This window comes from Acidobacteriota bacterium (assembly GCA_039030395.1).
In the GTDB taxonomy this organism is placed as follows: Bacteria; Acidobacteriota; Thermoanaerobaculia; order Multivoradales; family JBCCEF01; genus JBCCEF01.
On sequence record JBCCEF010000002.1, the window covers coordinates 346030 to 402262 of the forward strand.

Below are 56233 nucleotides of genomic sequence, written 5' to 3' on the forward strand. Positions count from 1 at the left end.
GGTTGAGGGAGCCGATAGGCAGGTCCGTGTCGTCGTCCTCCGGGCGATCCGCCAGCAGCTCATGAAAGGAGGCGATGTTGTCCGCCAGGGCCCAGCGGGAGCCCTGCACTGGGAAGGCGACGGCACCGCCGATCACCGGCCGGTCCACGCCCAGGCGGCGTCGGTGGCGCTCTAGCCAGCCGGCGAGGGGCCGGCAGTCGGCGTCGATGAAGAGCAGCCGATCCCCGGTCGCCTCGGCGACGCCGAGGTTGCGCGCCGCGGCGGGGTTCAAGGGGGTGGGCGTTTCCAGGAACCGGACCGAGTCGTCCCGCGGGATCTGGCCGGGCGCGTCGCGCCCGACGACGATCACCTCGGCGCCGTCGCCGGGGGCGCCCTCGCTGGCCAGTCCCGCGAGGGTGCGGCCGATCCAGGGCGAATCGAGACTCGGGATGATGATGGAGGTGTCGATCATCCGCCGATACCGGTGCTCGTTATGGGCGGTTCTTATTGGAGCTGGCTGATGAAGCGGCCCCACTGGCGACCGCCGAGGGCTTTGATGGTGTCGATGCGCTCTTCGGCCACCCGGTCGCCGGCCTCGGAGGTCGGGATGTTCTCCGCGTCGGCGATCTCGAACACCCGGTTCAGGTTGAGGAAAATGCTGCGGGTCATGCGCAGTGCCCGTTCCTGGTTGTAGGTGCCGGTCAACTCGTTGTAGACATTGATCAGGCCGCCGGCGTTGATCACGAAGTCCGGGGCGTAGAGGATGCCGCGGTCGGCCAGCGCCCGGCCGTGGCGGTCGCCGTCGTGAAGCTGGTTGTTGGCGGCGCCGGCCACCACCTTGCAGCGCAGGCGGGGGATGGTGTCGTCGTTCAGGATCGCACCCATGGCACAGGGGGCGAAGATGTCGCAGTCCACGTCGTAGATCTCATCCGGCGGCACGATCTCCACGCCATAGCGCGAGGCCGCTTCGGAGGTCGCTTCCGGGTCGACATCGCAGCCGAGCACCTTGGCGCCTTCATCCTTGAGGTAGGAGGCCAGAAACAGGCCGACGCTGCCGAGGCCCTGGATGGCGATCGACTTGCCCGTCAGATCGACTTCGCCGAATTGCCGTCGCGCTGCCGCCTTGATCCCCTGGAGGGTGCCGTAGGCGGTCACCGGAGACGGGTCGCCGCTGCCGCCGTGGGCCGGCGCCACACCGGTGGCCCAGCGCGTCTCGGTGAAGACGATGTCCATGTCTTCCATGTCGATGCCGACGTCTTCGGCGGTGATGTAGAGGCCACCGAGGGAGTCGACGTAGCGGCCGAAGGCGCGAAACAACGCTTCGCTTTTGTCGGTCTTCGGATCGCCGATGATCACCGCCTTGCCACCGCCCAGATTGAGGCCGGCGGCGGCGGCTTTGTAGGTCATGCCGCGGGACAGCCGGAGCACGTCGGTCATCGCCTCATCCATCGACTTGTAGGGATACATGCGCACGCCTCCGAGACCCGGGCCGAGGATCGAAGAATGGACGGCGATGATGGCCTGCAAGCCGACTTCGGGGTTCGAGCAGATCAGCACCCGCTCGTGACCCTTCTCCTTCATATGACCGAATACGTCCATCTCTCCTCACTTTCCAGGCGTATCGGCAGGCTGTTGAACTACGGCTTCGCCGAAGCTGTCAGCAGACTTGCCGCTTGTTATCCCAAGGGGGCTAGGCGCCCCCTCAGCCGAAAAACTGCCGATTCGGCTTCACCCCGTCCCCGGCGCTTCCAGCGCCTCGCCCTTCGGGCTCGGAGCGGAGAGCCAGCGGAGTTCTCCCGCTCCTCACGTCTACGCTCGACGCGCGGGCACTGGTGCCGTCCAGAGCGACGGCGAGACCTACCGGTACCGGAGGCAGTGTTTTGAGCTGCCGAAGCGGCTCAGGTTGTTCGCGGTGAACTTCGCGCATGGGCTCTCGAAGGACGAGAGCGATTACGACCGACCGGGCGGATTCTATCCGAACGGGGGGGCGGCTTCAAACCCAAGGGGGGCCCTCCGCCGACTTCGGCGGGGATTCTCCAGGCCCGTGTAGGATCCTCTCCATGGACCGTGCCGAAACCCTTGTCCGGTGGGCTTCCGAGGCGGGCTTCGACCGTGCCGGCATCGCCTCCCTCGAGCCGATCGAACGGGGGGAACTGCTGCGCCGTTGGCTGGAGCGGGGTGACCATGCCGGTATGGCCTGGATGGAGCAGCGGAGCGCCGAGCGCGTCGAGCCTAGACGCATCCTCGAAGGGGCGAAGAGCGCTCTTTGTGTGGCGGTGCAGTACGCGCCCCTGGCCGGCGCAGTCGAGGCGGAGGGCGATCTCTGGCCGCGGGTGGCCCGCTACGCCCACGGCCGCGATTACCACAACCTGATGGGCAAGCGGCTGCGCAAGCTGGCGAAGCGCATCCGCCAGGCCTTTCCCGGTAGCGAAACCCGCGCCTACGTCGATACCGGGCCGGTGCTGGAGCGGGAACTCGCCGCCCGCGCCGGCCTGGGAGTGCAGGGCAAGAACACCTGCCTGCTGAGCCGCGAGGGATCCTTCTTTCTGCTGGGGGAGATTTTCACCACCCTGGACCTGGCGCCGTCGGAGCCGCTGGCGGATCTGTGCGGTCGCTGCACCCGCTGCCTCGATGCCTGCCCGACGGGCGCCCTGCCGGAACCGTACCGGCTGGATGCCAACCGCTGCATCAGCTACTGGACCATCGAGCACCGCGGCGCCATCCCCGAGGAGATGCGGCAGGGGATCGGCGAATGGGTATTCGGTTGCGACGTCTGTCAGGAGGTCTGCCCCTGGAACATTCGTCGCCAGTCGCCTGCCGAACAGCCGGACCTTCACCTGCCGCCGCAGCGGGCGGAGCTCGATCTGGCGGGCCTCCTCGCCCTGGACGAAGAGTCCTACCGGGAGCGCTTTCGAGGCAGCGCCATGCAGCGGGCACGGCGCGAAGGACTGCGGCGGAACGCTGCCCTGGTGATGGGGAATCGCCGTGACCCACGCTACCGGGAGCCCTTGACGGAGGCTCTCGAGGACGACGATCCGGCACTGCGCGCCCAGGCCGCCTGGTCCCTGGGCCGCCTCGGTGCCCGCTCAGTTCTCGCCGGCGCTCGCGAGCGGGAAACGGATCCGGCGGTGGCCGAGGAGCTCGACCGCGCCCTCCAGGTCGCCGCCGAGCCTTTTTCTACGGGCACTTAGCTCGCCGCCTCGGTTGACACCCCCGGAGGGGGTCCCTATACTCGTCGATCCCGAGTTCTCAGGGACTTAGCGGGGGCTCGCGCTCTTCCCGGGAGAAGAGCCCAGGCGTCAGCCTGAATCCAATCACTAGGAGGTATTTCGTTTCATGCAGTCCACGGAAGAACAAACTGACCAACCGACTCCTGCGGTGGAAGAACCGGTGGAGGCCTCCGTCGAGGCCTTGACCAGCGCCGTAGATGAGGAGGCGGCGAGCGAGCACATCGTCAACATGGAACCTCACGCCGAGGACGACGAACAAGCTGCCGCAGACGCCGAATACCAGAAGCTCGTCGACATGTACGACGAGAGCATGAAGAATCTCGTCGAAGGTGAAATCGTCACCGGTCGGGTCATCGGCCTGACCTCCAACGAGGTGATCGTCGACGTCGGCTACAAGTCGGAAGGCTTGGTGCCGAAGGGCGAATTCACCACCCGCGCCGGCGAGTTGACCGTCGCGGTGGGTGACGAAGTCGAAGTGTTGCTGGAGAAGACCGAGGACGTGGAAGGCCACATCCTGCTCTCGCGCCAGAAGGCCGAGCGCATGATGCGCTGGAACGAAATCGAAAACGCCTACAAGAACGGCCTGATCATCAATGGCCGGATCATCGACCGCATCAAGGGCGGCTTGACCGTCGATGTGGGTCTGCGGGCGTTTCTGCCGGGCTCCCTGGTCGACATCAAGCCGATCAAGCACCTCGAGTCGCTGCGCGGCGAGGAGCTGGAGTTCAAGGTGATCAGCCTGGATCGCCGCCGCAACAACATCGTCCTGTCGCGCAAGGCGGTGCTCGAGAAGGAGTTGGAGAAGAAGAAGGCCGAGACCATCACCCTGCTGGAAGAGGGTGCGCGCCTCGATGGCGTGGTCAAGAACATCACCGACTACGGTGTGTTCATCGACCTGGGCGGCATCGACGGTCTGCTCCACATCACCGACATCTCCTGGGGTCGGGTCAACCATCCGTCGGAGCACTTCGCCGTCGGCGACGAGGTCGGCATTGTGGTGCTCAAGTTCGACCCGGAGACGGAGCGCGTCTCCCTCGGCTACAAGCAGAAGAGCGAGGATCCCTGGAACCTGGTCGATAAGAAGTACCCGATCGGCTCGCGGGTTTCCGGCAAGGTGGTCAGCCTGGTGGACTACGGCGCCTTCGTCGAGATCGAGGAGGGGGTCGAGGGCCTGATCCACGTCTCCGAGATGAGCTGGACCAAGAAAGTGGTCAATCCGGCTCGCATTCTGGAGGTGGGCGACGAACTGCAGGCCATCGTCTCGGAATTGGACATGGGCCAGCGGCGCATCAGCCTGTCGCTGCGCCAGACGGAGCGCAATCCCTGGGAGGAGCTGGAGGACATCCACCCGATCGGTTCGATCATCGAGGGCAAGGTCCGCAACTTGACCGAGTTCGGCGCCTTCGTCGAGATCACCGAAGGGATCGATGGCCTGATCCACGTGTCGGACATGAGCTGGACCAAGCGCGTCAAGCATCCCAGCGAGGTGCTCAAGAAGGGCGACCTGGTCAAGGCTCGCATCACCAATATCGACGTCAACAACCAGCGGGTGTCGCTCTCCATCAAGGAGTTCATGCCGAACGAGTGGGAGGACTTCGTGTCCAGCCACCACGTCGGCGACACGGTGGACGGCAAGGTCGTCAACGTCACCGACTTCGGCCTGTTCATCGACATCTACCAGGGCCTAGAGGGCCTGGCCCACGTCAGCGAGATCGACGTCGGTCCGACCCAGAAGCTGGAAGAGGACTACTCCGTCGGCGACTGGGTGCGCGCCCGCATTCTGCGCATCGAGGACGACGACAAGAAGGTGGGCCTGACCATGCGCGGTCTGCTGCAACCGACCTCGGAGGAGGTCGAGGAGCTGGAGAAGTCCGCTGGCAGCGAGGGCGGCGGCGAAATGTCGACCCGTCAGGCGGCTCGCGAGCACGTCGTGATCGAAGCTTCCCAGGGCGAAGAAGACGACGAAGACTCCGACTCGTCCGACGAAGAAGAGTAGAACCTAGAAACGGCGGCCTCTCCGCGGGGTCGCCGTTTCTTTTCCCGTTCGAGGGGGAACCGTGCCAGTACGAGACGGAATGACCAAGGCCGAGCTGGTGAACGAAGTGGCCAGTTCCACCCAGCTCACCAAGAAGCATGCCGAAATCATCGTCAATACGGTGTTCGACAGCATCGTACACTCGCTCAAAGAAGGCGAGAAGATCGAGCTGCGCGGATTCGGTTCTTTCCGCATCCGCAACCGCGGGCCGCGGATGGGCCGCAACCCGAAGACCGGCGAAAAGGTGCAGGTGCCGGCGAAGCGAATTCCGTACTTCAAGCCCGGCAAGGAGCTGCGCGAGCTCCTCAACGCGAAGTAGCGCCGAGTGAACAGCCTGGCGACGCCCTGGAGGTCACAGTACGTGGAGGGTCAAGCCGGGCCGCGAGGGTCCGGCCAGGCGGAGCAATCCGCCAAGAGTTGTTTCTTCTGCGACGCTTCTGCGAACCCCGACGACGATGATTCGCTGGTGGTCTTCGAAGGCGCGGACCACCTGGTATTGCTCAACCGATTTCCCTACGCCAGCGGGCACCTGATGGTCGCCCCCAAGAACCACCGAGCGCGGCCGGAGGACGATTCTCCGGCCACCCAGGCGGCCTTCTGGCCGCTGGTTCTGCGCTGCCGCGACATCCTGAACCGGGCCTACCAGCCGGACGGTTTCAATTTGGGCATGAACCTGGGGAGCGCTGCCGGCGCCGGCGTGCCGGACCACTATCACTTCCATATCGTGCCGCGCTGGCGCGGCGACACCAATTTCATGAGCAGCGTCGGCGAAGTGCGGGTGATCCCGGAGGACAGCTTCGCCGCCCGCGACCGCCTGCGACAACTCTTCTAGACCCACCTTCGAGGAACTTTGCGTTGAGCAAGAGCGAACCGGAGGTTTCCTCCGATCCCAAGCGATCTCTGATGCTGGCCCTGGCCGCCTGGGTGGTGCCCGGTCTCGGTCACTTTCTGCTCGGCCGCCGCCTGCGGGCGCTGGTCTTCTTCGCCCTGGTGGTTGCCGCCATCGTCATCGGCTGCGGCCTGGAGGGCAAGCTCTACCATCCGATTGCCGGCCGGCCCTTGACCTGGCTCGGCACCGTCGGCTCCATGGGCCTGGGGTTGGCCTACTGGATTCTCGAGCTCGGCCTGAACTACGAGGCCGAGCTCGCCGGCGCCGGCTTCGAATACGGCACCGCCTTTCTGCTCACCGGCGGCCTGATGAATCTGCTGCTGGTGATCGACACCTGGGATATCGCCCAGGGGCAGAAGGAGGTGGCGGAGTGAGCCACTTCCTGCTGATGGTGGTGTATGCCCTGATCGTCAGTCTGTTCTTCACGACCCTGTGGCGGCGGGAACGGCGTGCTCAGATTCGGCTGTTCCTGCAGATCTTCCTGGGCATGGTCGGCGGCGGACTGTTGATCGCTTGGCTGATGTACCCCTTTCCCTCCGGTCCGCCCGCACCCTTTCCCTGACCCCGCGTGATGAGCGTTCCTTGCCCGGCCCGCTGATGATTGTCGCCGGAGAGGCCTCCGGTGACCTGCACGGTGCCCGCCTGCTGGCCGAACTGCGCCGCATCCTGCCGGAGCTCGAAGCCTTCGGCCTGGGCAGCGACGAGCTGCGCTCCGCCGGCCTCGATACCCTGGCGGACAGCTCCGAAATCTCGGTCGTCGGCATCGTCGAGGCGCTGAAGATCCTGCCGCAGGCCCGTCGGCTGTTTCGCAAACTGGTAGACGGTGCCGTCGTGCGCCGGCCTGCCGCCGCGCTGTTGATCGACTCACCGGACTTCAATCTGCGCCTGGCGAAGCCGCTCAAGGAACTGGGCGTCGAGGTCATCTACTACATCAGTCCGCAGGTCTGGGCCTGGCGCAAAGGGCGGGTGCACAAGATCCGGCGGCGGGTGGATCACATGCTGGTACTGTTTCCCTTCGAGGTCGAGTTCTATCGCCGCTACGGCATGGACGTGACTTTGGTCGGCCATCCGTTGGTCGACGAAGTGCCCGAGCTGCCACAGCGTTGGGAGCGCCCCGACGCCGCCGGCGGGCCGTTTCGTATCGCCCTGCTGCCCGGCTCGCGGAAGAGCGAAGTGGAGGCGCTGCTGCCCAGCCTGGTGGGTGCAGTGGACCGGCTGGCGGAGCGTCTCCATTCAGGCCACCGGGCGATCGAAGTGCGGCTGGTGCGGGCTCCGGCGCTGTCGGTGGACTGGGTGAACGAACGGCTCGCCGCCCTCGCTCCGGAGACGGCGATCGAGGTGGTGTCGTCGAAGCGCTTCGAGGTGATCGCCGACAGCCATCTGGCCCTCACCGCGTCGGGCACCGCCACCCTCGAAACGGGACTGCTGACCACCCCCATGATCGTCGTCTACCGCCTCGCCACCTGGACCTACTGGCTCGCCCGCTGGATGGTGCGCCTGCCGCACTTCAGTCTGGTCAATCTGGTGCTGGGCCGCGGTGTGGTGCCGGAGCGCTTGCAGAAGGATGCGGAACCGGCTGCCTTGGCGGAAGAGGCCTACGCTCTCTTGACGCACCCTCAGCGGTGCCAGGAGATGCGCCACGCCTTGGCGGAATTGCGCGGCCGCCTCGGTCAGCGCGGGGCGAGTACCCGGGCGGCCCGGGCGGTCGCAGAGATTCTTGTTCCCGGGGGAGCGGCCGCCGCGGCGGAGGAGGTCTGATGGCCGTGTTTTTTTGGCGCTATTTGCGGCGCTACCTGGGAACGGGCGCCTTGGCGATCTTTGCGATTCTCGTCTTCGCCGTCACCACAGGAACCTCGGCGGCCCTCATCAAGCCCATCTTCGCCGAAGTCTTGCGCACTGACGAGGTGCCCGGCTTCGCCAGCCTCGGCGACACCGACGAGGAGGAGGATGAGAAGCCCGGTCCCTTCAATGTGGCGGGGCATTTCGACGAGTGGTACGACAACCTGAAGGACGACTTCGGGATCGACGAGGGCAACGTCTTCATTTTCTTGCCGCTGCTCTTCGCCTTGGTTTTCATCCTTCGTAACGTCGCCAACTTCGTCAGTGGCTATTCCTTCCAGCGCATTGGCCTGGGGGTGACGACGGATATCCGCAACGACCTCTACGAGAAGATCCTCGGCCAGTCCAGCCGCTTTCACTCGCGCCATCCGTCCGGCGAACTGATGGCGCGGGTGGTCAATGACGTTTCGCTGATGCAGAACGCCGTGTCAAACCGCCTGTTGGACATGATCCAGCAGCCGCTCACCCTAGTGGTGCTAACCGCCCTCTTGCTGTCGACCCACCTCTCTTTGGGGCTGGTCTGCCTGTTCGTGGCACCGGTGCTGCTCTATCCCATCGTCCGCTTCGGAAAGGGCATGCGCCGCACCAGCCATAGCAGCCAGGAGCGGATGGCGGACATCGCTTCTTTGATGGGTGAAGGCGTGCGCGGGTTCCGAGTCGTGAAGTCCTTCGGCATGGAGGACTTCGAACTGGAGCGCTTCGAGCGCGCCACGAATCGCCACAAGCGGGTGAATCTGCGAGCGCAATTGTTGTCGAATCTCTCCAGCCCGGTGGTCGAATCCCTGGCGGTGATCGGGGCTGCGGCGCTCTTGATGTGGGCCGGCTGGAAGGTTTACGGCGGCGAGCTGGAGGGCTCCGAACTGGTGATGTTCCTGACCACCCTGCTGTGGATGTATGACCCCATCCGCAAGCTGAATAAGGTCAATCTGATTCTGCAGGAGGCCCTGGCCGCGGGCCACCGCGTGTCATCGCTGATGGCGACGCCGAACGACATCGCGGAACGGCCCGACGCTCGCGACATCACCCGGGTGGAGCAGGGGGTGACCTACGAGGGGGTGGGCTTCGCCTACGAGACCCAGCCGGTCCTCGAAGGGGTTGATCTGGAGATTCGCCGCGGCGAGATCGTCGCCCTGGTGGGCTCCTCCGGCGCGGGCAAGTCGACGATGGTCAACCTGCTGTCGCGCTTCTTCGATCCGAACGAGGGCCGCATCGCCATCGACGGCATCGATCTGCGGGACCTGCGCCTGGAGAGTCTGCGCGCCCTGATCGGAGTGGTCACCCAGGAGACGGTGCTGTTCAACGACACGGTGCGCAACAACATCGCCTACGGCCGCCAGGATCTGCCCGTCGAGGCGGTGCGCGAAGCGGCGGCGGCGGCCTATGCGGACGGCTTCATCAGCGAGCTGCCGAAGGGCTACGACACGGTGGTGGGGGAAGGCGGCATGCGCCTTTCCGGCGGCCAGCGGCAGCGCCTGTCGATCGCCCGGGCACTGCTCAAGAACGCCCCGATCCTGGTGCTCGACGAGGCGACTTCGCAGCTCGACAGCGAATCCGAAGCGCTGGTCCAGAAGGCGCTCTACAACCTGATGGAGGGGCGCACGACGATGGTCATCGCCCACCGCTTGTCGACGGTGATGCGCGCCGATCGCATCGTGGTGATGGACGCCGGGCGGGTGATCGAATCCGGCACCCACGACGAGCTGCTCGCTTTGGGCGGCACCTACAAGCGCCTCTACGACCTTCAGTTCAAGGCCTGAGACTCTTCGGTGTCTGGGGCCATAGAGGAAGGAAGGGTCGCGAAGAAGGCGGCGGGCGGCTGGCAGGTCGCGCTGGCGTCCTTCGCCGTGGCCTGGTCACTGCGCCTCCTCGGCTGGACGGTGCGCACGCGCTATGAGGGGGCGGAGCGGCAGCGCCGCTGGGAGCGCGAGGGGAGCCAGTTCATTCTCGCCTTCTGGCATCGCCACCTGCTGATGATGCCGAAGCTCTACCGCGGGCGGACGGTGTCGATCATGATCAGCCAGCACCAGGACGGCGAGATCGCGGCCCGCGCTGTGCGCCGCCTGGGGGTCGAGTCTACCCGCGGCTCGTCCACCCGCGGCGGGGTTGGAGCCCTCAAGGCGCTGGTGCGCCAGGCCAAGCAAGGATATGACCTGGGTTGGGCGGCGGACGGTCCCAAGGGACCGGCGCAGGAGGCCAAGGCCGGGGTGGTGGCCGGCGCCCGCCTGACCGGTCTGCCGATTCTGCCGGTAGCCTTTTCGGCCACCCGCCGGTCGGTGCTCGAGAAGAGTTGGGACAAGATGCTGATCCCGTGGCCCTTCTCGACCCTCTGGTACGTTGTGGGAGAGCCGGTGTGGGTGACCGCCGAGGATGACCAGGAAGTGGCCCGGCGTCGGGTGGAGGAGGCCTTGCGGGCCGTGTCGCGCCGCGCCGAGGAGTTGGCCGGGCACGGTTCCGGGGGCCGGCCGGAAAATCATCGAGAAGGGGAAAGTCCATGAGGAGCATGACCGGCTACGGCGACGCGGCGGAGGCCAACGACCGCTATTCCGTCGAGGTCCATCTTCGATCCGTCAATCATCGATACCTCGAGATCCGGGCGCATCTGCCGGACTTCGCCCGTCACTCGGAGCCGGCTTTGCGGGAGTTTCTCGGCGGAGAGCTCTTCCGCGGCCGGATCGACGCCTCCGTCGAAATCCGCTCCTTCCACAATCCGTCACCCAAGGTGCGGGTGGATTCGGAGGTCGCCCGGGCTTGTTCTGAGACCGCCGCCCGGCTGGAGGAGTCCGGCTGGCTTTCCGGTGGGGTCCGCTTCGGCGATCTCCTGCGCCTGCCCGGTGCCGTCGAGGTGGAGACCGCACAGGCGGTCTGGCTGCCCAAGGACCAAGCGCAGCTGCTGGAGGTGGCCGGCGCGGCTCTCGGCCGGCTGGTCGAGGCGCGTTCCCTCGAGGGCGACAAACTGCAGGCCGTTCTGCGCGAGCGGGTCGATGGGCTGCGGCAGTTGGTGGAGCGCCTCGCCACCCGGCGCGCCGAGGTCCGCGATGGTCTGGCGGCGCGGCTCGAGGAGCGGCTTGCCGAGATTCTGGTGGATGTCTCGGTCGACGAGGATCGCATGCTCCAGGAGGTGGCGGTGCTCGCCGATCGCGGCGATATCGCCGAGGAACTCGACCGGTTGGCCTCGCACCTCGACCACTTCGAGGAGGCCATGGCGGGGGAGGGCTCCATCGGCAAACGACTGGATTTCCTGGCCCAGGAGATCTTCCGGGAACTCAACACGGTCGGATCGAAGGCGCGCAATGCCGACCTGACCCGTGGCGTGCTGGACGGCAAGGTGCTGTGCGAGCAGCTCCGGGAGCAGGTGCAGAATGTCGAGTGAGGCGACGGCTGAAGAATCCGCTCCTATGCTAGCCTCCGGCGCTATGGCGGCCCGCGGCGAGTTGATCCTTCTCTCGGCTCCTTCCGGCGCCGGCAAGAGCACCCTCATCGATCTCCTCCTGGCCCGGGAGGAGGGCAAGCTCAAGTTTTCCGTCAGCCACACCACCCGGTCGCCGCGCGGCGCCGAGGAGGACGGCCAGGACTACCACTTCATCGATCGGTCCCGCTTCCTGGCCATGGTCGCCGACGATCGCTTCATCGAGTGGGCGGAGGTGCACGGCAATCTCTACGGCACTTCGCGCGACGAAGTGGATCCACGCCTCGAGCGGGGCCTCGACGTGCTGCTCGATGTCGACGTACAGGGCGCCGATCAGATCCGCTCCCAGAACCCCGATGCGGTCACCATCTTGGTTCTTCCGCCGAGCTACCAGGACCTCGCCAAGCGCTTGCGCGCGAGGGGCCTCGACGAAGGCGCGGTGATCGACCGCCGCCTCGCCGCATCTGTCAGGGAAATCGAGTGTTACGATAGCTTTGACTATGTTATTGTGAATGACCGCGCGGAGCACGCGGCGGACGATTTGGCATCGGTTATCCGCGCTCGGCGGTGCGCCCTGGACCGCATGCGCGGCAGGGTCGGAGAGATCCTGGCGGACTTCCGCCGATACGCTCCACGCTAGCAGGTCGCTGAAGCTTTCCGCTACGCTATTTCGGTGCTGTTGGCTCTTTATGTCAGGGGGCTGGCCCCCTCGATCCGAAAAAATCGGATCTCACCCCGTCCTCGGCTTCGCCTGGCGGCCCTGGTCGCGTGCCGGTAGAAATCGGGTTCGAAAAATAAGTGTACTTGGTGGAGAAACCCTGAAGGAGATACCCATGGACGAGAGAATCCCCGACAAGATCGACAGCAAGTTCCGCTACGTACTGGTGGCCGCTCACCGCGCCGAGCAGCTCACCCGCGGCGGCCGGCCGCGCATCGACGGCGTCGACAAGCCGACCAGCGCCGCGATGGCGGAAGTCACCCAGGAACTGGTGAGTTGGGACTACGGTCCGGCACCGGAAGCGGAGCAGGCCGAGGCCGAGGAGGCGGCCCCGGAGGAGACCGAAGAGGAAGTCCACTGAGCGAATCTTCATTCTCCGCCGTGACCCTGGCCGCGTACCTCAAGGACTTGGGATACCCGGACATCTACCGGCAGGAAGCGGCCCCGGAGCCGGCGAAGCTAGCAAAGCGCCGCTCCGGTGCCGAGAAGGAACCTTCGTCCGTGGCCGTTCCCGAGTCGGCGGCCGGCGGACTCGAACGGTTCGCCCTTGAACAGCTCGACCAGCACATTCAGAATTGCCGCCTCTGTCGCCTGTGTGAGAAGCGCCAGCGGGTGGTTTTCGGTACCGGCGATCCCCAGGCGCGCTTGATGCTGATCGGCGAAGGCCCCGGCGCCCAGGAAGATCGCCAGGGGTTGCCCTTCGTCGGGCCTGCGGGGCAACTGCTCGACCGCATCCTGGAGGCAATGGGCTACCGGCGCCGAGAGGTCTACATCGCCAACATCGTCAAGTGCCGCCCGCCGGGCAACCGCGATCCGCAGCCGGACGAGGTGGCCTCCTGCCGGCCCTACCTGGAGCGGCAGATCGATCTCATCGAGCCTAGGGTCATCGTGGCTCTCGGCCGGGTGGCGGCCCAAACGCTGCTCGGTACGGACCTGCCCCTCGGGCGCATGCGCGGCCGCTGGCACCGGGTGCGCGGCGTCGAGGCGCGGGTCACCTACCATCCGGCCGGCCTGCTGCGCAACGCGGCTTGGAAACGCCCGACCTGGGAAGACATGCAGATCGTGCGTGACCGCCTCCAAAGCTAGCAGGGTGCTGAAGAACTCCTCAGCACCCTACTCCGAGCCCAGAGGGCGAGGCGGCGCCATAGGCGCCGAGGATGGGGTGAGGCCGAAAACACTGATGTTTTCGGACGAGGGGGCGCCGAGCCCCCTGGAGAGGAAAGCTAGCAGGGCAGCTGAGATCATAGGCCGAAGGCCTCTTTCAGCAATCTGCTAGCAGATCATGGTCAGCGCGCGGGGATACCGGCCTCCCCATGTCACCCGGCTCCTGGCCCGCCTGCGATCCCTCGACGAACCGGTGATTCAGCTCTGGGCCTGGCCCGGCAGCGGTCAGCAGTCGGTGCTCGATGCCCTGGTGTCCGACGACCGGCGCGAAGCGCAGCCCTTGGCGGTGGAGGAATTGGCGCTTCCGGAAACCCTCCAGCGAGTGGTGGATGTGGCGCACGAGAGCGGCGCCAAGTGGCTGGTGCTGCCGTCCCTCACGGCGCTACCGGAAGGGGCGATGGAGGCGCTCGCCGGCAGCCTCGAAGCCGGGCGAAAGCTGGTGTTCTCGGCGCCGGTCCGTTCCTCGGCGGGGCCGCTGCCCATCGCTCACCTGCCGCCGGCAGATTTCCTTCTACGACAAGACGAACTGCAGCTTCTGTGGCACGAAGTGGTCGGCCGGGAGGTGGGGGAGGGCTGGGCTCGGGCGCTGCTGGCCGCCACCGATGGCTGGTACCGGCCACTGCGCCAGGTCGCCGAGTCCTTCGCCGACGGCGACGGCTTGAAGTACGGGGTGATGGGCCACCCGGGCGTTCGTTCCTTTTTGCAACACGAGGTCTGGGCGGTGTTGCCGGAGGCGGTGAGGGCAGCCGCCGAACGGATCGCCCGCGCCGATCTGACTTCGCAGGACTTGATGGAAGAGGTGTTCGAAGAACCCCAGCGTCGGGCTCTCGAAGAACTTGAAGACCGCTGGGGCCTGATCTTCGAGGCTGTCGGCGGGCGGCGTTTGCCGATGCTCTTCGCCGCTTGGCTCGAGGAGTCCCGGGCGCCGGATTCGGAGTGGCTCCGTGGCCTGGCCGACCGGGCTCGAGAGCAGAATCGCCCACTGGTGGCGCTGGATCTCTACCGGCAGGCCGGAGCGGACGTCGCGATGGCCGAGATGGCACGCGCGGAATGGGTCTCTTTAGCCGCTTCGCTGCCGCTCGATCTTCTCGCCGACGTCGCTCAGGCCCTTGGCTCTTTCGGGCAGCGCCTCGAAACGCGCTTGGAAGTGCTGCGCGCCGGCAGCCGCTTCGAGCCGACCGTCGCGACCTCCGACAAGGGGTTGAATGCGAACGAGGGGCTGATCCTACGCAGGATCGATGGGTTGTTGACCGGGGAGTCGAGCCGGCGGGATGGTGACGAAAGCGTACCCCAACCGCTGGTCTTTCTCGACCGCCTGGCGCGGCTGGAGGAGGGAGCCGCGCAGACCGGCGATCGGGATCTGGCCGGTGAGGTGGTGGCCGCCCTGGCCGGTATCGACGCTCCCTCCGACACTCCGAATCTGTTGGTCGGTGCGCCGGGTTTCCCGCCGCTGGCCTCTCTGCCTCAGGCCTTGGCCGAACGTACCCTGCAACGCTTGGTAAGGCAGCGTCCTCATCTGATTCGGGCTCTCCGACGCCGACCCGATCTGCCTTCTTCGTGGCGCGGGCACCTGATGCGTTTCGAGGATGAGAACGAACCGGCCGCCGGTGACGGGCCGGGATTCGAACTTCGTCTGTTCGGGGCGGGATGGGTACGCTGGCGGGGTTCACAAGAACCGGTGAAATGGAGTCTGCGGCGTGCTTTCCTGATCTTCGCCTTTCTCGCCGCTCGGCGCGATCATCGAGCCAGCCGGGAGGAACTGGAGCAGGCGATTTGGCACGATCAACCGCTGGAGAAGATCTACAACAACTTCCATCCCACCCTCAGCCACCTGCGGCGCAGCCTGAAGCAGGTCGGCGCCTCCGGAGTACTGCAGTATGACAACGGCTTCTACGGCCTCGATCCCACCCTGGTGTGGGATCTCGATGTGACCCGCTTCGAACGCCGGGTACAGCGCGGCCGGGAGTACTTGCGGAACGAGCAGCCGGAAGTTGCGGCGGCGGTGCTCGAAGATGCCTGGAGCCTGTACCGCGGTTCCTTTCTGTCGGCCTTTCACGATCCCTGGATCCTCGAACGGCGAGACGACCTCCAGCGACTGCATCTGACGATGCTCAGCGCCCTCGGCGAGGCGTATCAGCGGCTCGATCGCCTGCAGGACGCGATCGACGTTCTGCGTTCCGCCCTCTTCCAGGATCCGCTCCAGGAGAAGGTCCATCTGGAACTGATGCGGATCTATGCCCGCATGGGCGATCGCGCGCTGGTCCGCCGACAGTACGAGATGCTCACTCAGCACCTCGAAGAGGACCTCGGCGACGAGGCGACCTCGGAGTTTCAGCGCCTCATGTCCTAGGCGTTTCTGCTGCGAAAGTGCATGCACCTGCACCGTTTCTGCTGCGAGACCGCATGCACCTGCATCTGCGGTGTCGTCCGGACCCGTGGCTCCTCGACGTGCTGGCAGGCGTGCTGAACAAAGTGCTTCGCCGATGATTTCAGGACACCTGCCAGCTGGTTTCTCGAGGAGGCTGGCGCCCCCTCGCCCGAAAAATACGGACTTTTCGGGCTCACCCCATCCTCGGCGGCTTCGCCGCCGCCTCGCCCTTCGGGCTCGGAGCACGCCTGCGGGGCCCCGAGCCCGGAACTCCTTGCAGCTACAGGCACCTACGCTCTCTCGCGACGAAACGGGAGTGGGTTTACTAAGAAGACTGGATAGGCGAGAATGAGGAAGTCTAGCCGTCTGTCTTTCCGTCCTTCGAATACCAGACTTTCAGGGCCTCTATGACGCATCAGCGCAATGACGTGATTCTCGGTGGGGGTCTGGCCGGCTTGTCCGCCGCCTACCACCTGCAGCAGGCCGGTGAGGAGCACTGGCAGGTATTCGAGCGGGAGAGTCGCGTGGGCGGTTTGGCCCGGTCGATGGAGAAGGACGGCTATCTGTTCGACTTCGGGCCGCACATCTTGTTCACCATCGATCCGGAGATGGAGACTCTGATCCGCGATCTGCTGGGAGACAATTTCCACGCCCAAGAGCGGGAAGCCTGGATCTACCACCACGGTTCCGACCGCTACACTCGCTTTCCCTTCCAGGCCCACCTTTTCGGCTTGCCCATCCCGGTAGTGCAGGACTGCTTGGTGGGATTGGTGCGGGCGGTCGAGGCGCAGGCCCGCGGCGACTTCCAGCCGACCCATTACGAGGAGTGGATGCGGGGCTTCTTCGGCGACGGCATCGCCGATCACCTGATGATCCCCTATGCCAAGAAGATCTGGACCGTCGAACCGGAGACGATGGATTTCAGTTGGATCGGCCGGCGGGTGCCGACGCCGGACGTCGAGCGCATCGTGCGCGGCGCCTTGACCGACGAGGTAGACCAGGTGGGGGCGACCTCCAAGTTCTGGTACCCCAAGTACGGCGCCATCGAACCCCTGCCGAAGGCTCTCGGTGAGCGGGTGTCGAACATTCAACTGGAACGCACCGCCGTGCGCATCGAACTGCCGGAGCGGCGGGTGGTCTTTGCGAACGGCGAATCGGTTTCCTTTGAGCGCCTGGTCTACACCCTGCCGCTGCACCTGATCCCGCGCTTCGTTCCCAGCGCGCCGCCGGAGGTGGTGCGGGCCTGCGATGGCCTGAGCTACCAGGGGATCTACTGCGTCAATTTGGGGATCGACCGCGAGCGGGTGTCGGACAAGCACTGGATCTACTTCTACGAGGATCTGTTCCCCTTCCACCGCCTGTCCTTTCCGGCCAATTTCAGCCCCGGCACGGCGCCGCCGGGCAAGTCTTCCATCGCCACTGAGGTAGCCTTCTCCAAGCAACGACCCCTCGACCGCGACACCGCCGTCGAGCGCACCATCGAGGCCCTGCGGGCGGCGAACATCCTGCGCCCGGAGGACCGTATTGAGCTGGTGTATACGGAAGAGATCAATCCGGCCTACGTGATCTACGACCTCGATCACGCGGCCAACGTCGCCACCATCCGGGACTGGCTGCGGGAGAACGGCATCTGGACCGCCGGGCGCTTCGGCGAGTGGCAGTACTTCAACATGGACCACTCCATGCGCAGCGGCAAGACCGCCGCCGAGCAGATCCTCGCCGAGGGTCGAGAGGGCGCTGCCGGTGCCGACCGGTAGAATCTGCCAATGAGCACTCCCGAGGTGGCCCCACGGCCAGGAGAACCGGTACCGGAGATTCAGCCGGTCGCTGGGCCGGGTGAGGAGTCGCCGGAGATCAGCGTTCTCGTGCCGGTCCTGGACGAGGCGGACTCTGTTCTGGAACTGGCGCGCGCCGTGGCCGAGCAGCTCGATCGCCTCGGCCGCAGCTTCGAGTTGATTTTCATCGACGACGGCTCGCGGGACGGTACGCCGGACCGGGTGCGCGAGGCGCACGAGCGGGATCCGCGGATCAAACTGGTGCGCCTGCGGCGCAATTTCGGCAAGGCGGCGGCGATCACCGCCGGCTTCGATCACTCTGCGGGTGTGATCCTGATTACCATGGACGGCGATCTACAGGACGATCCGGCGGAAATCCCCCGCTTCCTCGACAAGCTGGAAGAGGAAGATCTGGACCTGGTTTCCGGCTGGAAGCGCCGGCGCCACGATCCGGCGAGCAAGCGCTATCCGTCGCTGCTCTTCAACTGGGTGACCCGCCACCTGGCGAGCGTCGACCTGCACGACTTCAACTGTGGCTTCAAGGCCTACCGTCGGGAGGTGCTGGAGCAGGTGGCGGTGTACGGCGAGCTGCACCGCTACATTCCGGTGCTGGCGAGCCGTCGCGGCTTCCAGATCGGCGAGATCGAGGTCACCCACCATCCGCGCCGAGCGGGGCAGAGCAAGTACGGCTGGGACCGCCTTTACAAGGGGCTCCTCGACCTGATCACGGTGTTGTTCATCACCAAGTACACCCGTCGCCCGCTACACCTCTTCGGGCTCATCGGTCTCACCCTGCTGGGCGCCGGCTTCAGCATCAACCTGCACCTGGCGATCCTGTGGATGGGCGGCGAGACCCTCTCCAATCGCCCCCTGCTGTTGCTGGGGATTCTGCTGATGGTGGTGGGGATCCAGGTGCTCACCACCGGCCTGATCGGCGAGATGATCACCTTCAAGTCCTTCCGTCGGCGGGATAGCTACTCGGTCAAAGAACGGTTGGAGTGATGGCCGTCGCCGAGCCGAAGGCTGCCTCGCTGCGCGACCTGTCCGGCGCGGCGCAACTGGAGATCCTGTTTCTCACCCAGACCTACCCGCGCTTCCCGGAGGATGTGAACGGGCCGTTCATTCGCGACCTGGCCCAGGGCTTGGTGCGCGGCGGCGACCGGGTGACGGTCCTCACCCCTCACGCCGCCGGCGTGCCGCAGGGCTGGGACGACGAAGGGGTGAAGGTCGAAAGCTTCCGCTACGCCCCGGTGCGGGCCGAGGTACTGGGCTACGGCCGCAGCCTGCAGGCGGACGAGACCGTCAAGCTCGGCGCCAAGGTGGCGGCGCCGTTCTACGCCCTGGGGGCGCGCCGGGCCCTCTCCCGGGCGCTGCGCGCCAAGCGCTGGGACCTCGTCCACGCCCACTGGATCGTGCCCAACGGCGTGGTGGCGAGCGGCGTTGCCGGCCGGGTGCCGCTGGCCATCGGCCTGCACGGCAGCGACGTGTTCATGGCCGAAAAGAAAGCCTTCCGACCACTCGCCCGCCGCGCCCTGGCGCGCGCCGGGTTGCTCACCGGCTGCTCGCCGGAGTTGGTGGATCGAGTCCGCGCCCTGGGCTTTCCGGCGGCGGCCTCACGGGTCATTCCCTACGGCGTGGACATCGCCACCTTCCGGCCTTCCAAGGCGGTGGACTCGGAATCCGGCAGCCGGGTACGGTGGCGTCACAAGCTCGCGATCCCGCTGGCGGCACCGATGGCCCTTTCGGTGGGCAGAATGGCGACCAAGAAAGGGTTTCAAGTGCTCCTAGAAGGTCTCGACGAGTTGTTCGCCCGGGCGCCGGATAGTCATCTGGTCCTCGCCGGCGGCGGCGATCGGCTGGAGGAATTCAAGGCTCGGGCGGAGCCCTGGCGGCAGCGGGTTCACTTTCCCGGCGCGGTGCTGCGGGACGAACTGCCCAGCCTGTTCCGCGCCGCTGACGCCTTCGTGTTGCCGGCGGTCCACGACCGCAAGGGCAACGTCGACGGCCTGCCGAACGTCATCCTCGAAGCGATGGCCAGCGGCTTGGCTGTCGTCGCCTCGGAGATCTCGGGCATTCCTTTGGCGGTGGTGGAGGGCGAGACCGGCCATCTGGTGCCCGAGGGCAAGGTCGAGCCCTTGGTGCAAACCCTCGGCGACCTGCTGGCTTCCCCCGAGCGCCGCCGGCTGCTCGGTCGCAACGGGCGCCGGCGGGCGGAGGCCGATCTCACCTGGGACGCGGTAGCGGCCCGCTACCGCAGAGCCTACGCTTGGCTGCTGGCAGGCGGTCAGCGAAACGACGACGATGTTCCCGGGCCGTCCAGCGCGTTGTGATGCCCCGAAGGTTGCCGTTGCGAGTCACCGGCTCGGGTCACCGGCACCCTGCACCGCTGGCGGCGGTTAAGAATCTGAAGAGCTTGGGAAGGGATGGGTTGGTGCGAAAGGGGGGACTCGAACCCCCACGTCCTTGCGGACACAAGATCCTGAATCTTGCGCGTCTACCAATTCCGCCACTTTCGCATCGGGCAGGCCGCCGGCCCGAGTGACCGAGAGATTCTAGAGAGGGTCTAACCTCGTGTCAATGAACCGAGCCGGCGCCTTCGAGCGCCGCCGACAGCAAATGCGGGATCGCCTGCGCCGGGCGGGAGAGGCGGGACTGCGTCCGCCGGCCTCCGAGCTGCCGCCGGGCCTCACGCCGGCCGATGAGCAGGCCTTGCTGGAGTCCCTTTGGCAGCGGGGTGAGGCGGTAGAGGAGGACGGCCTGTGGCGCACTCCGGAGGCGGCGGGCTTCACGGTCGGGCACCTGATGCTGCGGGACGATGAACACCGAGTGCGGGTTGACCGGGGCGACGATCTGGTAGTGGCGCCGGACGACCTCGCCGAAGCCCTCGAAGGCGATACCGTCCTGGTGCGCCCGCTGCCCGAGGGGCGCCGCCGATCCGGCCAGAGTGGCCTCCGAAGGGGCCGGATCGAAGAGATTCTCGATAGCCCCTACGACCGCCTGGTCGGGCGCCTGGAGTCGGATGGCTCCGGCCGTCGGCTGCTGCCCTTCGACTTCAAGCTCGCCCTCGAACCGGCAGTGCCCGATGCCGATGACGGTCTGGTCGATCATTGGGTGGAGGCGGCACTGGTCGATGCTGGAACGGCCCAGGTCGAGCGCGATCTCGGCGCCGCCGAAGCGCCGGGTACCGCCACGGCGGTGGTGATCGCCCAGTTCGAGATTCCGGAGTTCTTTCCGGCGGAGGTCGAGGCGGCCGCCGAAGGCCTGGGCACGGAGCCGCGGCGCGAGGACCTGGCGGGCCGGGAGGATCTCCGGGATCTCTGTACCTTCACCATCGACGGCGAGTCGACGCGCGACTTCGACGACGCCCTGTCCCTCGAATACGCGGCCGACGGCTGGCGCCTCGGAGTCCACATTGCCGATGTCGCCCACTATGTGCCGGAAGGCGGTGTGCTCGACCGCGAGGCCTACCGCCGCGGCACCAGCGTGTACTTTCCCGGCCGGGTGGTGCCGATGCTGCCGGCGGCCCTGTCGGACGGCCTTTGCTCGCTGCGGCCGGAGGTCGATCGCTTGACCCGCACGGTCTTTCTCACTCTTGACTCCGGTGGCCGAGTGCGCCGGGCGGAAGTCCGCCGCAGCGTCATCCGCAGCCGCCATCGGCTGACCTACCGCCAGGTCACCGCCGCCCTGGAGGGGCGGGAGGAGCTGCCGGCGAACCTGCTGGCGGTGCTGCGCTCGCTGCGGGAGGTCACCGAAGGCCTCCAGCGGCGGCGGGCGGAGCGCGGCTCGCTGGACTTCGACCTGCCGTCTAGCGAACTCCGCCTCGATGCCGCCGGCGAGACGGTCGACGTCACCGCCGGCGAACGCACCGTCGCCCACCGCATGATCGAGGAGGCCATGGTGGCCGCCAACGAAGCCGTCGCGCGCTATCTTCGGGACCAGGGCGTCGCCGGTCTCTACCGCACTCACGAGGCGCCTCTGCGCGAGAACCTCGAAGACCTGCGGGCGGTACTGGAGAACCTCGGCATCCCCTTTCCCCAGGAGGCCCCCGGCTCGCTGGACTTCGCCGAGCTGCTGGCGGCCGTGGCGGGCACCCAACGCGAGGACTTCATCAGTACCCTGGTGCGCCGCGCGCTGCCGCAGGCCGCCTACCGGCGGGAGCACGGCGGCCACTTCGCCCTCGCCTCGACGGCCTACACCCACTTCACCTCACCGATCCGGCGCTATCCGGATCTGGAGGTGCACCGCACCCTGGACCGCATCGAGGGCCGCGCCGGCGGTGAGGGCGAGGAGCCCGCGGAGCGCGCCGAGCGGTTGATCTTTGTGGCCGATCACTGCACCGCCATGGAGCGGCGGGCGGCGATGGCGGAACGCACCTTGAGCCAGTGGAAGAGGGTGCGATTCCTGGCCGACCGAACGGGGGAGCGCTTCAGCGGGCGCATCACCGGCGTCCAGCCCTTCGGCCTGTTCATCGAGCTGGATCGCTACCAGGTTTCCGGCCTGGCGCCGATCAGCGCCCTCGGCAAGGACTACTTCCGGTTTGAACCGGAGGGCCACCGAATGGTCGGGGCGGAGCGCGGGAAGTCCTTCCAACTCGGCGCTTCCATCGAAGTGGAACTCACGGACATCGATCCTCGCCGGCGGGGACTGTTGCTGGCGGTCCGGGAACCGGAACGCCGCCGGAGCGGTCGAAGAGACAGACGGTAGGCGACCTTCGATTCGTCTTGCTGAATGCGCTCTCCAAGCCGCTGGAAGGGACGCGTTCTCCAGCTCTCCGACTGATAGGATTCCACGCGATGAATGAACCGAGATCCCCTTTCCGGACATACCGCAAGGTGCCCCGTCTCGCCGCTCTCGGCAGCGCGATCGTCCTTGCCGTTTCGCTTCTTTTCGCCGGCTGTACGTCTTCCGAAGAGCAGTCGGAGAACGTCCGGCCCGAAATCGAGACCTTGCTCGAAGCGTATTTGCCCGCCCTCGGAGGGTTCTACGAGACCGGCGATCGATCCTTGCTCGAAGGCTTGGCGGCGGAAAAAGAGATCTTCACCGTCGAGCAACGGGTGCAGGAACTGTACGCCCAAGGAAAGCGGGTGCGCGCCGAACTCAAAGAGCTGAGCGTCGAGGGAGTTGACGTCTACCAGTACTCCAACGCCTACGTGAACACCTTTGAGGTATGGGATCTGTATGTCCTGGCGACCGGCTCCGAACGGGTGATTTCGTCGGACCTCGACCAGCCCAATCGAGTGCGCTACCAGGTGAAGCGAGGCGACGATGGCTGGAAGGTGCTGCACCGCCAGTTGGTCGAAGACAGTTGACCTGAGCCGCGACGGCTCCTCCCCGTAGATCATGAACACCACGCCCATGGTGGCCATCGTCGGTCGCCCGAACGTCGGCAAGTCCACCTTGTTCAATCGCCTGGTGGGCAAACGCCAGGCGATCGTCCACGACCAGCCGGGGGTAACCCGCGATCGCATCGTCGGCACCGCCGAACTGCAGGTGGACCGCGAGATCGATCTGGTAGACACCGGCGGCCTGGTGCCCGGCGACGATCCCCTGGGCCTCAACAAACAGGTCTTCTTGGCGGTGGAGGAGAGCGACCTGCTGGTGCTGGTGGTAGACGGCCGCGAGGGCCTGGTGCCGGCCGATGAGCAGGTATGGGAACACTTCCGGCAGTCCGGCAAGGCCACCCTGGTGGTGGTCAACAAGGGCGACACCCGGCAGGCCCAGGAGGGCTTCACGGAGTTCTACAGCCTCGGCGCCGGTGATCCCATCCTGCTGTCGGCGGAACACGGCGAGGGCATCGACTCGTTGCGCGAAGCGATTCTCGGCGCCCTGACGGAGGTGCCCGCGGCGACCGTCCCGGAGGACGCATCGCCGGTCGCCATCGTCGGCCGGCCGAACGTCGGCAAGTCGTCGCTGCTCAATCGGCTGCTCGGTCAGGAGCGCTCCCTGGTGACCCCCGTCGCCGGCACCACCCGGGACCCGATCGACACTCTGGTCGAGGCCGGCGAGCGCCATTTGATGTTGATCGACACGGCGGGAATCCGCCGCCGCGCCAAGGTGTCGGACACGCCGGAAGAGCTGGCCGTGATGATGTCCCGGCGGCAGATCCAGCGGGCCAAGCTGGCGGTGTTGGTGATCGACGCTTCGGCCGGCGTGACCAGCAACGATCTCGCCATAGCCGGCACTATCTGGGAGCTGGGCCGGGCGGCGGTGGTGGTGGTCAACAAGTGGGATCTGCTCGACGAGGAGGGCCGCGAGCGCCTCGACCTCAGCATGCCGCGCCTGGAAGAGCTGCTGGCGGATCCGCTGCGGGTCAACATCTCGGCCGCCACCGGCCGGGCGGTGGAGAAGGTGTTCCCGGCCATCGATCGCGCTCTGACCGCCTTCGACACCCGCCTCGGCACCAGCGAAGTGAACCGCCTCTTCGCCGAAGCTCTGCGCCGACACAAGCCCCCGGCGCAGTACGGCAAGCCCTGGAAGGCCTACTACGCGACTCAGGTTTCCTCGGAGCCGCCGACCTTCATGCTGTTCGCCAACCGCACCCTCAAGCGGGCGGACACCTACCGGCGCTACCTGGTCAACTCCATTCGCCGCCACCTCGACCTGCCGGGGGTGCCCATTCGCCTGGTCATACGGCAGCGGGCACGTAGATGACCATTGCGGGAATCGTCGTTTCGGGCTGCTATACTGGGGAGAATCTCTTATCTTTCCTCGGAGTGCCGCGCAGCCGGCACCCAGTAGACGTGACTCGAAAAAAAGACCCTCGACCCCAGTCCAAGGCCCCAAGCGGCCTCACCAAAGCCGATCTCATCGACGTCGTCTACCAGCGCCACGGCGCCCTGACGCGCACCGAAGCGGCGGAAGTGGTCGACAAAATTTTCGCCACCGTCAAGACCAGCCTGGGTGGCGGCCGTCCGGTGCGGATCAAGAACTTCGGCACCTTCGAAGTGATGCCCCGGGCGGGCCGGGTCGGCGTGGATCCTTCGAGCGGCGACCGCATTTTCATCCCGCCCCACAACGGACTGAGCTTTCGACCGGCGCGCCGCCTCAAGTCCGAGGTCACCCGAAAAGCAAGCCCTCGCCGTCGCGACGACCTGGAGGGCTAACCGATGGCCGGCCAAACCTCCAAGAAGCTCTACTACAAGATCGGCGAAGCCTGCAAGGCGCTCGACATCCAGCCCTACGTGCTGCGCTACTGGGAAACCGAATTTCCTGCCTTGTCGCCCAACAAAAGCCGCTCCGGCCAGCGCGTCTACGCCGAAAAAGAGCTGGACATCATTCGGCGCATCAAGGCTCTCCTCTACGAAGAGGGCTACACTATCGCCGGTGCCAAGAAAAAGCTCGAGGCGGAGCTGGCTGCCGGCACCCTCGGCGAACAGCCGGCGGAAAGCGAAGCCGCGGAAAGCTCCGAAGAGGCTGGCGAGGTCTCAGCGGCGAGCACCGCCCAGTTGACTGACGGCATCCGCAAAGCCCTCGGCGAGGCGCGCGAAATCCTCGCCCTGCTGGATTCCTAGAGAGAACTTCGAAGACGGCCCGCCCGCCGGCCGCGACTGGACACCACGCCACCCGAATGTAGTAAGCTGCCCGCCGGTCGGGACGTGGCGCAGTCTGGTAGCGTACCTGAATGGGGTTCAGGGGGTCGCGAGTTCGAATCTCGCCGTCCCGACCAGTAGAATCAAGTACTTAGCGCCCGCCACTCCGGCGGGCGTTTTGCTTTTGGCAACCACCCAGCAACCACATTCAGGTCGAAAATCGGCCTATCCTGGATCGCTCGTCGAAGTGCAACGGCGATCTTCAAGCCAGACATCGAGATCCTCCCGGCGGTACACGACACGCCTGCCGAGCTTGACGAAGGGAGGCCCACCACCGCGAGAACGCAGTGTCTCTAGGGTCGCAGGCGCGAGCCCGAGATACTCGGCAGCGAGTGGCGTGGGGAGCGCCCCTGGGTCACTCCAGTCGTGGGGTGGATTCACCGCCTCATGCTTGGGCGGTTTCTTCCGACGCCTCGTGCGACTGGGTTCTTGGTTTTGGTTCGGCGGTGGTACGGAAGGAATCTGGAGTACTGAGGCGAGCTGCGCTTGGTATTCGCGCAGGTCGGCTAGAACGACGCCTTCGGCGTTTTGGTATGTCTCGGTCACTGCTTTGGGGTGATCGACATCGCAGAGCGAGACGACCTGGGCGTACCCGGCATCGAGGTCGTTCGTGATGTTGGTGTCGAGGTGACGGGTTCCCATCTCGACTTCCATAGCGAGGAGTCCATCATCGGTTTCGACACTGAGGTCAACCCTCGCTCCTCGTGAATCGTCCTCGATCGTTGGCGTGAGGCCCTGGCCTTCAAGCCAGCGGGGATCTCCTGGACCCACCACTGATGCGCCACACCGGCTCGACCATGGCCGGTTGAGACTGAGACGCCGAAGTCCGAGAGGACCGCTCGACCAGCCTGGGTGAGTTCGAGGAGCTTGAACTGCTCGCCCCGGCCTCGGGGGTTCACGGACACCTCGCGCACGAGACCCGCCTCGAGGAGTTCGCCCTTCTGCTGATGCCCCTTCCAGGCGGACAGGCTTGGTGCTTCGTTTCGCTCACGGTGATGCGAACCCCTGGAAATGGAGCGCCGGAGAGCGACTGAACACGTCCCCGCCCCGTCTTGGCCTGACGTCGGCATCTGGTGACGGCTGCTCAGCGGTTGTGGACTGCTGACCTCTCTGGTTGCGCTTCGAACAGCGGCCTATTGGACCGCGCCGCGGACCGGATAAGTGGCGTTATCCGATGGGGCGGTTCATGGTCCTGCCCCGAAAGGGGGGAATGCGCCGATTTCGGGCCACCCCATCAGGCGTGGCAGATTCCGGTTTTCGCCATCAAACTGGGAGGACCGCCAATCTCCGGAGAGGAGTCCGTCATGCAGCTGAGAAGAATCTTGATGCCCACCGATTTCTCTACCAGCGCCGACGCCGCCCTGGGGGAGGCTCTTTTCTTCGCCCGGCGTTCCCGGGCCGAGCTGCACTTGCTCCACGTCATCGAGTGGCTCCAGCCGCGACCCTCTTCGGAAATGGACTTGATCGAGATGGATGAGGTGTTCGAACGCCTCGGGGAGGTGGCCGCTGCCGAAACCCGTCGCCTGCTCGAGCGAGTGCCGACGAAGCAGTTGGAGATTCGCGAATCGCTCCGGCGCGGCATCTCGGCCGCGGCGGAGATCGTGGCCTATGCCGAGGCCGAGAGCATCGACCTGATCGTCATCGGCACTCATGGACGGCGCGGCGTTCGGCGATTTCTGCTGGGCAGCGTCGCCGAAGAGGTGGCCCGCACCGCCGCTTGTCCGGTGCTGACGCTACCGGAACGGGGTGATCTCACGGAGGATCTGGAGATCGAACGCATCGTCGTACCGTTCGACTACTCCGATGATGCTTGCGCTTCACTGCGCACGGCGATTTCGCTGGCCCGGTCTTTCAACGGCCGGATCGACCTGGTTCACGCCATCCTTCCGCCGACGGTGGCTGGAGCTTCGGTACCGATGCCCGCGGTGGTGCCGACCACGCTCGCCAGAACCCAGGAATTGGCGCTGCAGAAGGTCGCTTCGGAGGTGACGACTCCGGAGGTGACGGTCGATGCCCATCTGCTGGTCGGTCCCGTTCCGTCGAGCATCACTTCCTACGCGGAGGAAGTCCAGGCGAATCTGATCGTGATGGCGAGCCACGGCCTGTCCGGCTACCACCGGTTCCTCCTCGGCAGCGTGACGGAGCGGGTGGTGCGTTCCGCTTCTTGTCCGGTGCTAGTGTGCCGGCCCCACCTCGAGTCCGGGAAGGTCGCCGATGGGAATACGGGGCAGGGTCGATAGAGCGAGGAGGAGTGGGTTTTCCGCAAGTTTTTCTGGGGATGACCGTCGCTCCTACAAGGGCGCCGCGATAGCTTCCCCGGCTGAATCCTCCCGCAACTCCCGCAGCAGCCTCACGGCCCCGGCGGTGAGCGGTTTGAGCAGGGGATTGCGGGCCAGGCGGATCAGGCGGGCGACGATCGGGCAGGTGCGATCGATCAACCGTTGAGTCCGGCGGCAGTCGGGCGACGAGTCGTGGATCCAGAACAGGATGATCGCCATCAAATAGAGCCACAGCAGGTGGGGAAGTTCACTTTTCAATGGTGAGGGGACGGCGACATTGGAGCCCTCGACCACCGCCGCCATCAGCTCCGTGGCCTCGCGCCGGGTGGGTTCTGATTCAGCGCTGAAGGGGCTCAGGGGACTTCTCGGATCGGCGGCCGTCTTGAACAAGGTGCCGGCGAATCGGTGGTAGGGCATGCTGGTGGCGATTTTGGATGTCAGCACCGTCCGCAGTCGGCCCTCCAGGCCGCGCTCGGCGGTGAGGAGGGGGTCGCAGGCCGCCAGATGTTCGTCGTGTGAGCGCTCGTAGTACCCCTGGATGAGATGTTCCTTCGACTGAAAGTAGTAGTACGCGTTGCCCAGGGACACTCCGGCCGTGGCGGCGATTTCGCGCATGGTGGCGTTGTCGTAGCCGCGCTCGAGAAACAGCTGGAGGGCCGCCTCGAGGATTCTGGCGCGGGTTTTCTCGCCCCGTTCGGTCAGCGCCTGGGTTGTCGGATTCATCGGGCGACGGCCTGGACTTTCGAGCCGAATTCGGGTTCGGCTTCGGCTCGTTCGGCGATGTGGCTGAGAACCCGCCGATGGATGCCGTGGATCAGTTCGTCGGACCAGAGATTCCAGTAGGCCTGGGGAAACAGCTCGTGCCGGTACCAGGTGCTGCCTTCCAGGCGAGTCTTGCCGCCCGGTAGGGCGATCAGCCGAAATTCGCCGCGCTCCGAGTGCAGGCTTTCGGTGAGATGTGCCGGTTCGATATTCCAGGGGCTCCACTCCTGCATGGTCGGCGGTTGGGAGGTGACGTCGAAGGACAAGCGGTGCGGTTCCTCCCAGCGAGTGATGGGCTCGACAAAGGGGCCGGTCGAGAACTCGCAATAGCGCACCGCTCCTACGCCTTCCCCTTCGATACGGGCACGCATCGGGTAGGCGATGCCGAGGCGGAAGGCGAGGGCGTTCGGAGGCGGCAGTTCGGAGAATGCGATGACGTGCGGCCATACGGTTTGGGGCGGAGCGTCGATCTCGACGGCCGTCACGATCTCCCTCGAGGGTGGGGACGGGGCAGCGTGGTCGAGGGCGGTGATGAGCGGCGACAGCGCCACGATCACCACGAGGTGCGATGTCGCCAGGCGCCGCGGCCGGGCGACAGCCCTGCCGAGGAGGCTACCGAGAAAGGCGAGGAACGCCGCCAGGGGGTAGGCCATGGCCAGGCAAATCAGACCCTCGATGCCGAAGAGAAGCAGGGCACCGGCTCCCGTGATGAGAGTGAGCTGCGACAGCGCTTGAGTCGACATTGCCGAGCGAATCTGTTTTCGATTGACGAGAAACGCCGTCACCAACCCCATGGTGAACGGAGCGCCGACGAAGAGTCCGAGACTGTAGGGGGATTCCAGAGTGAGGAAGGCCGCCGCGAGGATAACGCCCCCGGCCACGGCGCCCATACCCACCCCAGGTAGCGTTTCGGCCACCGGCCCGAAGGTCTCCCTGGTTTCGAAGGGGCCTGTTGCGGCGGTGTCCTTTCCTTGGGTGCCCGCCGTCGGTCCCGACGCGGGAGCCGACGGTGCGCAGGCCAGAACCAGCATCAGGACAAAGTTGACGGTTGGCAGGAAGAAGAGGATCGCGACCAGCGGCGACAGCCCGGCATCGCGTGCTCGCCGGGCGGTCATGGAGGCGCCGATCCAGACGAACGGCAGACTCCAAGCGGCGAACCATCCGAGGCTCACGGCAGGAAAAGAATTCAGCCGGTGGGCGCCGAAGGGGCTGAGGTACTCGAGCGGCGTCCAAGGGGAGCCGCCGGCCTGGAGCAACAGCCAGCTATCGCCCAGGAACTTGATCACCAGGAGGAAGAGGCCACTGAGTAGATAGGCCCGGCGGCTGACCGGCGCTCGGAAACCAAACCACAAGGGCAGGAGGGCGGCAGGAGAGGTGGTGAAAGCTGGCACGGATTGAATCTCCTTTGTGGAACGTGTTCAAGGAGTGTAAGATAAAATTTGAACGCGTTCAAATTTTGTCTTAGGGACTCTTGTCGTCGGCAGTTCAGAATGGTCACGCGAGTTGCTAGACTGACGAGACTTCGAACCTCTCAGTTTTTCGATTTTCAGAGCCCCGACATGGCTTCGTCGATGAAACAGGCCTCTCTTCTCGCCCTCACCCCGTTCACGGTGGCCCTTTTGTTCCTGCCCGGTGGCCGCTGGCTTTTGCCCCTGGTCGCGCCGCTGACGCTCTATGCCGCCTTCGCCCAGCGGGTGGGGGAGCGGCGCTACGGGAGCGCCTGGCGACTGGGAATGGCCTGGGGGTTGCTCCTCAGCCTGGGGGTGATCGCCCTGGTGGTGTTGTTCCCGGAGGTGGCGGCGCGGGGCATTCTGAACGGCGAGCCCTACCGGCTGGAGATGTTCGGCTGGATCGACACCGGCCTGGGGCGCGAGAACAGTCCCATGGCCTTTCTGCCGGAGCATGCGCTCCACCTGGCGGCCTTCGTGCTTTTGACCTACCTGAGCGGCGGATATCTCGGTCTGGTGCTCGGGGCGGTGCTGGTGGCCTACATGAGCTATTTTGTGGGCAGCTATGCGGTGGATGCGGAGCGGATTGTGGTCGGCAGTATCGTCGCCTGGGTGCCCTGGTCGGTGGCGCGGGTGGGGGCCTTCGTGCTCTTGGGGGCGCTTTTCTCGCGGCCGCTGTTGGCGGGAAAGCGGTGGCCCTTCGAGCGGTCGGAGTACCGGCTGATGCTCCTTGCTCTGGCGGGCATCGCGGTAGACATTTCCCTGAAGACTCTGATCGCCCCGCGCTACGGGGTGTTCCTTCGTCAGTTGGCCGATGGAGGATTCTAGACCCTCCAGAGTGAGGCGTCGGCTGGTATAGTCAGGTCCCCTTTTTTGCGGCCAGAACGGGCGTTCCCATTTTCCTACTGAGTGAGCGATGAGCACCTTCGACGAGATCGTCGGCACCCTCGACGGACAAGGTCAGCGCTTCGGCCTGGTGGCGTCGCGCTACTACGAGGACTTGATGGAGCGGATGGTAAAGGACGCCATTCGCTGCCTCGAGCATCACGGTGGGGCGAAGGAGGACGTCACGCTGGTGCGAGTGCCCGGCGCCTGGGAGATCCCGGGTGCCTTGGCGGCGCTGGCGGAAACCGGCCGCTACGATGCTCTGGTCGCTTTGGGTATCGTCATCCGGGGCGAAACGACGCACTACGACTACGTTTGCAGCCGGGCGAACGACGGCTGCGGCCGGGTGGCCGATCGGGCCGGTTTGCCGGTGGGCTTTGGAGTGTTGACGTGTGAGGACGGCGAGCAAGCCGCGGTTCGGGCCGAGGGACCGCGGGGTAAGGGCTGGGAGGCGGCGCTGGCGGCCCTCGAGATGAGCAACCTCTACCGGCGGATTCGAGAGATGGACCCTTACGGAGCCGCGTGGTGAACGACACGCTGCCGGAGTCCGCCACCCTGGTCGAGGAAGGTGAGGCCCAGCCCGCCGAGAAACCCCTCGGCAAACGCCGGGCGGCGCGCGAGATGGCGCTCCGCATGCTCTACCAACTCGATCTCGGAGGGTCCTCCCTGGCGCAAATCTTCGGATCCTTTGATGTGCAGGAGTTTTTGCGTATGGCGAGCGCCAGCAAGCGGGCGCAGCGGGATCCGGAGGCGGCCTTTGCGTTCTCTCGCAAGCTGGTGGAGGGCACCGTCGAACATCTGGAAGAGATCGACCGCTCCCTCGACTCGCAGGCCACCAACTGGCGCTTGCAGCGCATGTCGAAGGTCGATCGCAACGTGTTGCGTCTGGCCCTCTACGAGTTGCGCTTTGAGAAGGACACGCCGAAACTGGTGGTGGTCGACGAGGCGATCGAGTTGGCGAAGCGCTACGGCGACGTCAACTCCGGGCGCTTCGTCAACGGACTTTTGGACGGGCTACTGAAAGGTGAGGGCAAGGACCATGGTTGAGAACCGCTCGCGGCAGCGCGCTGCATACTCCCGGAGCCCGAAAAGGTCGGCGAGGTTTGTCTTGCCGGCCCTCCTGCCGGCCTTGCTGTTGGGCTTGGTTGCCGTCGGATGCGGCTATGCACTGGTAGGGCGGGGTTCGAACATTCCGGAGTCCGTCGAGGCGGTGTATCTGGAGGCGCTGGTCAACCGCACCCAGCGCTCGCAGGTGGATCAGTTCTTGACCCGGGCGATCGCAGATGAATTGACCACCCGCCGCCTGTTCGATCTGCTCGGCGGTCCGGAAGGCGCGGACGCGGTGCTCAAGGGCTCCGTCGAGAACTTCGCTGTCACCCCGATCACCTTCGACAATCAAGGACTGGCACGAGAGTACGAGATCTCGATCACCGCCAAGATGTCCTTCGTGGAGATCGGCACCGACGAGGTGATCTGGTCGAATGACCGCTACCTGTTCCGGGAGAACTACGTGGTCGAAGAGGTGGGTACCAACTACCTCGACCGCGAGAACGACGCCATCGAGCGGGCGGCAGAAAACTTCGCCGAGACGATGGTCAGCGACCTCCTAGAGGGTTTCTAGCAGCACTGCTAAACATGGGCGTTGCCCATTCTTTCAGCAGCACTGCTAGGTGGTGTACGCCAGGGGGCTAGGCGCCCCCCTCGTCCGAAATGCACAGCATTCCGGACTCACCCCATCCTGGACGCCTCCGGCGGAGGCGCCGCCTCGCCCTCTGGGCTCGGTGCGGTGTTCCGAGCCTACATTCGGAGGAAAATTGCTCCTACAAAAAAAGACACCCGCCGAAACGGGTGTCTTGGTTCCACGATCGGACTCCGGTCGCTAGCCGAGGGCCGCGACGGCGCGGGCCAGGCGGGACTTGTAGCGCGCCGCAGTGTTGGCATGGATCACGCCTTTGCGCGCCGTGACGTCGATGATGCTCAAGGTCGGGACCAGGAGTTCCTGGGCCTGCTTGGAATCTTCGCCCTCGACGGCGGAGCGCAGCTTGCGGATGGCATTGCGCATCTTGGTGCGAATGGCGCGGTTGCGCTCGCGCTCCTTTTCGTTCTGGCGGATTCGCTTCTGGGCACTCTTGATATTGGCCATGTCGTTCCTATCTTCTTTTCCGTCTCGCCCTATGCGCTCAAGCGCCCGTCGATGGGGAGGGCCAGGCTTTCATTGGTAGTCTTTGGAGGCGGCAGGCCTTTGAGTAGTGCCGCACACGCAAAAAAGCCCGTCGACACCGAAGTGCGACCAGGCCCGAGATTTTTTAGCACAAGTCCTCAGCGCGATTCAACCCCGACTTCCCGCAGCCGCTGGCGAGCGAGGTTGGCTTCATCACTGTTGGGATAGCGGTCGACCACCCGCCGGAGTTGGTCGACGCCTTCGCCCCGCTCGCCGAGTTGCAGATGGGCGTAGCCCTTTTTCAACACGGCGCTCGGAAGCTTGTCACTCCGCGGGTAGCGGGCGACCACCGCGTCGAACTGTCCGATCGCTTGCCGGAACTGGCCCTGGCGATAGAAGCACTCGCCGATCCAGTAGACGGCGTTGTCCGCCAGGTCGGTGCCCGGAAAGGCGCGAAGGTACTCCTCGAAGCTCTGCACGGCGAGGTCGTAGTTGCCGCGCAGGTAGTCGTTGTAGGCCGCCTGGTAGAGCGACTGAGGATCGGTGGTGACGGTGCCCGACGCCGGAGGAACCGTCGTGCCCAGGGATGGATCGTCTTCTCCGCCTTCGCTGCTCGGGATGACCGGCGGCGCGGCGCGGAAGGCTTTCAATTCCTGGTTGGTCGAAGCGATCTGCTGGGAAAGCTGGGACAACCGGTAGTTGGTGTCTTCGAGGTTGGCCTGGAGTTGCTCGATTTCGTCCGACAAATCCTGCAGCCGCACCTGCATGTCCGCTTCGGACTTCAGGACTGCCTCCATCTGGCGACTGACTTGAGCCTCCAGGCTAGTCACTTCTTCCTTGCTCGGAGCCTGTGCCTGGGCCTGGTCGATCTGATTCTGAATGTCGTTGAGTTGACTCTGAATCGACTCGATGTCGCTGGTGGAGACGCAGGCCGGCGCCAGCCCCGCGAGGAGCAAGACGCCGACCGTCAAGAGACGGCCCGAAAGGCGGTTCTGTAGACGAGTTCGCATAACTCCAGGCAAGGTTCGGGTCAGTTGATGTCCGTGACGACGAAGTGTGCCCGGCGGTTGCGCGCCCAACAACCCTCGCTGTTCTCGGTGCAGAAGGGACGCTCTTCACCGTAGCTGATGGTGGTCATGTTGCCACCGTCGGCGCCCAGGCTGGTGATGTAGTCCACTGCGGTGGTGGCGCGCCGCTGGCCGAGGGCGAGGTTGTACTCGTTGGTGCCGCGCTCGTCGCAGTGGCCTTCCACCCGGAACTGGTACTGCGGATTCTCGCGCATGAAGGCGGCGTTGTTGGCCAGGCGCTCACGGGCCTCTTCGCTCAGATCCGACTTGTCGAAGTCGAAGTAGACGTCGCCGATCAGGCCGCGGCGCTTGAGTTCTTCGTTGAGCTCGGCGATGTCCGACGGAAGGGTGTTCTCTTCAACGTCGTCCGGCACCTCGACCTCAGGCTCTTCGATCTCGACCGCCGGCTCTTCGACCGGAGTGGTCTCCACTTCCATCGTGTCGTCGGGAGTCACCGGAGCCTGCCTGGGACATCCGTAGAACAGGGGAACAATCAACAACAGCACAGCACAGATCCACCACTTGCGGCTCATCCTCAGTCTCTCCTCAATCGAATCGATCACTTGGTCGCTCTTCGGTCCGAAGGTCTTGGGTCGGTCCGAAGGGTTCGGTCCGGAAGCTTCGGTTCGGATCGCTGGTTCCGATGGTTCGGTTCCGAAATATGGGGTTCAGTATCCACAGGTTTTCCTGTCGGCCCGCTCAGCAGGTCAGGAAAACGGCTTGACATCGCAGCCTGTGTCACCTACAGGACCTTTTGGACCATAACAGAAGAAGATCCATCGTTTCAAGGACTTTCGGCGTTTCCACGAGGTGACAAATACGCTGTGTCGAGGAGGGTCGAAGGTTACTTCCGAGAAGGGTAGCCGGACCAGGCCGGTGACTCGTTGTTCCCGTCGCGGGTGAGCTGGCGCATGTCGCCCCCGGACTCGGCGTTCATCACCCAGATTTGCTTGCTGCCGGAGCGGTTGGAGGTGAAGGCGATCCACTGGCCGTCCGGCGAGAAGGTCGGCTGTTCGTTATTGCCGCCGCCGCGGGTCAGTACCCGGCTCTCGCGGGTCACGACATCGGTCACCACGATCTCGAAACGGCCCCGGATGCGGCTGGCGAAGGCCAGCTTGTCACCGGACGGGCTCCAGGCGGCGCCGTCGCTGTAATTGCCGTCGCGGCTGATGCGCCGGACGTTGGTTCCCTCGACGTCCATCAGGTAGACGTTCGGGTTGCCGGCTCGGCTGGAGGTGAAGGCGATCTCGGTGCCTTTGGGGGACCAGGCCGGATTGGTGTCGATGGCGCGGGAGTGGGTGAGCTGACGCAGGCTTCGCCCGGAGGTGTCGGCGACGAAGATCTCGGAGTTGGCCCCGAGGGCGCGGGAGAAGGCGAGCTTCCTGCCGTCAGGGGAGAACGAAGCGGAGATGTTTTGCAGGCCCTCGGTGATCGCCGGGGTCTTCTCGCCGGTGGCGATGTCCGCCCGATAGATGCCCGGATTGCCGCCGACGAAGGAGGTGTAGACCAGGGAGCCGTTGCCCGGAGCCCAGTCCGGCGACATGGAAGTGGACTTGTGACCGGTGAGCTGCCGCTGGTTGTAGCCGTCGTAATCGGTGAGGAAGATCTCCTTCCGGCCGGTGCGGTCGGAAGTGAAGGCGATGGTGGTCTGGGCAATGCCTCGGCGGCCGGCGAGGTAGGCGATCACCTCGTCGGCGAAGATGTGGGCGATGCGCCGCATGGCGTCCGCTGAACCGCGGTATCGCTTGCCGAGGATCGCCTGACCGGCGGTGAGGTCGTAAAGCCGGCCTTCGTAGACCAACTTGGCGTCCTCGGCGCGGACCTTGCCGAGGATCACCAGCTCGTTGCCGAGGGAACGGTACTGCTCGAAATCGCGGGCTCGGTCGCCGGTCAAGGCGAGGATCGAAAGCTGCTCCGGCCCCTGGATTTCGAACACCCGGCTCAATTCGAGATCCATCCGCAGGGTGGCGTCGAGGGACTCGGCACCGGCGCGGTCGGTGGAGCGGAGGGTGCCGACCCCCTCGGGCTCCGGCAGGGCGAGTTGGTAGAGGCCGCGGCCCTGGGTGTTGAGTTCGACCGTCACGTCGCTGGCATCGGCGGGTAGATCCGCCGGCTGCGTTTGTGCCCCGACGGAGGCCGGAAGAAGAAGCGCTGTCCAGATCAGGCCCCAAAGAGCAGGGCGAAGAGTGGGAGTGGATGACATAGAGAAGGCTCCTAGCGGATGACGAGGTTCACTCCGAGAGAGTCATTGCGGTAGCCGGCCGGCAGCGGTGGAAACGGGGCGGCGTTTTGGACCGCCCGCAGCCCCGCCAGGTCGAAGGCACTGGAGCCGGACGGCTTGGATACGTCCAGGTCTCGAATGCTGCCGTCGCGCTGAATCCGAAAATAGACGACCGTTTCCACGCCCTGATCGGTGGACGGTCGCCGCCACTGGCCCTCGATCAGCCTCAGCATGCGATCGAGGTAGTAGGTGTAGGTGAAGTTGGGGTTGTCCACTCCAGCGACGGAGGCGCCGAGGTCGGCGGTGGTGCCGAGGGGATTGCCCTGGGCCGAACCGCGGCGCTGCTGCGGTGGAGTCGGCGGAGGGGGTTCGGACGTGGGCTTGGTTGCCGGTGGATTCTGCGCCGCCTTCGGCGGTGGGTCAGGAGTGGCCCGGGGTTCCGGCTTTGGTTCGGGCGGCGCCGGCGCCGGTTCCGGGGGCGTCGGTTCGGGTTCGGCGGGCTTGGGGCGTTCCGGAGCGGCCTGCGGAGGATTTCGCGGCGCGACCTCGCTGCCCAGGGCGCGGGCCGGAACCAGGCGAATGGGCACGAACTCGATCGGCTTGGCCTTCGCCTGCCCCCAGCGCGGTGCAATGAAGGCGATGAGGGCGACGGAAGCGTGGAGGGCGATCGCCGCAACCAAGGCGCTGCGCGGCAGGCGGGGGCCGGTACGCCGAGCGCGCCCTTCCAGAATGCCCTCGACGGATCGGGTCAACGGCCGGACCCTCGCGGCGGTGTTTCGGTGACCATTCCGACCTCCGTGATGCCCCCTTGCTGGAGCACGTCCAGCACTTCGATCACCGACCCGAAGGGCACTTCCCGGTCGCCTTTCAAGAACACCAGCTTGTCCTCCCGGGACTCGAGAATCGGCAGCAGCCGCTCCACCAGTTGGGTGGGGTGGACGGGGGTGTCCCGCAGGTAGACGATGCCGTCACGGCTTACCGAAACCACCAGCGGATCCTGCTGCCGCATCGGCAGCGCTCGCTGGTCCGCCTTCGGTAGATCCACCGCGATGCCCTGGTGCAGCATGGGTGCGGCGATCATGAAGACAATCAACAAAACCAGCATCACGTCCACCAGCGGCGTGACGTTGATGTCTGCCAGCACCTGATCGTCGGAGTCGCCGATGTGGAAGGCCATGATGCGGGTTCCCTAGGTGAAGTTGCGCTCGGCCAGGTTGAGGAATTCGAGGGCGAAGTCCTCTAGCCGCAGGCGCAGGCGCCGCAGGCGATTGGCGAAGTAGTTGTAGGCGATTAGGGCCGGAATGGCGGCTCCCAGGCCGGCGGCGGTGTTGACTAGGGCTTCGGCGATGCCCGGTGCCACCACGGCCAGGGAAGTCGAGCCGGTGAAACCGATGTCCTGGAAGGCCACCATGATGCCCCATACGGTGCCGAAGAGTCCGATGAATGGCGTGGCGGCGGCGGTGGTGGCCAGGAGCGGTGTCCAGCGGCTGAAGGCCTGCAGCTCGACGTGGACGGCCCGTTGCAGACTGCGCTCGAGGGCGGCGATGGAGCGGATCCGCAGGGCTCCCGAAGACCCCTCATCGCCGGCCCGGGAGTGCTTGATCTGAGCGTCGATCTCCGCGTGACCGGTCTGGAAGAGGCCGACCATCGGTGACGCCGACAGGCTCGAAGCGGAATTCGCCACCTCGCTGAAGCGCCGGCTCTTGCGGAAGATCTGCAAGAACGAGGCGCTCTGGCGGTCGGCGCGCTGAAACTGCAGCGCCTTGGCGACGATGGTCGCCCAGGACAGCAGGGAGAAGATCACCAGCACGGCGAGCACCACCTTGGCCATCGGGCCGGACTGGAGAAAGACCTCCAGGATGCCCGGACCCTCCGAGTGGCCGATGGACGGTGGGCTGACGACGGATAGAAGTGGCATTGGAATCTGCAAGATCGCTGTCTCCGGAGGCAGAAAAATCGAACGGACGGTAGCATGCCCCGGGTCACTCTCCAAGCCACCCAGCGCGACCTTCTCAGCTCGGGCTAGTGCCGCTCTGGCACTCGTGCGCGGGTATTCCTTCCGAATCCGCCGGCGATCCGCCCGCTTTCGCCCAATCCGGGCGGCGAAACTGCCTGCATTCGAGGCGGTGCAAGCATTGAGCCATCGCCTCTTCCGAGGCGCTGGGTGGGGCTAGCGGACCGAAGTCGACTCGCCGGCCGGAGAGGGGGCTCTTCGCTCGCGCGGGTGGGCGAGTAGATCGCCGCGCCGCTCGATGAATCGCCGCCGGGCGCCACGCACGATGGTCAGCGCTTCCTCGGTGCTGGCGACCCAATGAACCTGGTCCAGGTCTCCTGCGGAGGCCAAGCCCCGGGAGATCACGTCCGCTTCCACCCAACGGCGCAGGCCCTCCCACATAGGTCCTACGAAAACCAGCTCGCGATCGTCTTCCAGTAAGCCGACCTGCAGGAGCTGCCACACCATCAGCGCTTCGAGGGTGGTGCCGAGCCCGCCATCGACTACCACGTAGGCGTGGCTCATGCGGATGAAGTGGTGCAGCCGGGAAAAGAAGGTGTGGTGTTCTGACACCTCGTCGAGGAAAGGGTTGGGCTGCTCCTCGAAGGGCAGCAGGATGGTCAGCCCGAAAGAGCGGGTGCGCCAGCCCTCGGCGCCTTCGCGGGCGCCTTCGTTGGCGGCGGTCATCAGCCCCGGCCCGCCGCCGGTCACGATGTCGCAGCCGGCCTCCGAGAGGCGCCGGGCGAGATGGCGCACCTGATGGTAGAGAGGGTCGTGACGCTGGATGCGGCTCGAACCGAAAATCGCGACGCGAAAGTACCGGCGTTCCACCGGCGCTCGATCGTCCAGCCAGGCGATTAGCCGGTAAAGGAAGAGGAGTGTGCGGTCGAAGACGCGCAGAACGCGGCGCCGCCACCGCCGGCGAAGACGCGCCCAGCGCGACTCCGGAAGGGGGCCGGGAGGGTCGGGGTAGAGGGCTCTATGAAGTGCATTCATGGTCTATCGGGAGAGAACGGTTGGGGGGTGTAGGGGATTCCGTGGGCCAGGATTCGAGGATCGATTTTGAGGGTAGATTGGGCGTACCAGGAGTCTTTTTTGAAGTAATTCAAGGCATGGTATAGATAGAATATTTCGAGGGTGGCGAGGGCTTGGGTTGGCCTGCTAGACTGCCTCTTCGCAGGCACGGACGAAGGCTTGCAAAAATACACCTACCCAGGCTGCTCGAAGCCCTCCGCTCCCAGGAGCGCCACGGGCTCTTCAGGAGGATACGGGCAGATTAGGGCTCACATTTCTCCGCATGATTTTCTCGCATAGGCAAGGAGGATAGGGATGCGCGTTGCGGTTTGCATCAAACAAGTTCCGGACACCGAAGCCCGGCTGCGGGTCAGCAAGGACGGCCGGTGGCTCGATGAAGAGGACCTTCCCTTCATCATCAACGAGAGCGACGAGTACGCCCTGGAAGAGGGGCTGCGCATCGCCGAGGCCTCCGGCGGTGAGGTGATCGTATTCAGCCTCGGGCCGGCGCGGGTGAAGGAAGCTCTGCGCAAGGGGCTGGCGTTGGGCGCCGCTCGCGCTGTCCACCTGGAAGACTCCGCCTTCGCTGGTGGCGACGCCATCGCCACCGGTCGGGCGCTGGCGGCAGCGGTTCAGAAGGAGGGCTGCGAGCTGGTGCTGACCGGCTCCCAGTCCGACGATGTTGGCTTTGGCTCGACGGGTTCGGTGCTCGCCGGCTTCCTCGGCTGGCCGCACTCCTGGCTGGTGATGGGAGTGGACATCGAAGAAGGGGCGGCAAGCGCTGAGGTGACCCGCGAAATGGAAGGCGGCAAGAACGAGATCGCCCGCATCGCCCTGCCGGCGGTGTTCGAAATCCAGGCCGGCATCAACCATCCGCGCTATGCCTCCTTGAAGGGAATCATGCAGGCCAAGCGCAAGCCGATCGACACGGTGACACCGGCGGATCTCGGCCTCGACGCCTCGCAGGTGGGCGCCGCCGGCTCCCGCCTGGAGATCGTCTCGGTGGCCTTCCCGGAGAGCGGCGAGGCGGCCCAAATCATCGAAGGTGACGCGGTCACCGCCAGCAGCACGCTGGTCGACAAGCTACAGAACGAAGCGAGGGTGTTGTCATGAGTCGCGTGTGGATCGTCCTGCAACAGGAAGAGGGCCGCCTAACCCGCCAGGCCAAGGAGGCGATGGTCGCCGGCCAGCGTCTGGCGGGGGAGATCGGCGGCACCGCCGAGGCGGTGCTGCTGGGCTCGAACATCGGCGCCCTGGCGGAAGAGATCGCCGGTTCGACGAAGCTGGCCGCCCTGCGGGTGGTCGATCACCCGGCGCTCGAGGTCTACACTCCCGGGGCCTACATCTCGCTGCTGGCGCCGGCCCTGCGCGAGGCGGCGCCGGCCTACGTGGTGTTCGCCCACGCCTACCAGAGCGTCGACTATTTCCCTCGGCTGGCTCAGGAGATCGAGGCAGGACTGCTGCCGGAAGTCACCGGCTGGCGTCGGGAGGGCGACGAATTCCTTTGGAACCGCCCGATCCTTGGGGGCAAGATGGGCTCCACCGTGCGCATGAAGGGCGAGGGTACGGTGCTGCTTTCGGTCCAGTCCGGCGCCTTCCCGGCAAGCGGTCTGGAGGCCGGGAGCGCGCCGGTCGAGGCCCTGTCCTCAGGCGAAGTCACGCCGGACCGGGAGATTCTGTCGATCGAAGATGCCGGCGGCAACCAGGTGGACCTCACCCGGGCGGACGTCATTGTCGCCGTCGGTCGCGGGGTCGGCGGCGAGGACAAGCTCGGCCCGGTCCGCGAGCTGGCGGAGGTGCTCGGAGCGGACATCGGCGCCAGCCGGCCGGTGATCGACAGCGGTTGGCTGGAGCGGGACCGCCAAATCGGTTCATCGGGCCAGACGGTGGCGCCGAAGCTCTACATCGCCGTCGGCGTTTCCGGCGCGATTCAGCACGCGGTGGGTATGAAGGGCTCGTCCTGCGTAGTGGCGATCAACAAGGATGCCGGTGCGCCGATCTTCGGCATGGCGAAGTACGGCATTGTGGGCGATCTCCACGAGGTGGTGCCGGCCCTGATTGCGGCCCTCAAGGAGCGCTGAGGGCGGCGGACGGAAGACGCTTTCGCCTTTGTAGGGAACACCCGCCGTTCTCGCCCTGTACGTGGTCGAGCGGCGGGTTTTTCTTTGGCCGGTCGTCAGTCGCCCTCGCTAGCGGACCACTCGATGAGGTTTCCGGTCTCGAAGCCGCTGTCGAAGATCACCGGGTTTGGCGGACTGTCGGTCAATTCGTGGATATCGAAGATCGAGGAACCGGCACGGTAGAAGTAGGGCCCGGCGAACATGCCGTCGGCGGGCTCGAAGAAGTTGGAGCCGGTGGGGTGGCAGGAGTAGTACCAACTCCAGTAACCGACAGTGGTACCGAACTGGATCTCCGTCGGCTGACCCAGGTTGCCGCTCCTGGGGTCGCCACCGGTGATGGTGGTGGGATCGGCGGCCGGCAGACCGGAAACATCGAGCAGCCATTCGCCCTGTAGGGTTTCGATAGCGGATCCGCTTTTGCGACCGAAGTAAACGAACGGCGCGCCGTTGCTTTCGGAGTAGGTCACCGTCGCTATGCTTTGAACTCCGTAGCCGACTAGGGGGAACGAGTAGATCGGCGCCGGCAGAGAACAGGAGCCGCCGCCGAGAAGGCAGCTCACGTCGTAAATGCGAGCTTGGTCGACGAAGCGGACGGACATGGCGAGGTACAGGCGGCCGCCGTGCAACCACATGGCGCCTCCGTGTACGCGGTCGGAGTTCAAACCGTTCATCACCTGCACCGGCTGGTCCGGGTCGGATACGTTCCACACTTCGAACCCGTTGGCCCCGGCGAGGCCGCCGCTGAAGACGATCCAGTGGCCCACGGTGTCGTTTCCGGTGCCGTCGATGTGGCTCTGAGGATCGTCCGACAGCTTGCCCTTGAAGACTCCGTCGCAAGAGGGGTTCACTACCGACGGCCGCCGTTCGACACACACCGAGGTGCCCAAAGCTAATGCGGCGCTCAGGTCGTACATCCACAGGCCGGCTCCGCTGAAGTTGCGCGCCGCCATAAAGCCGTAGTCGGTACCGTTGATGGTGGTGGCGTACACCTCCTCGCCGAATTTTTCACCGCTGTTTCCGCCGTCTTGGTAAATCACCACCGGATTGCTTTTGGAGGTGGTATCCCACACCACGAAGCCGATGGCGCCCGCACCGGTCATCGTTACCAGGTTATTGTTTCCCCGCGGTGCGTCAACGTCACGGATGACGAAGTAGTCGTGCGGATCCCCGAACATGCTGGGAATCGAGCTAAGGGGTTCGTTGGCCCGGCGGCTCGGGCTCACGGGATTCGCCAGGGACCAGACCTGGAAGCCCAAGTTGATTCCGGAGAACAAGTAGCCGTTCTCGATATCCATGGACTGCCAGTAGGGTTTGCTCAGACCGTGGCCGGCGTTGCGATCGAACCAGGTGGTGTCGCGGCTGGTAAGGGACGAAAAGGTACTGGTCGGAAGCCCGTCTCGGTCCACCGGCTCTAGCCGGCTCCACAAATTGTCCGGCGGTGCAGCGGACGGGGTTTTGCATGGGTTGAAGCCGCAGCTCACGTCACCCGTACAGGTGGCGGCGGTGGCGAAGGAGGGGGCGATCAGCCCGAGGGCGATCAGCGAGAGTCCAGCCGAGATAGCGCGCAGGGAATGCATGGAGCGGGTTCTCCTCGAATCAGAATCCAGCAACATCGGAATCGAACAGCAAGGCTCCGTTGGTTGGAACTCGTCCACTCGGAACCGAGGCACGGAAAGCAAGAGATGGTCGGTGAGGCTGACCCGCTCTATATGCAATTATAGCATAGGAGGCTCTGCGAACTCTCCTATGAAGGAGATTTCCGGCTCGAGTCGCCGACCGGTTTGCTCGTGGACCGTTTGCTGGACTCGCTGGATCAAGATGCGCACGTCGCGCGCCGTCGCTCCGCCGCGGTTGACGATGATGTTGGCGTGGCGGGGGCTGATCTCGGCGCCGCCGACGGTCAGGCCCTTGAGCCCCGCTTCGTCGATCAGCCGGCCGGCGCCGATCCCTTCGATCTTTTTGAAGATCGATCCGGCGCTCGGTTCGGTGTCGAGGGGAGGGTGGCGCTCGCCGCGCCAGGCGAGATTGGCGGCCATTACAGCCCGCATTTCTGCTTCGATCTTGGGCTCTAGGTCGAAGGTGGCGCGCAGGACGATGTCCTGCCGGATGTGCAGGATCGAGTAGTCATAGCCGAAGTCGAAGTATTCGACCCCCACTCGGCGGCGCTGGCCCTCCTGGTCGAGGATCTCAGCCTCCGAGAGAACTTCCTCGATGAACATGGTCCGTTCGCGCTTCGGCGGTGGAGCGAGAAAGTGGAGGTTTTGCCACAGAGCGCCGCCGACGCTCGATGGGATGCCCACATAGTGCTCCAGGCCGGACAGTCCGGCGCCTACCGCCAGCTCGATCAGATCCGGGTACACCCGAGCGCCACTTTCGGCCCATACCCGGTGGCCGTCGATGCCCATCTGCCGGGCGCCATTGTGGATCACCAACCCTCGAAACCCACCATCGCCCACCAGGATGTTGGCGCCGGTGCCGAGCAAGAAATAGGGAATCTCGTGGCGCCGGGCGAGGCTCACCACCTTCGCCAGTTGATCGCCGGAGGTCGGAGTCACGAACCAGTCCGCCGGACCGCCGATCCGGAAGGTGGTCCAGGGGGCCAGCGGTTCGTCCTGCAAGGGCTCGAAGGGCGCAAGCAGGCTAGCGAGGTCCGGTGGGGGCAAGAAGTTTCCGCTTAACGGGGGTGTCGCTGGAGAGGGGCAGCCGGCTAGAGGCTGTCCAGCAGTTCGATCCGCCGAACATGGCGACCGCCTTCGAAGGGTGTTTCGAGCCAGATGCGGACCAGTTTCAGGGCGCTTTCGAGGGGCATCATGCGCTGGCCGAGAGAGAGGGCGTTGGCGTCGTTGTGCTGTCGCGCCAGGCGGGCCGATTCTTCGTTCCAGCACAGTGCGCAGCGCACTCCCCGGATGCGGTTGGCGGCCATCGCTTCACCGTTTCCGGAACCTCCGAGGACGATGGCGCGGTCGCAGGTGCCGTCGGCCACGGCGCGCGCCGCGGGCACGATGAAGCGGGGGTAGTCACAGGACTCGTCGGAGTCCGTTCCGAAATCGACGACCTCATGGCCGCCTTCGGTCAGGTACTCCTTGATGCGTTCCTTGTACTCGTAGCCGGCGTGGTCGGTGCCGAGTGCGATCTTCATCGAAGCCCCTTGGATGGTGATGAGTGAGGTCCGGGAGAGAGAGGCTCTGCCGAGCATTGCAAGTTTACCAGTCGGGAGCGGGCCTCTAGCCACGCCTACCGGCGACTTCGAACAGCACCAGGGCTGCAGCGACCGTCGCGTTGAGCGATTCGACCGGCGGCCGCAGAGGGATCGTGACCGAGTAGGCGGCCTGGTTCTCAGCCTCCGGCGACAAGCCTCGGCCCTCGGAGCCCAAGGCGAGAACGGCGCAGCGGGGGAGTTTCGTCCGGAACAGATCGGAGCCGCCACGGGTGGCGAGGGCGATCCACGGAGCGGCGGTCCAGGCGGCGGTCTCCGCTACGGCGACCCTGCGGGCCACCGGCAGGCGCAGCAGGCTGCCGGCGGAGGCGCGCAGCGCCCGCGGATGATTGGGATGGGCGGTGGCCGGCGCCAGCACCAGCGCCTCGGCACCTGCCGCCTCGGCGACTCGGGCGAGGGCGCCGAGGTTGCTGGGGTCCTGGAGGCCGTCCACGTACACCACCAGGCCGTCCGCAGCGGCCGGCGGTAGGCTTTCCAAGCCTGCCCGCGGAAGGTGCACGATGGCGACGGCACCGCGTGGGCTGTCGGCGTCCGCCAGTTCTCTCAGCACCGCTTCGTGGACCGCCGTCGGCGGCCGGCCGGCGGCGTCCCGCCAGTGCTCTCCCCAGGGTGCGTCGGGCGCGACGAAGATCTCTTCCACCACTCGGCCGGCGGCCATCGCCTCCTCGATCAGGTGGGGTCCTTCGACCACCGCCCGGTCGTCTTTACAACGTCGGAGTCGCCGCATATCCTTCATCTTCGAGTTGTGGCGGCTGGTGATCATGGCCTTTGATTCTAAGGACTTCTGGAGAACCCTCCAAACCGGAACGGCGGTCGCCGTGGCCGGTTCCACCTCGCCGCGCCTGCTCGGTGTGCGCGATGCCTTCTCGCGCTACTTTCGCGAGGTTGTGGGGGTGCAGCCCTCGGTCGCGGTGGTGCCCCAGGCGGTGGAGCAGAAGCCCGTCGGGCTGGCTGTTTCGGATCAGGAGGTGGTGGCCTCAGTCCATCAGCGAGTGGCGGTGCTGGCCGAGCGCCTGGAGGAAGAGTATCCGTTCATCGTGGCCGTGGAAGGAGGACTTCACACGCTCACCCTGGACGAGGATCCTCCGCGCACCTTCATCCGCGCCTGGGCCGCCGTTCACTGTCCCCTCGGCGAGGCCCTGGGGAGCAGTGGATCCATTGAACTGCCGGCCGGAGTGCTGGCTCGCAGGAGCGGCTTCTTGGCCGGAACGCGTCGCGGCGGCGGCATCATTAGCTCGCTCACCGGCGGCCAAGAAGATCGCCGCCGAGCGACCGCCGAAGCGACCTTTCACGCTCTGTGTAGCGTGTTCTACGAGGTGATCGAGGGCCCCGGTCAGCGCCGCCGTCTGTGATAACATCGAAACCTGTAAATACGAGTTTTCTCCTTCCAAGCGTCCTCTCTGAAGGGCCTTTTGACGAACACTGCAGGGCCTTTCCGCTCCGAGGTAACAAACTATGGCTGATTCCAAACATCATCTCTTCACTTCCGAGTCGGTGACGGACGGACATCCCGACAAGATCGCCGACCAGATCTCCGACTCGATCCTCGACGCGGTGTTGGCGGACGATCCGCAGGGTCGCGTTGCCTGCGAGACCATGGTCACCACCGGCATGGTGCTTCTCGCCGGCGAACTGACCACCACCGCGCAGGTCGATTTCGCCGCCGTCGCCCGCCAAACCATCCGCGACATCGGCTACGACAACCCTGCCTACGGTTTCGACGGCAATAGCTGCGCCGTCGTGTCGGCCCTCGACCCGCAGTCGCCGGATATCGCCATGGGAGTCGATCCCGGCGGTGCCGGTGATCAGGGGTTGATGTTCGGATTCGCCTGCCGGGAAACGGAGGAGCTGATGCCTCTGCCGTTGGTGTTGGCGCATCGGCTGACGCGACGCCTGTCGGAAGTGCGGCGCAGCGGCGAGATCCCGTGGTTGCGGCCCGATGGCAAGAGCCAGGTGACGGTGGAATACAACGGAACGAAGCCGGTGCGGTTGCATACGGTCGTCATCTCCACCCAGCACGATCCGGAGGTGGAGCAGGACGAGATCCGCCGTCAGATCATCGACCGGGTGATCCGGCCGGTGGCGCCGGAGGAAATGCTGGACGCCGAGACGATCTTCCACATCAATCCCACCGGTCGCTTCGTGATCGGTGGTCCGCAAGGTGACTGCGGCCTGACCGGTCGCAAAATCATCGTCGATACCTACGGCGGCGTCGGCAGTCACGGTGGGGGAGCGTTCTCCGGCAAGGATCCGACCAAAGTGGATCGTTCGGCGAGCTACATGGCGCGGCACATTGCCAAGAACTTGGTGGCGGCCGAGGTGGTGGACCGAGTGGAAGTGCAGCTCGCCTACGCCATCGGCGTGGCGGATCCGGTGTCCGTCCACATCGAGACCTTCGGTACCGGCCGGCTGCCGGCCTCGGACATCGAGAAGCTGGTGCGCGCCACCTTCCCCCTCGACCCGCGCGGCATCATCGAGTACCTCGAACTCCGGCGGCCGATCTATCGGCAGACGGCGGCCTTCGGCCACTTCGGTCGCAGCGAGCCGGAGCTGCGCTGGGAGTCGACCGAAGCGGCGGAGAAGCTGCGCCAAGGGGCGGAAGCTCTCGGCGCGACGGCGTCGATGTAGGCCCAGGCGGTGGGCGCCTAGAAGAATGCGGAGAGGCCGGGGGAATCCCCCGGCCTCTGGTCGTTAGAGTGGGCTGTGGAGGGGGGAGCGAGGACCGGTGAACGCCGAGATGAGTAGATGTATCGCGCTCCTGTGGACAGGCGGCGCTGTGGAGTGTTATCCTGACCTCGCGGTTTGGTAAAAACTACAGACTAGAATGACGTCACCTGCCGAACATTCCACGCCCGAACCTTCGATCGAAGAGCTGATCGGGAAACTGCAGCCGAAGCTGCGCAGGATTCTCGCGCGCTACCGGGTGCCGGTAGAGGACGCTGAGGATCTGCTGCAGCAGAGCTTTCTCGATCTGGTCTTCAAGCGAGCCACGATCTATAACCCGGAGGCTTGGTTGCTCGCCACGGTGCGCAACCGCTCGATCATCTACTGGCGACGGCGCCGCTCGCAGATCTGTGACGCGGTGGACATTTCCATTCTCGAGATGGTCGCCAAGCCGGAGGTTCCGTCCCAGCGTGGGGCGATGCTGCGTCACGATCTGGAACGGGTGTTGGAGCAGCTCCCGGAGCGTTGCCGAGATCTCCTCAAGCTGCGCTACGGACTGGGGTACAAACCGGCGGAGGTCGCCGCGACCCTCGGCTATCAGCCCTCCAGCATCCGGAAAGTCACCAGCCGCTGCTTGACCCGCCTGACGCGCCAGCTTGCCGAAGTAGGATTCTGCGAGAAAGAGTAGTTCTGTCGCGCCCGAACCCGTCCATCAAGGGATTTGTCGGGGCCGGCGCGGACAAGGTACTGCCTGACGCGACATGGGGCGTGTGAGTCGGATAGATTCTTGCAGTTTTCGACTGAGAAAGATCTACATATATGTGTCCCGCTTCACCGGCGGTGGCGCACTTAGGTCTTGACGGCCAAATCTTGGCCTATTGTAGAAATTTCTCATCTCTTGGGAGGATCTGTTATGTGCTCATACAACCGTCGTTGGACGACCTGGGTCGCCCTGGTCGCATTGTGCGCCGCCCTCATTGTCCCCATTTCGGTGACGGGGGCGCCGGTCCCGTCCGAAGAATCCGATCGCGCGGGTGGCGAATTCAGTTTTCAGTCCGTCTGGACTTGGATACTGAACGCTCTGCAGCCAGCATCCGAAGATGGCGAGAACGACGAGAACCGCCTTCCGATCAACGATTTTCCCAGCGTCAACTCCACTGAAGGAGATGGCGATGGTGACGGTGAAGTCGGTCCGGGATTGGATCCGATCGGCGGTTCCTAGTCAGCGCCGTGGTCGCCAGAGCGGTCGAGCAAGTCTCTCACCTCCAGGACGCACTTCCCGCGGGAGTTGCGTCCTGGACAGCCTGGGAAGGCGGTGTTACCCTGTCAGGGAGGACACAAAGGGATCTGCCCGGAATGGCCACACTGGATCGACCGGAAGTTCGAGAGCCCCTCAATCAACTCCTGAGGAAGATTCGCCCGGGGCTCGAGCGCGTTTTACGTCATTACGACGTACCCCCTGAGGATGCGGAAGATATTCTGCAGGACGCGCAGCTTACGTTGCTCTACAAGTGGGACAAGATCCAGAATCCCGAAGCTTGGCTCGTAGGTACCCTCCGCAAGAAGTGCATTGTCTACTGGCGTAAGCGTCGCGGCCGAATTACCGAAGCCGTGGACGCCGCGATTCTGGATCTGCTGGCCGAGCCGCAGACGCCATCGCAAGCGAAGTCAGACCTCTCACATGATTTGAAGCGCGTTCTCGTCAAGCTTCCGGAACGCTGCCGTCGCCTCCTCCGTCTTCGCTACGGACTCGGATTCGGCCCTTCGGAAGTGGCGGAGAAGATGGGCTACCGTCCGTCGAGTATCCGCAAGATCACGAACCGCTGTCTGGCGGCCTTGAGCCGCGAATTACTCACGGCCGGCTTTTGGAGAAAGTCCAAAAATGATTGAGTCTCATCCGGACCCTGCGCTCTTGGAGCAGTTTCGCCGGTGTGATCTGTCGCGCGAGGAGGCGCGAGGGGTGGTACGGCATCTGCTCACCGGGTGCTCGAGCTGCCAGGAGGTCACCGCACGCTGGTGGCCCCTCGGCTCAGAAAGTGATTTGCTGTACGGGAAGGTCGTTGAATTTGATGGGACGGTGGCCGGATCGCACGATTACTCCGGAACCTTCCATCGGATGTCCGAGCAATTGCTCGAGCGCAAAGTAGAGCTGGCCGAAGAACAAGCGGCTATTCCGGCGTTGCGTATGGAGTTCGCAAGGCATCCGGTGGATCGGCAGTTGGTCTTGATCAGGAACAGTCGGCGATTCCAGACCTGGTCCCTCTGCGAGTCGTTGCTGGCGGACTGTCAGGCGCAGCGGCCGCGAGATCCTCAGTGCGCGGTGGATTTGGCACGTCTCGCCCTGGCCATCGCTTCGGTCCTCGATGTCGAGTACTACGGGGAGTCCCTGGTTCAGGATATGAAGGCCCGATGCTCCGGTGAACTCGCGGCTTGCTTCTGTATTCAGGAGCGCTACCCGGAGGCCGAAAAAGCCTTTGCCGTCGCTCGAAGCCTGCTCGCCTTGGGAACCGGTGACCCGATTGAGAAAGCTCATCTGCAGTGGCTCGAAGCGTCTCTCCGAGTGTCTCAGCGTCGCTTTGCCGAGGCCGAGGACTTGTTGGACCGGGTGATCCGGACCGCTCGCCGGAACGGCGAGTCGCATTTGCTCGGCAAGGCCCTGATCAGCAAGGGCATGTGCAGCGAGGCGAGCGGCCAGGAAGAGGCGGAAATTCGCTGGATTCGGGAAGGGGTGGAGTTGATCGACCCTGCTCTCGAACCGCGCCTTGTGCTGGTCGTGCGCCATAACCTCATTCTCTCGCTGGTGAACGCGAATCGCTTCGACGAGGCGCTGGAGACCCTCGACGAAGCGCGCGCTCTTCACCACAAACTCGGCAATCGAGTGGACCTCATTCGCTTTGGCTGGATCGAGGGCCGGGTCTATCAGGGCCTGGGCCGCTTTGACGAGGCCGAGGAGTTGTTGCGAGAGGCTCAGAGCAAGTTCCTGGACTTGTCGAGGGACTACGACGCGGCCCTCGTCTCTCTCGATCTGGCGACGCTCTACGGCTCGCAGAAACGCTGGGCCGAGATCAAGGTCCTCGCGCAAGCGATGTTGCCGATCTTCCGCTCGAAACAGATCCATCGAGAGGCGATCGCGGCGTTGCTGGTATTCCGCGATGCGGTGGAACGAGAGCAGGTAACACTCGGTCTCGTCCGGGAGGCGGTGCAGCGGATCAAGGGCGCGCCGAGTCTTCCGGAGACTGCGGCTCGCGATGAGACAGAGCCGCCGCTCTCCGGCAACTGAGCGACCATCCATGCTGGCCGGACCCGGAGTTCTTTGGGACTCCGGGTCCCATCCCACTTTCTTTCTCCTTTCGGCTGTCCGCCTTCTCGAAGGGCTCCGACGTTTCGCCAGAAACCGCGCGAAACTGCCCTGGACGGATATGTATTTATTGTGTATTTTATTTACGTAAGCACTCTGGTTTTCTGCGGGAGGGAAGAAGACTCTGAAAGTTGAAAGATCGACGGTGGAGTCGTCGTCTCTGGAGGCGCTTCTCGAACGATCCCGTGGCAGGTTGGGTCGGGTTCTCTATCGCTATCGCATTCCCGCTCAGGATGCCGAGGATCTTCTTCAAGAGACCTTCCTGATCCTGGTGCGTCAGTGGGAGACGATTCGCAATCCCGATGCCTGGCTGCTGGTCACCCTGCGCAATCGGTGCGTGATCTACTGGCGTCGGCACAAAATCCGATTGTTCGACATGGTGGACGACGCCATTCTCGAGTTCCTCGCCGACGGCCGCGCGCCGAGTCAGGAGAAGGCGGATCTCAAAGTCGATCTCGAAGAGGTGCTGGAGCGGTTGCCGCTGCGTTGCCGGCGGGTTTTGCGCCTGCGCTATGGCCTCGGTTTCACCGCGGCGGAGGCCGGTAAGCGGCTCGGGTACCAGCCTTCGAGCATTCCCAAGGTGACGCACCGGTGCCTCGCCCAACTCGCTCAGCAGCTCCTCGAAGTGGGTTTTCTAGCGCCGCCCGATGAAGGCGAGGGTCGACCCGATGGCTAGCCTGCTTTTCTTCACGGACGGTCTCGCCGTAGGTGACCGGCGAGTGACGCAGGCTAGGATGGGGAAGGGGAAAAGATGCAGGAGTTACACTCGCCGGCCGCTAGACAATAGCCGCTGTTTGCTGCTAGCGTAAAACGTAGGCGCGCACAAAATGACAGTCGGCTGGAAAAGGTCATGAGAGCCTTGAACAACGCACCGCTCGAGACCTCTTTGGAGGACTTCCTTCAAGAGGTGCAACCCAAGCTCAAAGCGATTTTTGCGCGCCATCGCATCCCGCCCCAGGATACCGAGGACATCCTCCAGCAGACGCTCCTCGCGCTGGTCTACCAATGGGAGAAGGTGCGCGACCCGGAGGCCTGGTTGATCGGAACTCTGCGCAACAAATGTCTCCTTTACTGGCGGGAGCGCCGTCGCCGGCTGTACCAGGCGGTGGACGCGGTGGTGCTTGAATGGATGGCCGAACCGGAGCCTCCGGCGCAAGAGCGCAAGGATCTGTGGCGCGACCTCGAAGCTTGTCTGGAACAACTGCCGGAGCGCTGCCAGTCCCTTCTACGCCTGCGCTACGGACTCGGCTACGAGCCCCCCGAAGTCGCCGCCGAGTTGGGCTACAGTCCGCTGAGCATCAACAAGGTCACCAACCGCTGTATCGCCGCCCTGACCCGGCAGCTCGTGACGCCGCAGCCGAAGACCGGCGATTAGGTCCGCACTCCCAAGAACAGGTACCCCGCCATCAGCGCGAACAGCAGGTTGGGGCTCCACACGGCGACCGCCGCCGGCAAGGCGCCGGTTTCGCCGAGGGTGGAGAAGAAGGCGAACACCCCGATGAACACGATGCCCAGGATGATCGAGATGCCGATGCCGTAGAGGGCTCCCTGACGGCCTAGCCGGAAGGCGAAGGGGAGTCCGACCAGGGCCATGACGATGGAGATAGCGGGGTAGGCGAACTTCTGGTAAAGCTCAACCCGTAGACTCTCCGTGCGTTGGCCGCTGTCGCGCATCTCCTCGATGTACTCTCGCAACTCACCATAGCCCATCTGGTCCGGTGGTCGGATCTCGGAATCGAAATACTCGGGCGTCTCCGGATAGTCGACCACGATGGGCTCCTCGAAGCGCCGATAGGCGCTGACATCGGCGCCGGAGAGATCGCGTGCCCAGCCGTCTTCGAACAGCCACTCATCGTTCTCCGTGTAGGTCGCCTTGCTGGCGAAGAGCCGACTCTTCAGGAGACGTCGCTCATCGAATTCGAAGATCTGCAGCCGCTGCAGGGATTGGGCGTCACCGTCGTAGTTCAAGTAGTTGTAGACGTAACGGCCGTGGCCGAAGAGCCACTGCCGGTCCGCGCGTCGGTAGGTTCGCACGGTCTCTCGCGCTTTGATCTGATCCTTGAGCTGCTGCACCCGCTGGTTGGAGGCAGGCAGCACTTCCGCCTCCAGGAAGAAGCAGAAGATGCCGATGACCAGCGCCGCCATCACCGCCGGTACCGAGATTCGGAACAGGCTGATGCCGAGGGCGCGGCAGGCGGTCACTTCGTTGCTGCGCGACAGGACGCTGAAGGCGATCAAGGTGGTGACCAGCACCATGATCGGAGTGATCTCGTAGAAGATGTCCAGGGACAGGTATTGATAGTACGAAAAGATCACGTCCCGGCCGATGTTGTTCTTGAGGATGTCATCGACGTTTTCGCCGAGGTCGCCGATGACGTAGAGCACGATGCCCGACAGCATCGATAACAAGAAGATGCCGCCGAACACCCGCAGGACGTAGCGGTCGAGGATGTTCGGTACCCGCATCCGGAGGCGGGGGAGTCGTAGCCGCACCGTCGGTTCCGCCGAGGACTCAGGTCTCGATTCTCGGATCAGTCGCTGCCGCCGACGTGCGATGCGTTGACTTTGCTTGCTCTTGCGGAAGCGATCAAGGGCCACGAGGCCGTGCCACAGGTCCTGCCGGATCCAATGATCGACCTTGGACAGGAGCAAGCTTTTGTCGCGATTTCGCCGGGCGAACAAGATCAGGCCGAAGACCGTCAAGACGATATTCGGTAGCCACGCGGCGAGGCCCGGCGACATTTTGCCGAAGCGGGCCGCCTCCTCGCCGTTGCTGAGCAGGATGTAGTAGATCAAGAAGACGCCCATCGACACGGCGAAGCCGGAGACCTTGCTGCCGCGGCGATTATTGAAGCCCAAGGGCAGGGCGAAGATCCCGAAAACCAGGCAGGCCACCGGGATGGCGAACTTCTTATGCATCTCGACCCGCGCCAGCTTGCGTTCTTCCGGTTCCGCCCGCGGGTCGAGGGAGCGGTCCCGGAGTTCCCGTAGGGTGAGCTCCCGCAGGCCTTTGGAGGTGGAAACCTTGGCCTTCTGGGAACTGACGAACTGATCCTCGAGCACTCGCTCGGCACGCCGGTTGAGGGTGACTTCGTAGCGGTCCGGGTTCGCCAGGTCGACCTCGTGGACGTAGGCGTTCTCCAGTTCGAGGATCACCTTCTCGCCGGTTTCATCCAGCCGCAGCCGACCGCGCTCGGCGACGGTCACGCTGTTGGTTTGCTTGGTCGGCACCGCCTCCGACAGGAACACTCCGTGCCAGGTCTCTTCGCCCTCCGGGATGTCGAAGACGTAGAGCAGGTAGCCCTCGAATTCTGGATAGAACACCCGCGGTTCGATTTGCTGAGCCACCGTTTCGGTGATGATCCGGATGCGGAGCTTCTCGAATTCATGGTTGCCGTTGGGCAAGGCGTAGATCATCGCCGCCAGGTTGATCAGGCACATCAGGCTGGAGAGCAACAGAATCGGCCGGAAGAGCGAAGTCAGGCTCATGCCCGAGGCGCGTAGGGCGATCAACTCGCTGTCCGATGCCAGGCGGCCGAGGCCGATCAAGATTCCGAACAACAGGGACATCGGTATCGTCAGAACGATGATGTTCGGCAGGCTGTAGGCCAGGAGTTCGCCGACGATCGAGATGGGTAGGCCGCGCTTGATGATCATCTCCGCCGACTGAAACAGGAAGCGAATCAGCAGCAGCGAGGTGTACACCAGGAACCCCAGCCCCAGGGGGCCGATCATCTCCGACATCAGGTAGCGGTCGAGGCGGCGAAACATGGCGCGCCAAGACTATCGGAGGGCCGTCCCGGACGCCACGTTTCGAGGTCCTAATGCCCAACGGAAAGCCAGCCTTCGAGACCGTTGGATTCGCCGGGGTTAGACTGGTCGTTCGTTGACCGACAAGGAACAGGGAAGGGTAGGGTTGTTCGATGAGGCAGACCGGAGAGGCCGCCGAGTTGGCCGTCGGGTGGATCGAGGCGTGGATTCGGATGGATCTGGATTGGTTGAGGGAGAAGCTTGCGCCGGATTTTGTGCACACCAGTCCGTTCGGGCGTTTCGAAGGACGAGAGCCGTACCTGGCCGCGATTGAGCCGATGGCTCGCAAGAGCGTCATGGCTCTGACGATCAAGGACGTGATCGCCGACGGTGACCGGGCGGCCATCCGTTTCGAGAATGAGACGCCCAAGGGTGTGGTCGACACCTGCGATTGGGTGCGCGTCGCGGATGGAGCGATCCAGGAGATTCGATCGTTCTACGACACGGCCGCGGTGCGTGAGGTGCTTTCTCCGCATGAGCAACAGAGTCTCGATGGAACTTCGAGGGGCGACTGAGGTGCGAGGTCCGGCTTCGAACTGAGGTTTGCTGAAGAGGCATGCCCTTGCCAATTGCGGCCCATATTTTGAGTCCGATAAGATATATTATGTAAACTTATATCTGGATTTGGCGTGAGATCGGCTTTGTTTTGATGCCCAAAGTTGGGGCTGAGATGGAGACCGGTTTTGGGTCGGGGTTCCCGCCCACGGTGCTCGAACTCGCCGGATCGTTATCCCGCCGTCGTTGCGGCTACCCTCTGGCAGCAACCTCTCCGATGCCGACTCCCTCAAGGCTCAAACACGCTGCGCTCCGTGGGCGGGAACCCCGACCCAAAACCTGCGAACCCAGTTCCTGCTTCCCCTGCCGGCTCTTGGGATCTGGACTACCTGTGACGGGATTCTTCCGACTTGAGCGAGGTTTGAAGCACGCATAGGATCGATACCCCGGCGTCGTTTGCGGATACCGTTGTCAATGACCTCTCCGATTCGGATGTCCTCAAGGCTCAGACACGCTGCTCTCCGTGGGTGGGAACCCCGACTGAAGAGATGCGAACCCAGTTCCTGCTCCCCGCCTGGTTCTTGGGTTCTAGAGTACCTGTGACGGGGTTCTTCAGACACGAGAGACATTTGAAGCACGCATAGGATCGTTCTTGGCGTGGGGTTCATCGAGCTCGAGCGGCTGGTGGTTTGGCTTTGCGAGGCCTTTGAGGCTCGGAGACTCTGCGCTCAGCAGCCGGAAACCCCGGCCCAAACCTGCATATTTGGGTCCCCGGGGCGTTCTGATTCTCTTGGAACGTGAATGGTCGTTGCTTCTAGAGTGGGGTGCGATGTGGTTCCTTTTGGATTGGGTTCGTCGACCTCGTTCGGTGGTGGGTTCGGGTTGGGTCCCTGCGAGACGCGGAGCGCAGCTTGTTTGAGCTGGCACGTATGTTCGGGGCGGCGGTTTGCGGTGCGTTCAATCGCCTAGCTGAAGCGGTAGGCACCCGATCCGGCGAGTTCGAGCACCGCGTCTCGCAGGGACCCAACCCGAACCGCTCTCAGACGTCTGACGTCTGATGCTTCGGTCGCAGAGGTCCGAAGCTCTACTAGCTTTCTTCGTCTCGGAGCTGCCCGAGAATGGTTTCCAAGGCCTGGATGAGGTCCGACTTCTCCACTTCCGTTTGGCGGAAGCTCAGGGAGAGGGAGTAGGTCTTGTCCGGAGCCTTGAATTTGAAGACGTAAGGCTTCGGGACACTGGATTTTCGGGTGCCAGCGGCTTTCTTGGGGGTACGCAGGCGGCTGCGAAGGTCGTCTCTGGTGAGCCCTCGGGTGGCGACTTCTTCCAGCAGCTTGATCATCTCGTCCTCGTCCCCGGCCTTGAGAAGTTCGAGGAGTAGAGACTTGGATTGAATCCCCAGAGCGTGGGCCGTGGTGCGAACTTTCGGCGGAATCTGGAGGAGCGAGAGGCTCTCGGTGATCACCGTCCGGGACTTCCCCACCGCCTCGGAGATCGCTTCGTGGGTGTAGTCGTGGCGTTCGGCGAGGGCGCGGTAGCCTTCGGCCTCTTCGAAGGGCGTCAGGTCCTTGCGCTGGAGATTTTCGATCAGTGCGATCTCGAGGGCCTCGTCCTCCGAGAGGTCCATCTCGATTGCTGGGATCTCGTAGAGCCCCGCCGCCTGAGCGGCGCGGAAACGGCGTTCACCGGAGACGATGCGGAAACTCGCTTCCTGGGCGTCCGCGTCGTCAGCGTCTGCGATCGGCCGTAC

General features: G+C 64.8%; 55 protein-coding genes, 2 tRNA genes and 1 pseudogene (2 of these 58 running past the window's edge). 38 read left to right on the plus strand and 20 right to left on the minus strand.

Annotated features, from left to right (window positions below):
• Positions 1-451 carry the beginning of a glycosyltransferase gene (locus AAF481_03810; protein MEM7480278.1) on the minus strand. The gene continues 452 nt to the left of window position 1, outside the view, so 451 of the gene's 903 nt are visible here — the first part of the coding sequence; the start codon lies at positions 449-451; its stop codon lies off the left edge, out of view.
• Positions 452-483: 32 nt separating this feature from the next.
• The gene (locus AAF481_03815) at positions 484-1578 is read right to left on the minus strand and encodes a Glu/Leu/Phe/Val dehydrogenase (GenBank protein MEM7480279.1); all 1095 of its coding nucleotides are present in this window, start codon (positions 1576-1578) and stop codon (positions 484-486) included.
• Between the two features lie 461 nt (positions 1579-2039).
• Between AAF481_03815 and queG the strand changes: the two genes are divergently transcribed.
• The 17 genes and pseudogenes from queG (at position 2040) to AAF481_03900 (ending at position 19733) form a co-directional block, all read left to right on the plus strand.
• Positions 2040-3170, plus strand: coding sequence for a tRNA epoxyqueuosine(34) reductase QueG (gene queG / locus AAF481_03820; GenBank protein MEM7480280.1), 1131 nt, complete (start codon positions 2040-2042; stop codon positions 3168-3170).
• A 145-nt stretch (positions 3171-3315) separates the two neighbouring features.
• On the plus strand, positions 3316-5205 hold the full coding sequence (locus AAF481_03825) for a 30S ribosomal protein S1 (protein ID MEM7480281.1): 1890 nt from the start codon (positions 3316-3318) through the stop codon (positions 5203-5205).
• Between the two features lie 79 nt (positions 5206-5284).
• A complete protein-coding gene (locus tag AAF481_03830) occupies positions 5285-5563 on the plus strand; it encodes an integration host factor subunit beta (GenBank protein ID MEM7480282.1) in 279 nt (92 codons plus the stop codon).
• A gap of 6 nt (positions 5564-5569) precedes the next feature.
• Positions 5570-6076 carry an HIT domain-containing protein gene (locus tag AAF481_03835; GenBank protein MEM7480283.1) on the plus strand — a complete coding sequence of 169 codons (507 nt, stop codon included), beginning with the start codon at positions 5570-5572 and terminating at the stop codon, positions 6074-6076.
• A gap of 23 nt (positions 6077-6099) precedes the next feature.
• Positions 6100-6507 (plus strand): DUF6677 family protein, encoded by a 408-nt coding sequence (locus AAF481_03840; protein MEM7480284.1) that lies wholly within the window; start codon positions 6100-6102, stop codon positions 6505-6507.
• A complete protein-coding gene (locus tag AAF481_03845) occupies positions 6504-6695 on the plus strand; it encodes a hypothetical protein (protein MEM7480285.1) in 192 nt (63 codons plus the stop codon). The genes AAF481_03840 and AAF481_03845 overlap by 4 nt, the downstream gene beginning before the upstream one ends.
• 20 nt (positions 6696-6715) lie before the next feature.
• Positions 6716-7891, plus strand: coding sequence for a lipid-A-disaccharide synthase (gene lpxB, locus AAF481_03850; protein MEM7480286.1), 1176 nt, complete (start codon positions 6716-6718; stop codon positions 7889-7891).
• Positions 7891-9729: an ABC transporter ATP-binding protein gene (locus AAF481_03855; GenBank protein MEM7480287.1), complete on the plus strand. Its 1839-nt coding sequence runs from the start codon at positions 7891-7893 to the stop codon at positions 9727-9729. Before lpxB ends, AAF481_03855 begins: the two co-directional genes overlap by 1 nt.
• 9 nt (positions 9730-9738) lie before the next feature.
• Complete coding sequence (locus tag AAF481_03860; protein ID MEM7480288.1) at positions 9739-10467, plus strand: lysophospholipid acyltransferase family protein; 729 nt, start codon at positions 9739-9741, stop codon at positions 10465-10467.
• Positions 10464-11342, plus strand: coding sequence for a YicC/YloC family endoribonuclease (locus AAF481_03865; protein ID MEM7480289.1), 879 nt, complete (start codon positions 10464-10466; stop codon positions 11340-11342). The genes AAF481_03860 and AAF481_03865 overlap by 4 nt, the downstream gene beginning before the upstream one ends.
• A gap of 25 nt (positions 11343-11367) precedes the next feature.
• Positions 11368-12018 (plus strand): guanylate kinase, encoded by a 651-nt coding sequence (gmk, locus tag AAF481_03870; GenBank protein MEM7480290.1) that lies wholly within the window; start codon positions 11368-11370, stop codon positions 12016-12018.
• 193 nt (positions 12019-12211) lie between these two features.
• On the plus strand, positions 12212-12457 hold the full coding sequence (gene rpoZ / locus AAF481_03875; GenBank protein ID MEM7480291.1) for a DNA-directed RNA polymerase subunit omega: 246 nt from the start codon (positions 12212-12214) through the stop codon (positions 12455-12457).
• A 188-nt stretch (positions 12458-12645) separates the two neighbouring features.
• A pseudogene (locus AAF481_03880) lies at positions 12646-13182 on the plus strand (uracil-DNA glycosylase).
• Between the two features lie 196 nt (positions 13183-13378).
• The gene (locus tag AAF481_03885; protein MEM7480292.1) at positions 13379-15610 is read left to right on the plus strand and encodes a BTAD domain-containing putative transcriptional regulator; all 2232 of its coding nucleotides are present in this window, start codon (positions 13379-13381) and stop codon (positions 15608-15610) included.
• A gap of 425 nt (positions 15611-16035) precedes the next feature.
• The gene (locus AAF481_03890; protein MEM7480293.1) at positions 16036-17385 is read left to right on the plus strand and encodes an FAD-dependent oxidoreductase; all 1350 of its coding nucleotides are present in this window, start codon (positions 16036-16038) and stop codon (positions 17383-17385) included.
• A 9-nt stretch (positions 17386-17394) separates the two neighbouring features.
• Entirely contained in the window at positions 17395-18405 is a 1011-nt protein-coding gene (locus AAF481_03895; GenBank protein ID MEM7480294.1) for a glycosyltransferase family 2 protein, read from the plus strand.
• Positions 18405-19733 carry a glycosyltransferase gene (locus AAF481_03900; protein ID MEM7480295.1) on the plus strand — a complete coding sequence of 443 codons (1329 nt, stop codon included), beginning with the start codon at positions 18405-18407 and terminating at the stop codon, positions 19731-19733. The genes AAF481_03895 and AAF481_03900 overlap by 1 nt, the downstream gene beginning before the upstream one ends.
• A 99-nt stretch (positions 19734-19832) precedes the next feature.
• Here AAF481_03900 and AAF481_03905 read toward each other — a convergent pair.
• A tRNA-Leu gene (locus AAF481_03905) sits at positions 19833-19919 on the minus strand.
• A gap of 61 nt (positions 19920-19980) precedes the next feature.
• On the opposite strand from AAF481_03905, the gene AAF481_03910 reads away from it, so the two are divergent.
• From AAF481_03910 to AAF481_03935, 6 genes are all read left to right on the plus strand, one after another.
• Positions 19981-22107 carry a VacB/RNase II family 3'-5' exoribonuclease gene (locus AAF481_03910; protein ID MEM7480296.1) on the plus strand — a complete coding sequence of 709 codons (2127 nt, stop codon included), beginning with the start codon at positions 19981-19983 and terminating at the stop codon, positions 22105-22107.
• 89 nt (positions 22108-22196) lie between these two features.
• Positions 22197-22712, plus strand: a complete 516-nt coding sequence (locus AAF481_03915; GenBank protein ID MEM7480297.1) for an IMS domain-containing protein — start codon at positions 22197-22199, stop codon at positions 22710-22712.
• 31 nt (positions 22713-22743) lie between these two features.
• Complete coding sequence (gene der, locus AAF481_03920; protein ID MEM7480298.1) at positions 22744-24054, plus strand: ribosome biogenesis GTPase Der; 1311 nt, start codon at positions 22744-22746, stop codon at positions 24052-24054.
• Between the two features lie 89 nt (positions 24055-24143).
• A complete protein-coding gene (locus AAF481_03925; GenBank protein ID MEM7480299.1) occupies positions 24144-24506 on the plus strand; it encodes an HU family DNA-binding protein in 363 nt (120 codons plus the stop codon).
• A 3-nt stretch (positions 24507-24509) separates the two neighbouring features.
• Positions 24510-24914 (plus strand): MerR family transcriptional regulator, encoded by a 405-nt coding sequence (locus AAF481_03930; GenBank protein MEM7480300.1) that lies wholly within the window; start codon positions 24510-24512, stop codon positions 24912-24914.
• A gap of 78 nt (positions 24915-24992) precedes the next feature.
• Positions 24993-25069, plus strand: a tRNA-Pro gene (locus AAF481_03935).
• A gap of 88 nt (positions 25070-25157) precedes the next feature.
• Here AAF481_03935 and AAF481_03940 read toward each other — a convergent pair.
• The gene (locus AAF481_03940) at positions 25158-25373 is read right to left on the minus strand and encodes a helix-turn-helix domain-containing protein (GenBank protein ID MEM7480301.1); all 216 of its coding nucleotides are present in this window, start codon (positions 25371-25373) and stop codon (positions 25158-25160) included.
• Positions 25374-26296: 923 nt separating this feature from the next.
• Here AAF481_03940 and AAF481_03945 point away from each other — a divergent pair.
• On the plus strand, positions 26297-27232 hold the full coding sequence (locus AAF481_03945) for a universal stress protein (GenBank protein MEM7480302.1): 936 nt from the start codon (positions 26297-26299) through the stop codon (positions 27230-27232).
• Between the two features lie 51 nt (positions 27233-27283).
• Here AAF481_03945 and AAF481_03950 read toward each other — a convergent pair whose 3' ends face one another.
• Both AAF481_03950 and AAF481_03955 read right to left on the minus strand, forming a co-directional pair.
• Positions 27284-27994, minus strand: coding sequence for a TetR family transcriptional regulator (locus AAF481_03950; GenBank protein MEM7480303.1), 711 nt, complete (start codon positions 27992-27994; stop codon positions 27284-27286).
• Positions 27991-29424 (minus strand): SRPBCC family protein, encoded by a 1434-nt coding sequence (locus tag AAF481_03955; GenBank protein MEM7480304.1) that lies wholly within the window; start codon positions 29422-29424, stop codon positions 27991-27993. Before AAF481_03955 ends, AAF481_03950 begins: the two co-directional genes overlap by 4 nt.
• A gap of 168 nt (positions 29425-29592) precedes the next feature.
• On the opposite strand from AAF481_03955, the gene AAF481_03960 reads away from it, so the two are divergent.
• The 4 genes from AAF481_03960 (at position 29593) to lptE (ending at position 31987) form a co-directional block, all read left to right on the plus strand.
• On the plus strand, positions 29593-30309 hold the full coding sequence (locus AAF481_03960; protein ID MEM7480305.1) for a hypothetical protein: 717 nt from the start codon (positions 29593-29595) through the stop codon (positions 30307-30309).
• An 88-nt stretch (positions 30310-30397) separates the two neighbouring features.
• Complete coding sequence (gene ribH / locus AAF481_03965; protein ID MEM7480306.1) at positions 30398-30895, plus strand: 6,7-dimethyl-8-ribityllumazine synthase; 498 nt, start codon at positions 30398-30400, stop codon at positions 30893-30895.
• Entirely contained in the window at positions 30892-31413 is a 522-nt protein-coding gene (nusB, locus tag AAF481_03970) for a transcription antitermination factor NusB (GenBank protein ID MEM7480307.1), read from the plus strand. The genes ribH and nusB overlap by 4 nt, the downstream gene beginning before the upstream one ends.
• Before the next feature lie 61 nt (positions 31414-31474).
• The gene (gene lptE, locus AAF481_03975) at positions 31475-31987 is read left to right on the plus strand and encodes an LPS assembly lipoprotein LptE (protein MEM7480308.1); all 513 of its coding nucleotides are present in this window, start codon (positions 31475-31477) and stop codon (positions 31985-31987) included.
• 258 nt (positions 31988-32245) lie between these two features.
• On the opposite strand, the gene rpsT is transcribed toward lptE, so the two are convergent.
• From rpsT to AAF481_04015, 8 genes are all read right to left on the minus strand, one after another.
• Entirely contained in the window at positions 32246-32509 is a 264-nt protein-coding gene (gene rpsT, locus AAF481_03980) for a 30S ribosomal protein S20 (protein ID MEM7480309.1), read from the minus strand.
• Between the two features lie 176 nt (positions 32510-32685).
• Positions 32686-33537, minus strand: coding sequence for a tol-pal system protein YbgF (ybgF, locus tag AAF481_03985; protein ID MEM7480310.1), 852 nt, complete (start codon positions 33535-33537; stop codon positions 32686-32688).
• Positions 33538-33557: 20 nt separating this feature from the next.
• Positions 33558-34127, minus strand: a complete 570-nt coding sequence (gene pal / locus AAF481_03990) for a peptidoglycan-associated lipoprotein Pal (GenBank protein ID MEM7480311.1) — start codon at positions 34125-34127, stop codon at positions 33558-33560.
• Positions 34128-34438: 311 nt separating this feature from the next.
• Positions 34439-35797 carry a Tol-Pal system beta propeller repeat protein TolB gene (gene tolB / locus AAF481_03995; protein MEM7480312.1) on the minus strand — a complete coding sequence of 453 codons (1359 nt, stop codon included), beginning with the start codon at positions 35795-35797 and terminating at the stop codon, positions 34439-34441.
• Positions 35798-35808: 11 nt separating this feature from the next.
• Positions 35809-36567, minus strand: coding sequence for a TonB family protein (locus AAF481_04000; protein ID MEM7480313.1), 759 nt, complete (start codon positions 36565-36567; stop codon positions 35809-35811).
• The gene (locus AAF481_04005; protein ID MEM7480314.1) at positions 36564-36992 is read right to left on the minus strand and encodes an ExbD/TolR family protein; all 429 of its coding nucleotides are present in this window, start codon (positions 36990-36992) and stop codon (positions 36564-36566) included. The genes AAF481_04000 and AAF481_04005 overlap by 4 nt, the downstream gene beginning before the upstream one ends.
• 12 nt (positions 36993-37004) lie before the next feature.
• A complete protein-coding gene (locus AAF481_04010; protein ID MEM7480315.1) occupies positions 37005-37745 on the minus strand; it encodes a MotA/TolQ/ExbB proton channel family protein in 741 nt (246 codons plus the stop codon).
• A 240-nt stretch (positions 37746-37985) separates the two neighbouring features.
• On the minus strand, positions 37986-38804 hold the full coding sequence (locus AAF481_04015; protein ID MEM7480316.1) for an LOG family protein: 819 nt from the start codon (positions 38802-38804) through the stop codon (positions 37986-37988).
• A gap of 333 nt (positions 38805-39137) precedes the next feature.
• Between AAF481_04015 and AAF481_04020 the strand changes: the two genes are divergently transcribed.
• Both AAF481_04020 and AAF481_04025 read left to right on the plus strand, forming a co-directional pair.
• Positions 39138-39935: an electron transfer flavoprotein subunit beta/FixA family protein gene (locus AAF481_04020; GenBank protein ID MEM7480317.1), complete on the plus strand. Its 798-nt coding sequence runs from the start codon at positions 39138-39140 to the stop codon at positions 39933-39935.
• Positions 39932-40903 (plus strand): electron transfer flavoprotein subunit alpha/FixB family protein, encoded by a 972-nt coding sequence (locus AAF481_04025; protein MEM7480318.1) that lies wholly within the window; start codon positions 39932-39934, stop codon positions 40901-40903. Before AAF481_04020 ends, AAF481_04025 begins: the two co-directional genes overlap by 4 nt.
• Positions 40904-40998: 95 nt before the next feature.
• Here AAF481_04025 and AAF481_04030 read toward each other — a convergent pair whose 3' ends face one another.
• From AAF481_04030 to AAF481_04045, 4 genes are all read right to left on the minus strand, one after another.
• A complete protein-coding gene (locus tag AAF481_04030) occupies positions 40999-42519 on the minus strand; it encodes a hypothetical protein (protein MEM7480319.1) in 1521 nt (506 codons plus the stop codon).
• Between the two features lie 138 nt (positions 42520-42657).
• Positions 42658-43605 (minus strand): UDP-N-acetylmuramate dehydrogenase, encoded by a 948-nt coding sequence (gene murB, locus AAF481_04035; GenBank protein ID MEM7480320.1) that lies wholly within the window; start codon positions 43603-43605, stop codon positions 42658-42660.
• A 44-nt stretch (positions 43606-43649) separates the two neighbouring features.
• Positions 43650-44081, minus strand: a complete 432-nt coding sequence (locus tag AAF481_04040; GenBank protein MEM7480321.1) for a ribose-5-phosphate isomerase — start codon at positions 44079-44081, stop codon at positions 43650-43652.
• 85 nt (positions 44082-44166) lie between these two features.
• Positions 44167-44922 (minus strand): RNA methyltransferase, encoded by a 756-nt coding sequence (locus AAF481_04045; protein MEM7480322.1) that lies wholly within the window; start codon positions 44920-44922, stop codon positions 44167-44169.
• Here AAF481_04045 and AAF481_04050 point away from each other — a divergent pair.
• The 7 genes from AAF481_04050 (at position 44921) to AAF481_04080 (ending at position 51556) form a co-directional block, all read left to right on the plus strand.
• On the plus strand, positions 44921-45511 hold the full coding sequence (locus AAF481_04050) for a DUF84 family protein (protein ID MEM7480323.1): 591 nt from the start codon (positions 44921-44923) through the stop codon (positions 45509-45511). The two genes, AAF481_04045 and AAF481_04050, sit on opposite strands and share 2 nt — an antisense overlap.
• A gap of 103 nt (positions 45512-45614) precedes the next feature.
• Positions 45615-46787 carry a methionine adenosyltransferase gene (gene metK, locus AAF481_04055; GenBank protein MEM7480324.1) on the plus strand — a complete coding sequence of 391 codons (1173 nt, stop codon included), beginning with the start codon at positions 45615-45617 and terminating at the stop codon, positions 46785-46787.
• A gap of 196 nt (positions 46788-46983) precedes the next feature.
• The gene (locus tag AAF481_04060; protein ID MEM7480325.1) at positions 46984-47511 is read left to right on the plus strand and encodes a sigma-70 family RNA polymerase sigma factor; all 528 of its coding nucleotides are present in this window, start codon (positions 46984-46986) and stop codon (positions 47509-47511) included.
• Positions 47512-48179: 668 nt separating this feature from the next.
• Positions 48180-48713 (plus strand): RNA polymerase sigma factor, encoded by a 534-nt coding sequence (locus AAF481_04065; protein ID MEM7480326.1) that lies wholly within the window; start codon positions 48180-48182, stop codon positions 48711-48713.
• A 226-nt stretch (positions 48714-48939) separates the two neighbouring features.
• Positions 48940-50103: a tetratricopeptide repeat protein gene (locus tag AAF481_04070; GenBank protein MEM7480327.1), complete on the plus strand. Its 1164-nt coding sequence runs from the start codon at positions 48940-48942 to the stop codon at positions 50101-50103.
• A 223-nt stretch (positions 50104-50326) separates the two neighbouring features.
• Entirely contained in the window at positions 50327-50857 is a 531-nt protein-coding gene (locus AAF481_04075) for an RNA polymerase sigma factor (protein ID MEM7480328.1), read from the plus strand.
• A gap of 174 nt (positions 50858-51031) precedes the next feature.
• Complete coding sequence (locus AAF481_04080) at positions 51032-51556, plus strand: sigma-70 family RNA polymerase sigma factor (GenBank protein MEM7480329.1); 525 nt, start codon at positions 51032-51034, stop codon at positions 51554-51556.
• Here the strand turns inward: AAF481_04080 and AAF481_04085 are convergent.
• Positions 51553-53952 (minus strand): LptF/LptG family permease, encoded by a 2400-nt coding sequence (locus AAF481_04085; protein ID MEM7480330.1) that lies wholly within the window; start codon positions 53950-53952, stop codon positions 51553-51555. The two genes, AAF481_04080 and AAF481_04085, sit on opposite strands and share 4 nt — an antisense overlap.
• A gap of 152 nt (positions 53953-54104) precedes the next feature.
• Between AAF481_04085 and AAF481_04090 the strand changes: the two genes are divergently transcribed.
• On the plus strand, positions 54105-54506 hold the full coding sequence (locus AAF481_04090; GenBank protein MEM7480331.1) for a nuclear transport factor 2 family protein: 402 nt from the start codon (positions 54105-54107) through the stop codon (positions 54504-54506).
• Between the two features lie 1067 nt (positions 54507-55573).
• On the opposite strand, the gene AAF481_04095 is transcribed toward AAF481_04090, so the two are convergent.
• Positions 55574-56233, minus strand: partial view of a ParB/RepB/Spo0J family partition protein gene (locus AAF481_04095; GenBank protein ID MEM7480332.1) — the 3' portion only. It continues 216 nt past the right edge of the window; the window shows 660 of its 876 coding nt (coding positions 217-876); its start codon lies off the right edge, out of view — the gene reads right to left on this strand; the stop codon is at positions 55574-55576.

Bases quoted from the DNA above. Each gene is read 5' to 3' on its own strand.
- rpoZ (MEM7480291.1), top strand. From the start codon at position 12,212: ATGGACGAGAGAATCCCCGACAAGATCGACAGCAAGTTCCGCTACGTA.
- rpsT (MEM7480309.1), bottom strand. From the start codon at position 32,509: ATGGCCAATATCAAGAGTGCCCAGAAGCGAATCCGCCAGAACGAAAAG.
- AAF481_03815 (MEM7480279.1), bottom strand. From the start codon at position 1,578: ATGGACGTATTCGGTCATATGAAGGAGAAGGGTCACGAGCGGGTGCTG.
- AAF481_04040 (MEM7480321.1), bottom strand. From the start codon at position 44,081: ATGAAGATCGCACTCGGCACCGACCACGCCGGCTACGAGTACAAGGAA.
- AAF481_04025 (MEM7480318.1), top strand. From the start codon at position 39,932: ATGAGTCGCGTGTGGATCGTCCTGCAACAGGAAGAGGGCCGCCTAACC.
- AAF481_04045 (MEM7480322.1), bottom strand. From the start codon at position 44,922: ATGATCACCAGCCGCCACAACTCGAAGATGAAGGATATGCGGCGACTC.
- gmk (MEM7480290.1), top strand. From the start codon at position 11,368: ATGCTAGCCTCCGGCGCTATGGCGGCCCGCGGCGAGTTGATCCTTCTC.
- AAF481_03885 (MEM7480292.1), top strand. From the start codon at position 13,379: ATGGTCAGCGCGCGGGGATACCGGCCTCCCCATGTCACCCGGCTCCTG.
- AAF481_03960 (MEM7480305.1), top strand. From the start codon at position 29,593: ATGGCTTCGTCGATGAAACAGGCCTCTCTTCTCGCCCTCACCCCGTTC.
- AAF481_03825 (MEM7480281.1), top strand. From the start codon at position 3,316: ATGCAGTCCACGGAAGAACAAACTGACCAACCGACTCCTGCGGTGGAA.
- AAF481_03930 (MEM7480300.1), top strand. From the start codon at position 24,510: ATGGCCGGCCAAACCTCCAAGAAGCTCTACTACAAGATCGGCGAAGCC.
- ribH (MEM7480306.1), top strand. From the start codon at position 30,398: ATGAGCACCTTCGACGAGATCGTCGGCACCCTCGACGGACAAGGTCAG.
- AAF481_04050 (MEM7480323.1), top strand. From the start codon at position 44,921: ATGGCCTTTGATTCTAAGGACTTCTGGAGAACCCTCCAAACCGGAACG.
- AAF481_04030 (MEM7480319.1), bottom strand. From the start codon at position 42,519: ATGCATTCCCTGCGCGCTATCTCGGCTGGACTCTCGCTGATCGCCCTC.
- AAF481_03895 (MEM7480294.1), top strand. From the start codon at position 17,395: ATGAGCACTCCCGAGGTGGCCCCACGGCCAGGAGAACCGGTACCGGAG.
- metK (MEM7480324.1), top strand. From the start codon at position 45,615: ATGGCTGATTCCAAACATCATCTCTTCACTTCCGAGTCGGTGACGGAC.
- AAF481_04070 (MEM7480327.1), top strand. From the start codon at position 48,940: ATGTCCGAGCAATTGCTCGAGCGCAAAGTAGAGCTGGCCGAAGAACAA.
- queG (MEM7480280.1), top strand. From the start codon at position 2,040: ATGGACCGTGCCGAAACCCTTGTCCGGTGGGCTTCCGAGGCGGGCTTC.
- AAF481_04080 (MEM7480329.1), top strand. From the start codon at position 51,032: ATGAGAGCCTTGAACAACGCACCGCTCGAGACCTCTTTGGAGGACTTC.
- AAF481_03830 (MEM7480282.1), top strand. From the start codon at position 5,285: ATGACCAAGGCCGAGCTGGTGAACGAAGTGGCCAGTTCCACCCAGCTC.
- ybgF (MEM7480310.1), bottom strand. From the start codon at position 33,537: ATGCGAACTCGTCTACAGAACCGCCTTTCGGGCCGTCTCTTGACGGTC.
- AAF481_04085 (MEM7480330.1), bottom strand. From the start codon at position 53,952: ATGTTTCGCCGCCTCGACCGCTACCTGATGTCGGAGATGATCGGCCCC.
- pal (MEM7480311.1), bottom strand. From the start codon at position 34,127: ATGAGCCGCAAGTGGTGGATCTGTGCTGTGCTGTTGTTGATTGTTCCC.
- AAF481_03900 (MEM7480295.1), top strand. From the start codon at position 18,405: ATGGCCGTCGCCGAGCCGAAGGCTGCCTCGCTGCGCGACCTGTCCGGC.
- AAF481_04020 (MEM7480317.1), top strand. From the start codon at position 39,138: ATGCGCGTTGCGGTTTGCATCAAACAAGTTCCGGACACCGAAGCCCGG.
- AAF481_03945 (MEM7480302.1), top strand. From the start codon at position 26,297: ATGCAGCTGAGAAGAATCTTGATGCCCACCGATTTCTCTACCAGCGCC.
- AAF481_03855 (MEM7480287.1), top strand. From the start codon at position 7,891: ATGGCCGTGTTTTTTTGGCGCTATTTGCGGCGCTACCTGGGAACGGGC.
- AAF481_04005 (MEM7480314.1), bottom strand. From the start codon at position 36,992: ATGGCCTTCCACATCGGCGACTCCGACGATCAGGTGCTGGCAGACATC.
- der (MEM7480298.1), top strand. From the start codon at position 22,744: ATGAACACCACGCCCATGGTGGCCATCGTCGGTCGCCCGAACGTCGGC.
- AAF481_03865 (MEM7480289.1), top strand. From the start codon at position 10,464: ATGAGGAGCATGACCGGCTACGGCGACGCGGCGGAGGCCAACGACCGC.
- AAF481_03890 (MEM7480293.1), top strand. From the start codon at position 16,036: ATGACGCATCAGCGCAATGACGTGATTCTCGGTGGGGGTCTGGCCGGC.
- AAF481_03950 (MEM7480303.1), bottom strand. From the start codon at position 27,994: ATGAATCCGACAACCCAGGCGCTGACCGAACGGGGCGAGAAAACCCGC.
- AAF481_03915 (MEM7480297.1), top strand. From the start codon at position 22,197: ATGAATGAACCGAGATCCCCTTTCCGGACATACCGCAAGGTGCCCCGT.
- AAF481_04065 (MEM7480326.1), top strand. From the start codon at position 48,180: ATGGCCACACTGGATCGACCGGAAGTTCGAGAGCCCCTCAATCAACTC.
- tolB (MEM7480312.1), bottom strand. From the start codon at position 35,797: ATGTCATCCACTCCCACTCTTCGCCCTGCTCTTTGGGGCCTGATCTGG.
- AAF481_03910 (MEM7480296.1), top strand. From the start codon at position 19,981: ATGAACCGAGCCGGCGCCTTCGAGCGCCGCCGACAGCAAATGCGGGAT.
- AAF481_04090 (MEM7480331.1), top strand. From the start codon at position 54,105: ATGAGGCAGACCGGAGAGGCCGCCGAGTTGGCCGTCGGGTGGATCGAG.
- AAF481_04015 (MEM7480316.1), bottom strand. From the start codon at position 38,804: ATGAATGCACTTCATAGAGCCCTCTACCCCGACCCTCCCGGCCCCCTT.
- AAF481_04060 (MEM7480325.1), top strand. From the start codon at position 46,984: ATGACGTCACCTGCCGAACATTCCACGCCCGAACCTTCGATCGAAGAG.